This is a genomic window from Saccharibacillus alkalitolerans (assembly GCF_011090185.1).
Taxonomy (GTDB): domain Bacteria; phylum Bacillota; class Bacilli; order Paenibacillales; family Paenibacillaceae; genus Saccharibacillus; species Saccharibacillus alkalitolerans.
Genome location: NZ_JAAFGS010000016.1, coordinates 1 through 40942 on the forward strand (window position 1 = coordinate 1; position 40942 = coordinate 40942).

The 40942-nt window shown below is 56.4% G+C and carries 34 protein-coding genes; 3 read left to right on the forward strand and 31 right to left on the reverse strand.

The annotated features are described in order from the left end of the window. Positions 1-36: 36 nt before the first annotated feature. The 9 genes from GYN08_RS23015 to hrpB form a co-directional block, all read right to left on the reverse strand. Entirely contained in the window at positions 37-4851 is a 4815-nt protein-coding gene (locus GYN08_RS23015; RefSeq protein WP_166280003.1) for an S-layer homology domain-containing protein, read from the reverse strand. 236 nt (positions 4852-5087) lie between these two features. Further along, positions 5088-5990 carry an aldo/keto reductase gene (locus GYN08_RS23020; RefSeq protein ID WP_166280006.1) on the reverse strand — a complete coding sequence of 301 codons (903 nt, stop codon included), beginning with the start codon at positions 5988-5990 and terminating at the stop codon, positions 5088-5090. Positions 5991-6040: 50 nt separating this feature from the next. After that, positions 6041-6811: an acyl-[acyl-carrier-protein] thioesterase gene (locus tag GYN08_RS23025; protein WP_166280009.1), complete on the reverse strand. Its 771-nt coding sequence runs from the start codon at positions 6809-6811 to the stop codon at positions 6041-6043. Between the two features lie 175 nt (positions 6812-6986). Continuing rightward, positions 6987-7571, reverse strand: coding sequence for a nitroreductase family protein (locus tag GYN08_RS23030; protein ID WP_166280012.1), 585 nt, complete (start codon positions 7569-7571; stop codon positions 6987-6989). Between the two features lie 32 nt (positions 7572-7603). After that, a complete protein-coding gene (locus tag GYN08_RS23035) occupies positions 7604-8635 on the reverse strand; it encodes an aldose 1-epimerase (protein ID WP_166280015.1) in 1032 nt (343 codons plus the stop codon). A gap of 102 nt (positions 8636-8737) precedes the next feature. Beyond that, positions 8738-9739 carry a Gfo/Idh/MocA family protein gene (locus tag GYN08_RS23040; RefSeq protein WP_166280018.1) on the reverse strand — a complete coding sequence of 334 codons (1002 nt, stop codon included), beginning with the start codon at positions 9737-9739 and terminating at the stop codon, positions 8738-8740. 201 nt (positions 9740-9940) lie between these two features. Further along, positions 9941-10306 carry a helix-turn-helix transcriptional regulator gene (locus GYN08_RS23045; RefSeq protein ID WP_166280021.1) on the reverse strand — a complete coding sequence of 122 codons (366 nt, stop codon included), beginning with the start codon at positions 10304-10306 and terminating at the stop codon, positions 9941-9943. A gap of 431 nt (positions 10307-10737) precedes the next feature. Beyond that, the gene (locus GYN08_RS23050; protein WP_166280024.1) at positions 10738-11481 is read right to left on the reverse strand and encodes a general stress protein; all 744 of its coding nucleotides are present in this window, start codon (positions 11479-11481) and stop codon (positions 10738-10740) included. A 100-nt stretch (positions 11482-11581) separates the two neighbouring features. Further along, positions 11582-14164: an ATP-dependent helicase HrpB gene (hrpB, locus tag GYN08_RS23055; RefSeq protein WP_166280027.1), complete on the reverse strand. Its 2583-nt coding sequence runs from the start codon at positions 14162-14164 to the stop codon at positions 11582-11584. A 188-nt stretch (positions 14165-14352) separates the two neighbouring features. Here hrpB and gluQRS point away from each other — a divergent pair, with 188 nt between their 5' ends. Beyond that, entirely contained in the window at positions 14353-15300 is a 948-nt protein-coding gene (gluQRS, locus tag GYN08_RS23060) for a tRNA glutamyl-Q(34) synthetase GluQRS (RefSeq protein ID WP_166280030.1), read from the forward strand. A gap of 191 nt (positions 15301-15491) precedes the next feature. Here the strand turns inward: gluQRS and GYN08_RS23065 are convergent, their stop codons facing one another. Continuing rightward, complete coding sequence (locus tag GYN08_RS23065) at positions 15492-15866, reverse strand: DnaJ family domain-containing protein (protein WP_166280033.1); 375 nt, start codon at positions 15864-15866, stop codon at positions 15492-15494. Positions 15867-16106: 240 nt separating this feature from the next. Next, positions 16107-16904, reverse strand: coding sequence for an SDR family oxidoreductase (locus tag GYN08_RS23070; RefSeq protein ID WP_166280036.1), 798 nt, complete (start codon positions 16902-16904; stop codon positions 16107-16109). Positions 16905-17296: 392 nt separating this feature from the next. Between GYN08_RS23070 and GYN08_RS23075 the strand changes: the two genes are divergently transcribed. Continuing rightward, a complete protein-coding gene (locus tag GYN08_RS23075; protein ID WP_166280039.1) occupies positions 17297-17536 on the forward strand; it encodes a hypothetical protein in 240 nt (79 codons plus the stop codon). Positions 17537-17632: 96 nt separating this feature from the next. Here the strand turns inward: GYN08_RS23075 and GYN08_RS24105 are convergent, their stop codons facing one another. Next, entirely contained in the window at positions 17633-18472 is an 840-nt protein-coding gene (locus GYN08_RS24105; RefSeq protein ID WP_328803014.1) for a methyl-accepting chemotaxis protein, read from the reverse strand. A 248-nt stretch (positions 18473-18720) separates the two neighbouring features. On the opposite strand from GYN08_RS24105, the gene GYN08_RS23085 reads away from it, so the two are divergent. Further along, positions 18721-19116 (forward strand): winged helix-turn-helix transcriptional regulator, encoded by a 396-nt coding sequence (locus tag GYN08_RS23085; RefSeq protein ID WP_166280042.1) that lies wholly within the window; start codon positions 18721-18723, stop codon positions 19114-19116. Positions 19117-19164: 48 nt separating this feature from the next. On the opposite strand, the gene GYN08_RS23090 is transcribed toward GYN08_RS23085, so the two are convergent. The 19 genes from GYN08_RS23090 to GYN08_RS23180 all read right to left on the reverse strand — a co-directional run bounded on the left by GYN08_RS23090 (position 19165) and on the right by GYN08_RS23180 (position 40622). Then, the gene (locus GYN08_RS23090; RefSeq protein ID WP_166280045.1) at positions 19165-19314 is read right to left on the reverse strand and encodes a hypothetical protein; all 150 of its coding nucleotides are present in this window, start codon (positions 19312-19314) and stop codon (positions 19165-19167) included. Positions 19315-19482: 168 nt separating this feature from the next. Next, a complete protein-coding gene (locus GYN08_RS23095) occupies positions 19483-19848 on the reverse strand; it encodes a hypothetical protein (RefSeq protein ID WP_166280048.1) in 366 nt (121 codons plus the stop codon). A gap of 185 nt (positions 19849-20033) precedes the next feature. Beyond that, positions 20034-21287 carry a polysaccharide pyruvyl transferase family protein gene (locus GYN08_RS23100; RefSeq protein WP_166280051.1) on the reverse strand — a complete coding sequence of 418 codons (1254 nt, stop codon included), beginning with the start codon at positions 21285-21287 and terminating at the stop codon, positions 20034-20036. A 51-nt stretch (positions 21288-21338) separates the two neighbouring features. Continuing rightward, positions 21339-22058: a PIG-L family deacetylase gene (locus GYN08_RS23105; protein ID WP_166280054.1), complete on the reverse strand. Its 720-nt coding sequence runs from the start codon at positions 22056-22058 to the stop codon at positions 21339-21341. Positions 22059-22080: 22 nt separating this feature from the next. Then, positions 22081-23061 (reverse strand): LCP family glycopolymer transferase, encoded by a 981-nt coding sequence (locus GYN08_RS23110; protein ID WP_166280057.1) that lies wholly within the window; start codon positions 23059-23061, stop codon positions 22081-22083. Next, positions 23058-24455, reverse strand: coding sequence for a sugar phosphate nucleotidyltransferase (locus tag GYN08_RS23115; RefSeq protein ID WP_166280060.1), 1398 nt, complete (start codon positions 24453-24455; stop codon positions 23058-23060). The genes GYN08_RS23110 and GYN08_RS23115 overlap by 4 nt, the downstream gene beginning before the upstream one ends. Positions 24456-24517: 62 nt before the next feature. Further along, positions 24518-25426: a UTP--glucose-1-phosphate uridylyltransferase GalU gene (gene galU / locus GYN08_RS23120; protein ID WP_166280063.1), complete on the reverse strand. Its 909-nt coding sequence runs from the start codon at positions 25424-25426 to the stop codon at positions 24518-24520. Positions 25427-25486: 60 nt separating this feature from the next. Then, complete coding sequence (locus tag GYN08_RS23125) at positions 25487-26953, reverse strand: MOP flippase family protein (RefSeq protein WP_166280066.1); 1467 nt, start codon at positions 26951-26953, stop codon at positions 25487-25489. A 30-nt stretch (positions 26954-26983) separates the two neighbouring features. Continuing rightward, complete coding sequence (locus GYN08_RS23130; RefSeq protein ID WP_166280069.1) at positions 26984-28114, reverse strand: glycosyltransferase; 1131 nt, start codon at positions 28112-28114, stop codon at positions 26984-26986. A 72-nt stretch (positions 28115-28186) separates the two neighbouring features. After that, positions 28187-29329, reverse strand: a complete 1143-nt coding sequence (locus GYN08_RS24110) for a glycosyltransferase family 4 protein (RefSeq protein ID WP_166280072.1) — start codon at positions 29327-29329, stop codon at positions 28187-28189. Further along, complete coding sequence (locus GYN08_RS23140; RefSeq protein WP_235946452.1) at positions 29322-30656, reverse strand: O-antigen polymerase; 1335 nt, start codon at positions 30654-30656, stop codon at positions 29322-29324. The genes GYN08_RS24110 and GYN08_RS23140 overlap by 8 nt, the downstream gene beginning before the upstream one ends. Before the next feature lie 35 nt (positions 30657-30691). Further along, complete coding sequence (locus GYN08_RS23145; protein WP_166280075.1) at positions 30692-32032, reverse strand: UDP-glucose dehydrogenase family protein; 1341 nt, start codon at positions 32030-32032, stop codon at positions 30692-30694. A gap of 30 nt (positions 32033-32062) precedes the next feature. After that, positions 32063-33223 (reverse strand): glycosyltransferase family 4 protein, encoded by a 1161-nt coding sequence (locus GYN08_RS23150; RefSeq protein ID WP_166280078.1) that lies wholly within the window; start codon positions 33221-33223, stop codon positions 32063-32065. 96 nt (positions 33224-33319) lie between these two features. Continuing rightward, positions 33320-34012, reverse strand: coding sequence for a sugar transferase (locus GYN08_RS23155; RefSeq protein WP_166280081.1), 693 nt, complete (start codon positions 34010-34012; stop codon positions 33320-33322). 58 nt (positions 34013-34070) lie between these two features. Beyond that, positions 34071-34712: a CpsD/CapB family tyrosine-protein kinase gene (locus tag GYN08_RS23160; protein ID WP_166280084.1), complete on the reverse strand. Its 642-nt coding sequence runs from the start codon at positions 34710-34712 to the stop codon at positions 34071-34073. A gap of 55 nt (positions 34713-34767) precedes the next feature. Continuing rightward, positions 34768-35982 (reverse strand): glycosyltransferase, encoded by a 1215-nt coding sequence (locus tag GYN08_RS23165; protein ID WP_166280087.1) that lies wholly within the window; start codon positions 35980-35982, stop codon positions 34768-34770. A gap of 12 nt (positions 35983-35994) precedes the next feature. Continuing rightward, entirely contained in the window at positions 35995-36750 is a 756-nt protein-coding gene (locus tag GYN08_RS23170; RefSeq protein WP_166280090.1) for a YveK family protein, read from the reverse strand. 768 nt (positions 36751-37518) lie between these two features. Beyond that, entirely contained in the window at positions 37519-38697 is a 1179-nt protein-coding gene (locus tag GYN08_RS23175) for a glycosyl hydrolase family 28-related protein (protein WP_235946453.1), read from the reverse strand. Between the two features lie 269 nt (positions 38698-38966). Continuing rightward, positions 38967-40622, reverse strand: coding sequence for a glycosyl hydrolase family 28-related protein (locus tag GYN08_RS23180; protein WP_166280093.1), 1656 nt, complete (start codon positions 40620-40622; stop codon positions 38967-38969). Positions 40623-40942 lie beyond the last annotated feature (320 nt).

The following is a 40942-nucleotide window of genomic DNA, read 5'->3' on the forward strand; positions in this document are numbered from 1 at the left end:
CAAATCCGCGCGGGCCTTTCTGTATCCGGACGAAAATCAATCGATGAATTGCAGACGCTTGAGCAGCTTCTCCAGCATGGCCGCGGTCTCGGCGCGGGTCGCTTCGGCGCGAGGGGCGATCCGCCCCTGCGCGTTCCCCTGCACGATGCCGGCCGAGATCAGCTGCGAAAGTGCTGCCCGCGACCAGGACGGAGCTTCCTTCAGATCGCCGAAGCCTACTGCCGCGGAAGGAGACGCGTCCAATTCGCTGCCGGTGAATCGGGCGGCCTTGGACAATACGACCGCGATCTCCTGGCGGGTAATCGGGGCGTTTGGCTTGAAGCTGCCGTCCGGATAACCGGACATAAAGCCTGCTTCGACGGCTGTTCCTACCGCCCGGGCGTACCATGCGCCGCCGTCGACATCGCCGAAAGCCGAAGCGGCCGCGGCATTCTGCGTCAGCCCCAGCGAACGCACGACGAGCGCCGCGAATTCGGCGCGGGACACGCTGCGCGACGGGGCGAACTTGTTTCGGCCCGTACCGTCGATAATCAGGCGGGAGGCCAGTTCTTCGACGGAGGCTTGCGCCCAATGTCCCGCGATGTCGTCAAAAGTCCGGGACGATTCGACGACAGTGTAATAGCTGTTTCCGTTGCGCATCAGGACGGCCGTGCTCTTGCCTCCCGCAGTCGCGAAGACGGAAGGCACGAACGAAAATTCGCCGCTGACCGGATCATAGGTTACGCCCGTCAGGTTCCGGGTATTCCGAGTTTCCGGCAGCGCAATGGCACGCTTCACGTAGGTGCCGCCGAACTCGGTCAGATTGACGACTTTGCCGCCGCTCTGCGCCGCGACGCGGAAGTCGATGACCGGAGCCGCCAACTTGAGCGAGCTTTGAGCCGCCGCCCGCGCAGCGCCGTTTGCCACGTCCGCCGACGCCCCGAGCATCGAAACTTTCAGTTCGAAGTCTCCCTCGAATCGAGCCGCCAGATTCGCTTCGTTCAATACCCGAAGCGGCAGCGAGTAAGACGCGTTTTCCGACGCGAACGACACGACCATGCCGGGCTTCGACAAAGCCTGACGCAGCAGTTCCGCACCCGGCAGGACGACTTCAGCTCCGCCCGGGGCGGAAGTCAGCGCGATGCCCAATTCGTCGGAAGAACCGGGAAGGGCCGCGATCCGCGCGCTCAGTTCGGCAGCCGTCAATGTCGTGACCGGGACCGTGCCGGCCGACGGATTCGCTCCGCCCGTTTGTCCGTTATCCGCTGCGGTTCCGCCACTTGTCCCTCCGCTGCCCGGATCGGGTCTCGAAGGCGGATTCGGCGTCGCGCCCGGATCCGGCGTCGTGCCCGGGTTCGGCGTCGTGCCCGGGTTCGGTGTCGTTCCCGGATTCGGCGTCGTGCCCGGATCCGGCGTCGTGCCCGGATCTGTCCCGGGGGCCGGAATTACGGCTTCCGCTTTCAAATCGAATTGGGCGACGACGGGATCGTGATCGGACACTCGTCCTCTCGATTCCGGATAGTCGGCGTTCAAATGCACCACGTCGATTTTCGCGGAAGACGCGATGTTTTTGCTGGCGAGAATATGGTCCAACACCTGCGAATTGCCGTCGTACGTATACGTGTACTGTTCGTTCAGCGGCAGCGTATCGATCAGATTCACCAGCTCGCTGCCGCGCAGGATTTCGGCCGTCGGCGTGAACTGGAAGTCGTTCAGGTCGCCGAGCGCCACGATGCGGGCTTGCGGGTTGCCGGCCAGAACATCCTTGACGAATCCGTTGACCACCTTTGCGATCTCGTGGCGCTGCTTTTCGCTGGACAGAACCGGCGGTTGGATACTGCCGAACGGCGAGTTGTCGCCGCCTTTGGAATTGAAGTGGTTCGCGATCACGATAACCTGCTCGCCTTTGAACGCGAACTGGGCGGCCAGCGGCTTGCGCGATGCGTTGAATGCCGGGTTCGTCGGATCGATCCTCGCCGGGTTGTAAGTCAGATGTCCCGACGCCGCGTCGTAGGCGACGGCCGTTTTCGCGCCGCCTTCGGCGCCGTTAACGCTCTCGGACAGCTGCACGCGATCCGGATTGTACAGGAATCCCACGCGGATGTTGCCGCCCGGCTGTCCTCCGTCTTCGTTATTGGCCGGAGCGACGTCGGTGTACCGATACGTCGGACCGCCCGCTTCGGCGATCGCCGCGATCAGCGCGCTTGCGTCCGCTTCGACGGCGCCGTCATTGGCCGGGCCGCTGCTGTCCTGCATTTCCACGACGCCGATGATGTCCGGCTGCTTCATGTTGGAAGCGAACGATCGGCCGAGCTTTTTGATCTTCTCCGCTCCCGTGCCCGGATAATAGTTCTCGATATTATAAGATGCGATCATCAGCTTGTCTTCCGACGGTACGATATCGGTCGTCTCTTGACCGCGCTCGCTTTTCGTGATGGTCGGAAGCTTGCCCTGAGCCGGAATGACTTTATAGTTGGCGTTGTTATAGCCGATAACGCCGGTCACGTCGGCGTCGAACGTATCGCCCGTGCCGACTTCCTGCCCCGGATCGCCGTAAGCGATAAGCAGGCGCTGCGGGTTGTAGTTCAGGTATTCCTTCAGCACGAGGCCTCCGGCCGGAGAGACTACGTCGCCCGCGCCGTTGTCGACGCGCGTCGCGATATTATAGACGAGCGAGCTGCCGCCGCCGCTTGTCCAGTACGGACTGATAATCGTCGGCTTAGGCAGCGTGACGAGCATGCCTTCGAGCGATTCGTAGAAGTCGATCGCGTCGGTCTCCGGATCGAATTCCGTCATGTCGTCGTCGTCGATGACCGAATTCGGAATGATTCTGCCGCCGGTTCCGAGCACGACCGGTTCCGGCATTTCGTAAGGTTTGTCCGTGACCTTCTCGATCGAGTTCATCGTGATCTGCGTCGAATTCAGGTTGCCGGCGCTGCCTTCGTTATATTCGCTTACCGTACCGGAGACGCGCACCAGATCGCCGATCTGCGGCTTCATTTTGTCGTTCGTCGAATACACGAAGATTCCTTCCGACGTGTACGGATCGTTGTCCGGTTCGTTGTCCTGCAGGTAAAAGCCTTTGTAAGCGCCGTTTCCGAACGAATATCCGTACTGGGTCACGACGCCTTCGATATTCGAGACGGCTTGACCGTTATACTCGGAAGTATGCGAACGGCCTTGAATATCGTGGATGCGCGGCTGGTCGACGGCAGTATACGCGAAAGTATAAACCTCGCTCGTCCGGCCTTCCGCCGCGACGATCGCTTTAATCGTCACGTCTTCGTCCACGGCGATCGGATCCGCGTAAAGCGCGCTCGATTCCGTCGGCGCCTCCCCGTTCAACGTATAATAAATAGACGCGCCGGGCATCGGACTTGACAGCGTCACTTTGCCGCCGCGAATCATCTTGCCGGGCTGCGGGTTGACGGTGACGGAGAACGTCTCCTCGACGAGCGCGTCGTCGCCCAGCGGAATCAATTGGTACACGCTGCCGTACTGTTTGATGACTCCGGTTACGCTGTCGAAAGACTTGCCTACCGCGAGTTTGGACGAATTGGAGTAGATCGTGAACGTCGTCCCGTTCTGACCGGCCGTGACGGTGCTGCCGTTTTTGGCGGTGATTTCGACATCGTTCAGCCGCACCAGCTCGGCTTCATGCTGCTCGCCGTTTGCCGTCGACAGATCGGAAGCGGTCAGCTCCCGGGCAGCCGGCACGCCGACGTTTTTCTCGATAACGCCATCGGGCAGGCCCGATACGGGAGTCAGCTCCTGAAGATTCTGGTATACGGCCATTTTGCCGCTGACCGTTACCCGATCGCCGACGGCCGCGTCGGGCAAGTTATAGCCGTACAGCACGATACCGCCGGTCTCGTCCTGAATATAGACTTCCGAACCGCTGATGAACGTCACGATGCCTTCCGTAAAAGCAATCTTGTCGAGCGCCGCCGAACGGGCTTCGGCCACGCTGCTTCTGTCCATCAGGCTGTAGGCGTAAGTCGCCGTTTCGCTGTCTTCGAGACCGTCCGCGGAAGCGTAAACCTTGATCGTCTTCGGGCCGTCGATCGTAATCGGGCCGGTATACGGCACGAATCGATCGGGTTCGCCGGCGGCGGCCTCGGATACGCGAATCGTCGACCCCGCCGTCGCGCTGCCGAACGAGACCCGGCTGCCCGAAGGAAGCGCGCCTTCCGGCAGCGAAGGCATTACGGTTTCGGCTCTGGTTACGGGAGCATCGACATAGCTGCTGCTGCGCGGGTCCGGCGCTCCGACGGTAAAGTCCGCCGCGTTGGAATCGGTGTCCTGGCCGCGGTTCGCGGCAGGCAGCGAAGCGGATTCGTTGCGGATGGCCGCGGTCGTATTGCTCAGCGCGCCGGTCGCTCCGTCGCCTTCGTATGTATTTACCGCGCCGTAGCCGACCAAATCGACATTTGCTCCCCGGTCATCGAGGAGGTCGAGCTTCCCGCTCGTTCCTGACAAATTCAGCGAGATGTCGAAGTCCGGCGTCGGAAGAGCATCCGTGCCGCCGCTTCCCGCCGCGGCCTTGATCAGATAATAGCCGTTCGGCGCGATGCTGCCTGTCAGCGATGCGACAGTTTTAGTGTCAGTCAGCTCCGTGTTGGCGGAAGCATAACGGAGCTTCCATCCGTCTATGCTGATCGGAGCGCCGGTCGGATTATACAGCTCGATAAAGTCGTTTTTGTATTTGGCGCCGCTGTTGCCTCCGCCGCCGTATACCTGCGAGATCACGATATTGCTGTTATCCACAGCTGCCGATACCGGGATGGGAGCCGGGAATATGCTGGTTGCCAGCACGGCAGCCGCCAGCAGCGCAGGCCATTTCCTCTTCTGTTTAGCCGAAATCCTCTTCATACTTTTGGGTTTTCCCCTCTCTGTCTTCCTGAATTGCCGAACCGTTCTATTTTATCATCGCTCTATTAACGGTTCGTACGGTAACCGTTAACTTGCTGTTAAAAAGGTCCGAATCCATACGGGAGCGGGACATTCAAGATGGCTGCAAAAAAAGTTCCGGAACGACGACATCGGCGTCGTCGTCCCGGAACTTTCCTGTGTCTTCCTTCATTTTGTCCGACTCGCGGCAGGCATGCTCAACGATGCTGCGCGTATACGTTCGCCGGTACGGCCGAGCGGATCGCCGCAAGCTCTTCCGCGCTCAGCGGCGCGCGAGAAGCCGCCTCGACGTTGGCGCGCAGCTGCTCCGACGTGCTTGCTCCGGCAAGCACGCAGGCGACCGCAGGCGACGCCAGCGGATAGTGCAGCGCCGTCTCGGCGAGCGGTCGATCCGCCGCGGACTGCACGCCGCTCCGGAAACCGCGCAGTTCCTCCTCGGCATAGCCGAGGTACCCCTTCGACAGCTTCCCGTCCCCGCCGTCCGTCAATATGCCGCTTGCGACAGGGCCTCGCGCAATGACGCCGATCCCGCTGCTTTCCAGCAGCGGCAGCACTTCTTCTTCCGGGCGTCGGTCCAAAACGCTGTACTGGCTCATGACGCTGACGATGTTCGAGCGCGAGACGTACTCGCGAATCACGTTGGGCCGAATCGAAGAGATCCCGTAATGACGGATCGCGCCTTCCCGTTTCAACTGCTCGAACGCCTCGATCGTCTCGTCGATCGGATCGTCCAGCGTTCCGCCGTGCAGCTGGTACAGGTCGATATAGTCGGTGCCCAGCCGGCGCAGGCTGTCTTTGACGGCGGACAGGATGTAGGCCTTGGAGGCGTCCCAGGTCCAGCCTTCCTGCCCCGGGATCCTCCGGTTGCCCACTTTGGTCGCCAGCACGACTTCGCCGCGGCGTCCCTTGATCGCTTTCCCGACCAACTCCTCGTTGCGTCCGGCATCGTACAGGTCGGACGTATCGAGCAGATTGATGCCCAGCTCCAGCGCTTCGTGCAGCAGGGCGACAGCTTTTCCCTCATCCGTTCCGATCGACATGCAGCCGAAGCCGATTTCTCCCACCATCAGGTCCGAACTTCCGAGCTTGTTCCGTTTCATGCTTCCGCACTCCTTCCGATTCAGCTGTATTTTTTCGCTAACCGATTTGTTCAACGCGATTCTTCGTTTCCGGTCCGATCGATCGGACGCAGCTCCAACACCGCTTCGAACGTCCGGCGTCCTCCGTCCGATTCTCCCGACACGAGCACCCGGCCTTCTTCGTCCGCTCCCCGCCGAAGCGCGATCCCGTCGCCCAGCGCGGCTTCCCGGCTGTACGTGATGCGAAACGAGCGAATATCGCGGGTCTTCAGTTCGTCCGGCGTCAGCAGATCGGTGCACAGGTCCGCGTAGCGGGCATTGTTCATATGTCCGTAGCAGTCTACGGCGCTGTAGGGCACCGTATAAGTCTGTGCTTCGCTCCATCCGGCCCCTTCGCCGGGAAGCGCCACTTTTTCCGGCGGACCGGCCAGCGAAGGCCGACCGCTGACAGGCAGCGGAAACGGAAACGCGGTAGGGCGCAAAATGCGCCGCTTGGCGATATCGACGAGCGTCCAGGCCGTCGAAGCCTGCGCGAGCTGTTCGCCGGACGCGTCCAGTATCCGGTAATCCCGGGTCCAGAGCACGCCTGCGGCGCCGCAGTTCCACGTTTCCAGCGAGAGCGGATCTCCCAGCCGGGGGATTTTTGAAAATTCGAGCCGGGTCGTCATCAGCACCCAGGCCATGCCTTCCTCCAGCATTCGGCCGACGGACACGCCGGCGTGTTCCAAATGGCGGTCCGCCGCGTTTTGCATGGCGCCGAGCAGCGCCGACAGCCGGACGCGGCCGGCAAAGTCCGATTCGGTCACCGAAGCGGCGAAGGATTCCGTCCATACTTCCTGCATCGTCGTTCTCTCCTTTCGGGCGGAAACGGGTCTCCGCCGTCCGTCTTTTATTATATCGCCGTACGCGGCGGCGCACAAAAAGGCCCCGCTTCCGTCTGAAGAAGCGGGACCGGCAGGCAATGGAACACCTATACAAATCCGCATTTTCGCGCAATAAAGAAAAATTTCCGCCGAATCAGGCTTCCGCCCCGTCGATCCAGACCGTTTTCGCCGAAACGGGTTCGCGTTTGCCGTCGCCGGGCTCGCGATCCGGATAGCCCAAATAGATGAAGCCGAGCATCTGGCCGTCCGGTCCGAGGCCGAAGCGTTCCGCCATCAGCGGATGGTAGCACGGGCTGCCGCTTCTCCATACCGCTCCCAATCCAAGCGCATGCGCTTCGAGCAGCATGTTCTGGATCGCCGATCCCACGGCCAGCGTTTCCTCCAACGGAATAATTTTGGGACCCGATGCGGGCTCGCAGCCCACTGCGATAATGACCGGGGCGCGGGACACTTTTTTCAATGCCGAAGCCAGCAGCTCTTCCCGTTCTTCCGGCGACGGATCGATCCCCTTCTCCGCGGCTTCGGTATCCGCCATCGCAGCCGCAAGCCTGGCGCGTCCTTCCCCCTGCAGAACGAAGAACCGCCATGGCTCGGTCTTCCGATGAGTGGGCGCCCACGTTCCGGCTTCGAGAATGCGCTCGATCTGCTCGCGCGGCACCGCTTCATCCTTGACCGTCCCGACGCTGCGCCGGGTACGGATCGCTTCCGATACGTTCATTGCGATTCCTCCTTGTTGACGAAAATGAAATTTTACACGCCGCTCGCAAGATCAACCGTATAGATACGGCTGGTCGCCTGCCAAACTTCGCCCGGTTCGATCGCAAACAGTCCCATGTCTTCGGCCGGAAGCGACAGGTTCGGAGCGTTGACCAGGTTCACCTGAGGTTCGGGACAGATGAACGAACCGCCGGCGCCGCTGTTCCAGATCATCCAATGACGATAAGAAGTTCCTACATCGTAGACGACTTTGACGCCGAGCCGGGTATCGGTAATTTCCGCCCGGTTGCGGCCGCCCTGCGGCACTGCCGTGTAATGGTTATCCATCGAGTCGACGTAAGGGTTGACCCCGCTTTCGCGCATTTCTTCTTCCCATTCCGTCAGCGGTTGAAAACCTCCGGTGGGCAGCATGCGCTCGTCCAATTGGCGGCGCTGACCGATCGTCACCTTGATGCGGCAGTCTTCGGAGGAACTTTCTTCCGCGAACGGAGCGTTCAGAGCCGTATGGAACGCCAGCAGAGCCGGAAGCTTGCGTCCCGATTCGTTGAAGAGCGTCACGTCCTGTTCCAAGCCGAGCGCGCTGAGCGTGTAGCGAATGCGCAGCGTGAACGCGTACGGGAAATACTCGAACATTTTATGCCCTTCGCCGACGCGGTGGGCAACCGAAACGAAACTGCCCGCTTCGGAAGCGCCGAACGCTTCGACTTCCCAAGGCAGCGTGTGCAGGTAACCGTGCAGGAAGTTGCCTGTCGCTTCTTCGTTGACCGGGAACGTGTACTCTTCGCCGTTCCATTTCAGGCGGCCGCCGTCATAACGGTTCGGGGGAAAGAGCGGCGGAATGCCGTGCGTGCCCGGGTCCGACACGAATGCCTGCATGTCTTCCGGCTCGCGCAGAAAACGGAATCCGCGCGCCGTATCGCGGTAAGCGATCAGGTTGCCGCCGATTCGGGGCAGCACGGCCGCTTCGTAATCGCCGTATTTTAGCCAAACGGCCTCTTCCCCGTTGTAGTCGCCGCGTTTTGCTTCGTACACCGGAGGGGTTCCGGCATTTGGATTCATCGACATATACAGTCTCCTTTAAATCAAGATGGAATCGCTCATGACCTATTATACCGCGCCGCAGGAGACGCTTTCAATTTCATTTCGCTTCATGTCACTTTATGCCGTCTAATCGCGGGCCACTTCGATGCGGCAGCCTTCCCGCGCGGATTTAAGACAAGCATCGATCGCCCGCATGTTGAGAAGCGCGTCGTTTCCGGAAAAAAGAAGCGGCTCCTCGCCGAAGACGGCGCGCGCGAACGCGTCGGCCTGCAGCTTGTAATGGTTCACGCAGGGCAGCTTTTCCTCTCTGCGCTCCCGGTCCGTATCGACGACGATCTGCGGATTTTCCCGCCAGCCGAACATATGGGGGAGTTCTATGCGTCCCTTCGTTCCGTTCACTTCGAAGTAGGAACGGTTATACGCCCACATGCCGCATTCGAACGTCAGCGCCACGCCGTCCGCGAACGCCAGCATCCCGGAGGCGGCCATGTCCACGCCGTCGTGTTCCGGCGAGAAAAAAGCGTGGGCCGATGCCCACAGCGGCTCGCCGCCCATGATCATGCGGGCGGCCGACACGGGATAAACGCCGATGTCGTAGATCGAACCTCCGCCCATCGCCCGGTTGAAACGCACGTTGCCGAAATCGTCCGGCGTGCAGTAGTTGAACACGCCCCTCATCGAGCGTACGTCCCCGATTTCGCCGGACGCGACGATCTCGCGCACGCGGCGGTGCTTCTCGCCGTAACGGTACATGAACGCTTCCGCGAACTTCACGCCGCCCGCTTCGCAGGCTTTCAGCATTTCCCTCGTCTCTTCCGCGTCCAGAGCCGCCGGCTTTTCGCACAGTACGTGCTTGCCCGCAGCGGCGGCGCGAATGGTCCATTCCTTATGTAAGTGATTGGGCAGCGGAATATAGACGGCGTCGATGTCGGGATCGTTCAGCAGTTCCTCGTAGCTTCCGTAATGCCGCTTGATGCCGGTCCGTTCCGCCATTTCCCGGGCTTTATCGCCGTTTCGGCTGGCAACGGCCGTTACGCTTCCCCGTTCGGACTGCTGTACCGCCGGAACAAAAGCGTTTTCCGCAATCGCCGCGGTCCCGACGATGCCCCATCTCAGCCTTCGAACCATAACTGTTTTCCTCCTTGGGCTCTGCCCGTTGATCCGGTCCGGCATATCGGCGCCTTTCCGTCTTTTTAATGATAACGTTTTCTTGCCTGCATGCCAAACGCCTTTTTCCGCGCAAAAAAGAAGAAGGACCTTCATCCTTCTTCTGCCGCTTACGGCTTTCGCGACCGGCCCGAACAGCCTGCGATGCCGCTTTGGCCGGCTTCAAGTGCCGTAATTGTCTTCCGCCGCTTTGTTCAGCATGCCCAGACAGCGGTCGAGGTCGGTCTTGACCTGTTTTTTGTACAGCTTCGCCTTTTCGGGGCCGTCGTCCGTAAAATGATACAGCACGATCTCTTGAAAATCGACGCGCGGATCGTTGCCTTTGAGCTGCTTCGTTCGGTAGAAGACTCCCTCGTGCACCAGCTCGTGCAGCGCGCGATAAATTTCGCTCTGGGGAGGCACGTACCCGAAGGGCTTGAAGTTCTCCTTCATCTCTTCGAGCATCTGATATCCGTATCCGCGCTGCTGTTCGACCATGGTGATGAGGTACAGTTTGATGAATGCCCGCTGGGCGATCATGAAGGCCATGCTTTCCTCCTCCTTTTCGGGTGAACGCTTGTTCCCTTCCATTATAATCGACTTTGCGGCATTTCACATCTTTTGAGGGGGCTTTTTGGCGAAAAAAGTGCGATTCGGCGCTTTTGTTCATTTTTCAGGGGTAGAGAGAAGACACAGCTTGCGGGCACGGATGAAGCGACCGATTTTGTTTTCTATTATGAATTTTTCATATGATGATATATTTTTTCTTTTGTTCTCGGCAGAAGGATCGTCAAATCTCGAAGATCGCCGACCGATCGGATTCGCCGCGCCGACATTTATCCGTCCGCAGCAAAAAGAGGCGCCCAAGGCGCCTCTCCTGCGGCGATCCGTCTTCTGCCGGCTTCAGAAGCCGACCGGATTCGCCGATCTTTATATTCCGCGCAGGTCCGCCGCCGGGAAAGCGAGGCCTCTGCGTATCGTTACATTCTCCGGTCGCCGCGCGGCGGCAGCGTATCCGCCGGATCGTCGACAGCGCGCCGACGGTCCGCTTCCGGCATCGCGTTCGGCGACATGCCGGCATTCGGTCCTACCGACGGGCTCGGATTCGTCATGCCCGGCGTGGTATTCGTCAGGCCCGGTTCCCGCTTCATGCTTTCGATTGCCGGGTCCATCTCCGGATTGACCGATCCGCCCGTACGCATCTCGTTGCCGTAACCTTCTTCCGTCAGATGGTAACGGTCGGCGTTCAGGGAGCGGTTTTCGCGGAACGAGTCGTACACGTTGCCGCTGCGCTCGTCTTCGTCGACGAGTACGAGGATGTTGCCCCGTTCCAAATGTCCTTCGTATTCTTGAGCCTCGTCCTCCGGAATGCCGAGTCCGACCAGGCCGCCGACCAGGCCGCCCGCTCCGGCTCCGACCGCCATTCCCGCCAGTGCCGCCGCAAGCGGCCCCGCGGCCAGAATCGGGCCGATCCCCGGAATGGCCAGCGCGCCGACGCCGGCCAGCAGCCCGGTCACGCCGCCGAGAACGCCGCCCGTCGCCGCGCCCGCGGCCAGTCCTTCCGGCGCCTTCGTTCCCGTCTCTTCATCGATTGCCCGCAAGTCGTTGCGGTCTTTCGCCACTACCGAAATCTCGTCCGAGGTGAATCCGCGATCCTGCAAATTGTGAATCGCCTGGGAAGCTTCCCGTTCGTTTTCGAATACGCCTACAATTTTTTGCGCCATCGTTAAATCCTCCTTCAAGACTGAATTGGGATTTGTGCTCGCTTTTTATTACCCGCTAAGCTCGTGACGAAACGATTCCGATCGCGCGATTCATGGACGCTTACTTTCTCGGCCGCACATGCCGCGTCGCTTCCGCGCCGTTCGGGTCGTCCGGCCAGTAATGCTTCGGATAGCGGCCTTTCAGATCTTTTTTGACCTCGAAATACGTTTCTTTCCAGAAATTAGCAAGGTCCGACGTGATCTGTACCGGCCGGCGCGCCGGCGAAAGCAGCTGTACGGTAACCGGAATGCGGCCTCGGCCGATTCGCGGCGTCTGCGTCTGACCGAACATCTCCTGCAGCTTCACCGCCATGAACGGCCGCTCCGGATCGCCGTAATCGACGGCGATTCTCGATCCGCTCGGCACGCTCAGCCGGACCGGGGCTTCGGCGTCGAGCGTGCGGCGCTGTTCCCACGTCAACCGCCGTTCCAGCAGCTGCGCCATGTCGAGCTTCTTGAGCTGGGACGCGCTGCGGATACCGGAGACGTAGGGCAGCAGCCACTCTTCCAATCCCTCCAGAAGCGCCGCGTCGTCCGAAGCCGGGAATTCGGGATCGGCCAGATGCATGAACATCATGCGATGCTGGAGTTCGCGCGCCTCCCTGCTCCAAGGCAGCAGCCGCCCTTCGCTGCCGCGAATGCCTGCCAGCAGGGCGGCGGCCACCTCCTCCTCGTCCGGCGAAGACGCCTGACCGGACTTCAGCACGACGGCGCCGATGCGCCGGATGCGCAGCGCCGACACCGCTTCGCGCTCCGCGTCCCACTCGACGCGGATTTCCTCCGCGCCTTCTTCCGCGGCGAAAAGCTCGAGATCTCCGGGCTCGAGCGGGGCCGCGAGCCAGATGCGGCCTTCGGCTCCCTGGTCGTCGATGTCGGCGGCGACCAGATATTCCTCGCGCGAGAGAAGCTCGCGCTCCGGCACGTACGCGCCGCGTCCGCCGCTGAGCAGAAAGCGGCCCCCTCCCCGCCGCCGGCCGACCCGATCGGGGAAAGCGTAGGCGAGCAGGAGTCCCGCCCGGCCGGCATCGCCGTAAGGGCCGTCCGCCGCTCCGGCGATGCGGCGCAGCCGGGCCGCGCGCTCGGCGGCCCGGTCCTCCGGCGTGCGCAGGCCGCCGGAAGCTCCCGCCCTCGAGGCGGCGCGCAGCGCCTCAAGCCGCGGCAGCAGCGAGACGGCGTCCGTCACGGCGCCGACGGACGGCGCGGGCGAAGACGCCTGCTCCTGCAGCAGCGCAGCCAGGTCGCAGGCCAACGCGCCCAGACCGAGACCGATCGCGCGGCGAATCATTCTCGCCAACCGCGGATGAACGCCGAGCACGCTCATGGCGCGCCCTTCGGCCGTGATGACGCCTCCCTCGTCCAGCGCATGGAGCCGGCGCAGAAGCGCCTGCGCTTCGGCATAACCGGCATCCGGCGGCATGTCGATCCAATCCAGTTCCCCGGGATGGCGGACTCCCCATGCGGCCAGTTCCAACGCCAGCGGCGCCAGGTCGCTCTGCAGCACTTCGGGCACGCGCGCCGCCGGCATTCCCGCTTCCTCTTCCCGGCTCCACAGCCGGTAGCAGACACCCGGCGCAGTCCGCCCCGCACGGCCCCTGCGCTGGTCGGCCGATTCGAGCGATTCCGTCAGCGTGACCAGGCGCGACATGCCCGTCCTCGGAGAGAAGGTCTGGGTACGGATCAGACCGCTGTCCACGACGGCCGTTACTCCCTCGACCGTGATGCTGGACTCCGCAAGCGTCGTCGAGAGCACGATTTTCCGTTTGCCCGCCGAGGAAGCCCGGACCGCGCGGCGCTGCTCTTCGCGGCTCAGCCCGCCGTGCAGGGGCAAAATGTCCGCCTCCTGCAGGCCGCCTCCTCGTACCAGTTCCTCGCGGGCGCGCGCGATCTCCCGCACGCCGGGCAGAAAGACCAGAATGCCGCCTTCGGTCTCTTCCCATGCCCTGCGCACGGCCTGCGCCGCCCTCCGTTCCAGCGCGGCGTCGCGCGATCCCGCCAGATGGACCGTTTCGACGGGATAGACCCTTCCTTCGCTGCGGACGATATCCGCTCCCCCGAGCACCCGCGAGACCGGTTCCGGGTCGATAGTGGCGGACATGATCAGGATCCGCAGATCTTCCCGCAGTACGGCACGGCTCTGCAGGGCGAGCGCCAGACCGAGATCCCCCTGCAGATTCCGCTCGTGAAACTCGTCGAAAATGACGAGCCCCACGTCTTCGAGCGACGGATCGGACTGCAGCATGCGGGTCAGAATGCCTTCCGTCACCACTTCGACTGCCGTATTCGGGCCCGACTTGCTGTCCAGCGCGATCCGGTAGCCTACCGTGCCGCCGGCCTTTTCTCCGAGCGACTCCGCGATGTAATCGGCGGCCGATACGGCCGCCAGTCGGCGAGGCTCCAGCATGACGATCTTTCGCCCGTTCAGCCAAGGCTCGTTCAGCAGCGCCGGCGGGACCCGGGTCGTCTTGCCCGCTCCGGGCTGCGCGATCAAAATGGCCGGCCGGTTTGCGGCGAGGCTCCGCTTCAACTCCGGCAGCGCGGCGTCGACCGGGAGCGCGCCGGCGCCTTTTTCCCGTGTTCCGCTGCCTTCCGGCGGCCTGCCGGTCTGCGGGTCTTTTTCTCGATTTCGTTCCTGCTCCTTGTTCATCTTGTCCACTCCGTTTCTGTCTAAAAGCATGCTTATTTTCCCGCAGGCCGCTGCCGGCCTTTCTGCCGTTCCGCTCGCCCTTCCGGCCGCGGTCTTGCCAGAAGCTCTCCCTCGGCGTTATGCTTAACGAATACGGTTCTGACGCGGATATCCGCAGCCGAATTCAGATTTCGAGGAAGTGAACGATCATGAGACGCGGACGTTTCGCACCGACGCCGTCCGGCCGCATGCATCTGGGCAATGCGCGCACCGCGCTGCTGGCCTGGCTGCACATGCGCTCGCTGGGCGGCGAATTCGTCCTTCGCATGGAGGACATCGACACGGCGCGCTCCCGCCGGGAATGGGCGGAGCTGGCTCTGCTCGATCTGCGCTGGCTCGGGCTCGATTGGGACGAAGGCCCGGACGTGGGAGGTCCCTACGCCCCCTATACGCAGAGCGAGCGTCTGGAGCGCTACGAAGCCGCGCTGCGCAAGCTCGAAGCTTCGGGCGCCGTCTATCCCTGCTACTGCAGCCGCGCGGATATCCTGTCCGCCGCCAGCGCGCCGCACGGCCTGAGTTCGGAAGGTCCTGCCTACGCGGGAACATGCCGGCATCTGACGCCCGCCCGGCGCGCCGAGAAGGCGCTGCATAAAGAACCTTCCCTGCGCTTTGCGCTCCCGGAAAACCGCGAAGTCCGCTTCACCGACGGCATAGCCGGTCCTCAGCTCTTTCCACCGGGAAGCGGAGGCGACTTCGTCATCCGCCGGGCCGACGGCCTGCACTCTTACCAGCTATCCGTCGTGATGGACGACGCGGACATGCGCATCACCGACGTGCTGCGCGGCTCGGATCTGCTCGATTCCACGCCAAGGCAGATTTTGCTGTATGAAGCGCTCGGTTTGGAAGCTCCCGCGTTTTTGCACGTGCCGCTGCTGAACGGTCCGGACGGCAAGCGCCTTGCCAAACGCCATGGCGGCATCGCCATTTCCGCTTTCCGCGAGGGAGGCGCGCCGCCCGAACGGCTCGTTGGCTGGCTGGCTCACGTCAGCGGCCTGATCGACCGTCCCGAGTCCGTTTCCGCGGCCGAACTGATCGGCGAGTTCGATCTCGCCCGCATCCCGCGCGAACCGGTCGTCGTGGACGTGCCGGACATCTAAACCGGCGTCCGGACCTTCGCCGGTCCGTCTTCGCATTCCCGGACCGGCCCGGCTAAGGACCGTGCCCTGCCGGACGCAGGCGGCCCCGCATATGCGGGGCCGCCTTTTCGAATCGGCTTATCTGAATCGGATTCTCTTACAACCCTATGTCCCGCGGCTTTTCGCCATGGCGGCTCCGCCGCGAAACGATGTTAGGACCCGCCCAGCCGCTCGCGTATTTTGTCGGCATACTGCCCGTAAGCTCCGCCGCTCCAGCCTCTTTTTTCTTCCGCCATGCGCAGCTTGAGCTTTTTGGCATTCAGGCGGCTTCCGACTTCTTCTCGCTCCTCGTCCGAACGGCATGCCGCAAGCAGATCTTCCAGTTCCAGACATTCTTTGCGCAGAACGATTTCTTCCGGAAGCACCCCCGCGTTTTTCAAAATCCGGTACGGAACCCGAAGTTCTTCCGGAACGCCCGACAGATCATCCATTTCGATCGGTCTGCCTTTGCCCGGCAGGTTGTCGAACTCCCCGCCGCGCATCGCTTCTTCGATCTTTTGCTCGGCCAGCCACGATAACCATCCCATCTTCGTTTCCCTCCCGGATAAACGTTTTTGATTTCGTCGCTTTATTATACCCGATTCCGCCGCCCAAACCGAGTCCGCGAAGTACGTTTTCTTCCTTTTCGCCGTTCCACCTTTCAAACGCAAAAAAGCTTACCCGAAAAAAAGCTCCGGGTAAGCTCTGAACAGCCGGGTTCGCGGCCCGGCGAAACTTCGGAAGCCTCGGCCTGCCGATCGGCAAAGCCTGCGGCGTACGCTTGCCGATCAGAACAGCAGCGATTCTCCCCCGTCTACGGTAATGGAAGCTCCGGTCACGTGGCGGGCTTCCGAGGAGGCGAGGAAGACGGCCAAATCCGCGACTTCTTCCGGCAGGCCGTGCCGTCCGGCCAGCGGATGATCGCCGCCGCGCGGAAACTCCAGCGGAATAGCGATCTCCTCCATCCGTTCGTTCGTCTCGGTCGTTTCCTCGATGTTGGTCGAGATGGCGCCGGGACAGATCGTGTTGACGCGAATCCGGTAGCGGGCCAATTCCAGCGCCGCCATTTTTGCGAAAGCGACTTGCCCGGCTTTGGACGTGCTGTAAGGAGACATGCCTATGCTGGAAAAGCGGGTGTTGCCGTTTACCGAGCTGGTGATCACGATGCTTCCGCCGCCCCGCTTTTTCATATGGGGAACGGCCAGCTTCACGGACAGGAACATCCCTCCGAGATTGACGTCGATCGTCTTCTGGAACTCGGACAGCTCCATATGTTCGATCGGCCCCATCGCTCCGTTGATCCCCGCGTTCGCAAACACCGCGTCCAGTCCGCCGAATCGGTCGGTTACCGCTTGATAGGCGGCTTCCATCGCTTCCAGATCGGAAACGTCCACCTCGCAGACGAGCGCCGATCCCGGACGGATGGCTTCCAGCTCCTGCCGCACTTCTTCGGCGCGCTCGGGATTCAGCTCGAACAGTCCCACATTCGCGCCTTCCTGCGCGAACTTCAGCGCGGCGGCCCGGCCGATCCCCGAGCCCGCGCCGGTAACGATCACGGTCCTATTTTCAAAACGTGGTACCGACATGGCGATACACTCCTTCGCTCTCGATTGATGAATATTGTCCTTTCCAAGGCGCATACGAAACAGTTAGACGGCTGCCCCGATCAGGTTATTCATTACCCCAAATGCTTCGGCGTTCAATCATTTCCCGGCTTTTCATTGATTTTTCAAAAAATGATTAATAATTCACGTAAAAAGGTTTTCATAAAGCGGTCGGCTCGGGTAAACAACTATTAAATTTGACCGGTGATCGCTGCCGATAAACGAGAGAAAACGGGAGGATGTGACGTTTCTATTAAAAAAAACGAGAAAATAGTAACATTTACGAAGAAATTTAAGCGTTTTTTAATTTGTTTTTAAGGAAGCCCGTTTATAATACAATCATAAGGATAGATAAAGATAATGAGGTGAATGTAGTGAAAACGACGATTACAGTTCAAGAAAAACTGGTCCCCGTTTACATTGACGCCGAGAATACACAACCCGCTCAAAAAATGCTTAGACTGCTGACCAGCGCATTAGATAATAAGTTAAACAACGGCAAAAGAGCTCTGAAAAAATGTATCGGTTCCTTGATCAGTATCGAAATCGTAGGCTCGGAAGCCATCCTGCACTCGTACCGCGAAAGCGACACGCTTGCTTTGTCCCTCTACTAAAATAACGTGGCGCGGTACATAAAAAGACATTCCGGAAATCCGGAATGTCTTTTTTGATTTCTTGTTTGCGGCGCTCACTCGGAACGCCGCAAGCCATCATGTCAGCCGTGCCCGTTCTTCAAGCAGATGACGAGTGAATTCGGAAAATTCGGCATTCAATTCATTCAAATGGTCCGTCAGGCTGCTGAATTCCCCCAGTAGATGGGCCTGCTCGTTGGAAGCGTCGGAAATCGAAGAAATCTCCTGTTCCATGCGCAGAATGCTGCCCTGCACGTTATTGAGCGCCTGCTCGATGCTCTGCGTCGCCTTTTTCGTGTCGACGGACAGTTTGCGTACTTCGCTCGCCACCACCTGGAATCCGGCGCCCAGCTCTCCGACACGGGCCGCCTCGATGGCCGCGTTCAGCCCCAGCATATTGGTCTGTTCCGAAATCTCCCGGATAAAAGAGGTAACCTTGTTGACTTCCCGGGCGTCGGTAACGGCGCGGCCGGAGTTTTCGCGAATTTCCGTCGTCGCGGCGGCGAGCTGCTGGGACTGTGCCGCGATGGAAGCGACGAAATCGGTCAGCGAGCGGCTGACGGCTTCCATTCGGTCGCCGAAGCCCTGCAAAAACTCTTCGTTTTTCATCGTATACGCGACGGCAAGCGCGCCCACGACCTTTCCGTCTTCGCCGAACACCGGGATGCCTTTGGCCTCCAGCTCAGCGCCGTAGGCCGAAGCCGGAAGCCGCGTGCTGGACAGCTGTCCGCTCAGCGCCTTTTTCAGATTGGCATCGTCGGCAGGAATCGGCGTACCCGCGCTCAGGCCGAAATCCAGATCGGAAGAAGGCGCATAATACAAAAACTTCTCCCTGTCGGTAATGCCGATCATGAAATCTTCTTTCGTCATTTTTTTCAAGTAAGGGATGCTGAGTACGAGTGCGTCTAGAATGTTCACGGGGTTTCCCTCTTTCCGTAGGCGAGATCGTTATGCAAAAATGAATTTAGTCGGTCACTATTTAATTTCGTCAGATAAGCCTCTTTTTTAAAGAGGAACTCCGTAAAAAGAAAGGTTCTTCCTAAATTTCATGATCCGACGGAAAATAATGGGCGAAATCCTCACTCTACGTAAGATTCATGATATAATTAAAAAGATAAAGGGAACTTGCAAGACGCCTTTCCTATGGAAAGTCTGGAGGTGAACATATGAAAAATTCAACGCTTTGTCCCCGTTTCGAGAGAGGGATGCAGATTTTGTCGCAGCGCTGGAACGGCCTGATCATTTATCGCCTGCTGTCGGGTCCGCAGCGTTTCTGCAATATCCAGTCGGCTTTTCCGGTGAGCGGCCGCCTGCTGTCCGAACGGCTGAAGGATCTCGAGAAAGAAGGGATCGTCGTACGCCACGTCTATGCCGAGACTCCGGTCCGGATCGAATACGAATTGACGGAAAAAGGACGCGCGCTTCAATCGACCATCGAATGCATTCAAGGCTGGTCGGACGAATGGATCAACGAACCGCAGAACGAAGACATCGAAGAACAAGCGCTTCATGCGGCAGAGCAGGAGTGCGAAGAAGCTTCGGCCGGCTTAAAGGCCGAATAGGAGGTTCCGAGAGGAACCTCCTTTGTATGTCTTCGGCTCCCAGGTCGCTCAAGAGGTCAGACGCCGCGCGGTTTTCGCCGCTTTTTCCGCATTTTCGGCTTTACGGATCCGAATGGCCAGCAGTTTGGCCAGATTATCTTTGGTTTGATCGTCGGTGACTCGGCTTAATTTGGTCCAAATGAAACGGTCTATTGACATGCGTCTCATCTCCTTCGAATGGAAGAATGGAAAGTCGTTTTTGCGCGGACATACGGCTGCCGATTCTGATGCGATACGGGGTAGATGTAAATAACCTCTTTTTTCCTATCGTGAACCGCCGATCCGGATGTAATATAGAGAAGAAAGACCACTATTTCCCATGTTTCTTCAGAACCCGTACATCCGTTCCGACTCCACTTCTTCGGCAAAAATCTCCAGGACGGGACGCATCGTCCACGACCCGATAAACGCGTATCGCGTGATTCCTTGTGCGCGGCCTTCCGGCCGCTCCTCAAGCAGTTCCGTCAGAAAGCCCGGGCTGCCCGGAATAAGCGGGATCTCTTCCGTAATCAGCGATTCCACTTCTTGTCCGGCCGAGTTGCGGTCCTGCACGCCGATCACTCCTTTGAAACGAAACACCGCCTTCGATCCGTCCCATGTCCTAAATTCGATTCTTGCCGCCGCTTCCAGGAGCAGTACCGATTCGATCGTCCCGTCGCTGAGTGAAACTTCTCCGATAAACAACTGCTCCATCGCTATCGCTCTTCCTCTCTTCTTCAAATCGTCTTCCGCGTATCCCGGTAAGAAGGTTAGCATAAATCCGCGGCTTTGCCTATGCTTTTCCGACCGCGTTTCCGCGCAAAAAAACCTTTATCGTCCAACCTGTCAGCCGGTCGATAAAGGTCTTTCTGCGCAGCCCCCTGCTTCGCCGCCGGCGATCAGCCGATCTGCAGCGTCGTTTCTTCTTCCAATCCTTCGGCGCCTTCGTTCTTTTCGGCGGCCGGAAGCTCTCCGAATACTTCGTTAAAGATGGTATGGGCTTGAATTTCGGCCGTTACCGTTTTGATCTTGTCCGATTCGTCGTCGCGGCGCGCGAGCATCAAGTCGATCTTGCGCTCGATCTCCTGCTCCACATGCGCCAGGTCGCGCACGTCGAACATGTACTCTTTCTGTCCGAAGCGTCCCAGCAGTTCTTGATACTTGGTCGCCCATCCGAGCGCAAGCACCGGAATGCCGTCCTTGTAGGCGTGAATGATGGAATGATAGCGCGAAGCGATAATGAAACGGAACTGCTCCAAGATATGATGAATCTCGATGCAGTCGTATTCGTTTTCCAGCAGAACGACCCGATCGTCGTTCGGATAGCTTTGCTTGATGCCTTTGCAGATCTCGAGATCTTCCGTCGAGTGGCGAAGCAGATAGACGTTCACGCCGCGCTTGAGCAGATGGTCCGTCATTTTGCGATACGCCTGCAGCAGATCTTCGCGCGAGCCGTACTTCATCGTTTTTACGTTGGGAACGATGCCGACGGAATTCTCTTTGACGACGACCCGCTCGTTCGGGTTGTAAGCGCCCGGCTTAAACAATACGTCCAGATCGTAAGCGCTGCTGCCCTGCAGAACGAGATCCATGGAACGCTTCAGGTTTTTGGTCGTGAAACGGCTCAAAAACTGCATGCCTTCGTCCTCGCGCGCATATATGTAAGTCGGATAAGTGATATATTTTTTGATCAGCGCCATGATCGCCGACTTATATTTGCTTTCGTAATTGAAAGGGCCGAACGATTGGGGCATCAGCACCATCGGTACTTTGTAGCGCTTAGCCAGCATGATGTTGACCAGATAATTGACGGAATGACGGATCGTGAACTGCGAGGACAGCGCGAATCCGCTGATGTCGATGATCATGTCGGTGTCCTTCATGATTTGTTCCATTTGCGCCCGGGTCACGTTAACATGATTGGCGTTCGGAACCAGCTTGCCCAGCGTACCGAACAGGCCGCCCAACATTTCGATCTTCAGCTTTTTGCCTATTTTAATGATATCGAAAGCGTAACCCCGATCGGGATCGATGCAGTTGACCAAAATTTCTTTGTCGGGATGACGCTTCTTGATTTCGTTGATAACCGTAAACGTCATCGCCTGCGCGCCTTTGTTCTCCATCTGTCCGCCTACAATCAAAATTTTGCTCATCCGTTCGCAGCCCCTTTTTTGTCATTTGGTCTTCGTTCCGGCAGGCATCATTCAGTAAGGTTTATGATAATAGGACACCGGATTGGCAATCGCCGCGTCGATTTCCTTTCGTACCGAGTGGTACCCGATCGCAAACTGTTCCAGCGCAGGATTCCACTTTTTGTATTCGTTCAGCGAAGCGACGACGGAGTCCCGATTGCTCTCCGGCCGTTCTTTCAGCACTTCGAGTCCGCGGCGGGCTTTCTTCGCCTGCCTCAAGTTGTACGGCTCGATATACAAACGCAGATCGGCTATTTTGTCCTGTCGATACAAGTTGAGCGCCGCCGTCCCCATATTCGCATGGTCGCGGTGATTGCCGCCGAGGTCGGTAAACGTCTTTACCCTCGCTCCGTCGTATCGGTCCGCATACTCGCGGATCAGCGCTTCGCAGTCTTCGACCGTCGTCGTCCCGTCCTGCAGCCGCTGCACGACGTGCACATGTTCCGGCGGCAGCCCGAGTGCACGGCAGGAACGCAAAAATTCGTCGTTGCGGCAGCGAACCAAATCGGAACGGTCCAGCGGGGCATAGCCTTCGGCTTTCGGTTCCAGCATCTTGCGATGCATATTGCTTTTCGTTTCGCCGTTCAACTGCCGAACGACGTTGGAAGACGAACCGTCGGTGTATAAAATAACATGACACTCGTCGCCGACATTAAGGTGGTTGCGAATGCCCGCCCCGAACGTAAGCGCTTCATCATCCTGGTGGGGAATGAAAAACAGATTGACCGCCATTGCCGTCCTTCCCTTCGCTTCTTCATGAATTCTCGTTTTGCAGCTGCTGCGCGAGTTTTTCCCGGATGCGCGCCTTCTCCGCTTCATCCACCATATAATAGTAGATTCCGCCGATCCGTTTTCCGCCGCCCCGCACTTCGTCTTTGTCGACCGTCTCGATCTCCGTGCGGTACTTGGTCACGATATCCATCATGTCATCCTTGGTAAGATTTGTTTTGACGTTATCTTTGACCGCGTCCAACAGCGAATTGACCTTGGTCAAATTCGAAATGTTTTTGCCTTTTTCGATCAGGGCGGACAGCACCAGCTGCTGCCGGTCGTTGCGGCCGATATCCCCTTTCGGGTCGTCGTATCGCATCCGCGAATACATCAACGCCTCGTGGCCGTTCATCTCGATCGGTCCTTTGACATAATCCGTGCCTTCGAAGTTGAATTCGAACGGATTATCCACGGTTACGCCGCCCAAAATATCGATGATCCGCTCCAGCCCTTCCATGTTGACTTTGACGTAATAATCCACGGGCACGCCCAGAAACTGCTCGATCGTATCGACCGACATATTCACGCCGCCGAACGCATAGGCATGATTGATCTTGTCCACGGTGCCCCGACCCGCGATCTCCGTTCGCGTATCGCGCGGAATGTTGAACATGAGAATCGAACGCTTTTCCGGATTCACCGCCAGCATCATGATGGCATCCGAACGCCCCGTATCGTTCTCCCGTTCGTCGACCCCGAGCACCAGCAGATTGAACGGCTTTTTCTCGCTCAGGTCGGCCGGCAGTTCCTGCACCGCGCGCTGCGCGCCGGACGTGCCGACGGAAGCGGTCAGAGCGCCTCCGCCGGCCGGATCGGTCGCTCCGATCGCGATATCCGATTCAAGCGGCTCATAGATCGATTCCATCGTATCGACGACCGGGCGATAAATCGAATAGGCGTAGCCGCCGAGGCCGATAGCCAGAACGGCGGCGCCGGATAGCGCAATCTTCGCCCAACGTCTCATAGAGCGCTTCGGCCGGAAGCGGCCGCCTGCGCGCCGCTTCCCACGCAGTGGCGTTCGATATCGTTCCAGCTGCTGAACATTTCTTCGAAATCCTCTTCTTGAACGATTTCGCCCTTTTGAACTTCGATGTATTCCATATCGCGAAAGGCTTTCAAGCAATGGTAAGTCCCCGGTTCGATCGTCACGACATCGCCCGCTTTGACCGGCGTAATGGAACCTTCCTTCACCAGAATGCCCTCGCCGCTGATAATCGTCCATGTATCCGTCCGGTGAATATGCTTGCGGTAGCCCAGGTTCCGGCCCGCGCCAAGCCCGATCCGCTTCGTCAGCACTTCCGTGCCGTCTCCGAACTTGGAGTAATCGAGCACCCGGTACCAGCCCCAGCGCCGCTCTTCGTACATCGGACGCTGCCCGCCTTCGATCATGTCCTTGACGCGCGGGCTTGCCGCCTTGTCCGAGACCAGGATGCCGTCCGGGCTGACCGCGACGATCGCATCGGAAATGCCGATGATCGTAACCGGTATGTCCAGTTCGTTGATCAGATGCGTATTGGAAGAATCGTCGCTGATGCTGCCGTTGCCGATGTGGCGAAGCCCCATGTTTTCCGTCAGCGTGTTCCAGGTTCCGAGGTCCTTCCAATAACCGTCGTAAGGAATGACCGCGATATGCGGCTCTTTTTCCACGACCGCATAGTCGAAACTGATCTTCTCCAGCGACGCGTAGCGGGACAGCAGTTCTTCGTATTGGATCGGCATCCCTTCGCGCAGCAGCGTGTCCATCATATATCCCAGCTTGAACGCGAAGACGCCGCAGTTCCACAGGGCGCCCTGCTCGATCAGGCGCTCCGCCCGCTCTTCGCTCGGCTTCTCCGTAAAGCGCCCTACCTTCTGATAACCGCCGGCATTATCGGACGCTTCGGGCACGATATAGCCGTACTTGGACGACGGATAGGTCGGGTTAACGCCCATGAGCGCCATTTTGGCTCCGGAATGGTGCAGAGCCTTCTCCAGGTCGCGGATTCGGTCGAAGAAGCGGTCGTCGACATAAGGGTCGACCGGCAGAATGCATACCGTTTCGTCCAAGCTGACTCCCTGTCCATACAAATACGAAGCGGCCAGCGCGATCGCCGGGAAGGTATCCCGGCGTTCCGGCTCGACGATGATCGGCACGCCGCCAAGCTGATTTTGCAAAATCTCGACCTGCACCTTGCTTGTCGCGATAACCGTCGAATCGGCCAGGCCCGCACCTTTGATTTGCCCCCAGACTCGCTGCACCATCGACTCCATCTCGCCTCGTTCGTTCTCCAACACTTTCAGAAACTGCTTCGATCTGGCGTCGTTCGATAACGGCCACAGCCGCTTGCCCGAGCCTCCGGACAACAATACCAATTTCATGCTTGCCCCTCCATTCTGTCGATTCGATTCGGTGATGTCCAATCTTTCGCAGCGTTGCGCTTTTAAACGATTTTAAGATTTTCCTTTTTCTCGGCTGTCGCGGCGGGATTAACCAGACTTTCCAGCAGATAGTCGCGCAGTTCGTCGCCCAGTCCTTCGCGCTTCAGCGCAAAGTCGACGTTGGCTTTCAAGTAGCCGATCTTGCTGCCGACGTCGTAGAGCTGGCCGTCGTAACGGAAGCTGTACATCTGCGACAGCTGAGCGAGCTTTTTGAGCGCGTCCGTCAGCTGGATCTCGCCGCCGACGCCCGCCGTCTGATTTTCCAAGATGTCCATGATTTCCGGTTCGAGAATGTAACGACCGATCATGGCGAGGTTGGACGGAGGGTCTACCTTCGGCTTTTCCACCAGATCCGTAATCAGGTTCAGGTTGTCGGACAGTTTGTCCCCCTTGATGACGCCGTAGCTGCTGACGTCCTTCCAAGGCACCTCTTCGACCGCGATCATATTGCCGCCGGTCCGCTCCTGCTCGTCCATCATCTGTTTGAGGCACGGTACTTTGCTGTCGATGATCATATCGCCGAGCAGCACCGCGAACGGTTCGTTATTGATGAATTTGCGGGCGCACCAGATGGCATGTCCGAGACCGAGAGGCTCTTTTTGACGAACGCAGTGGATTTCGACCAGGTTGGTCACTTCACGCACGATGCTGAGCAGCTCTTCTTTATTTTTTTCTTCCAAATCGGCTTCCAGCTCTATGTTTTTGTCGAAATGATCCTCGATGGCCCGCTTGCTTCGGCCCGTCACGATAATGATGTCTTCGATTCCCGAAGACATGGCTTCTTCGACAATGTACTGAATCGTCGGCTTATCCACGATCGGCAGCATTTCTTTAGGCATCGCTTTCGTTGCGGGCAAAAATCTCGTTCCAAGACCTGCTGCCGGGATGATCGCTTTTTTGACTTTACTCATGTTGATGCCCTCCTTTGGTTGTATGAAGCGAGAATGTAAACTTCTTTGACACGTCCGCCGTCATTTTGCTAACTTAGTTTTACTTATAAGCCTATTCTTAACGCTTTGAAACAAATCTTTGTTAAAAAGAAAAATTACGGCAACATAGATCAAGGCGCCGACAGCGACTTGAATGATAAAGTTGGCCTGCTGCGAGAAGACGGCGACGGACAAGTAATTGATCAGCACGACGCCGACGACCATGATCAGACCGTACAGAAGGCCCGGGGCCATGCTGCGCATGTACTCGCGCAGGCAGGGACCGATCGTGCGGCGCATCGCATACTGATACTGAATCACGAGTACCGTGAATTGGATCAGCACGTAAGCGATGCAGGTTCCCATAATGCCTCCGAAGTACGTGCCGATTGCGAGTCCAGGCACCTGAACGCTCATTCCCATCAGCGTGTAACGGAAATACATGTCCATACGGCCCTTCGCTTGAAGCAGCGGCTGAATAGGAACGGTGAGCGAACGCAGAAGCATGGCGACCGAAAGGATTTGGATCAGGATGATGCTCGGTTCCCATTTGTCTCCGAAAATAAAAGGAACGAGCATAGGCGCCGTCACGAGCAGACCCATGTAGATCGGCGCGTTCAAATAACTGACCAGGTTGACCGTTTTGATGTAACCGGCGCGAAGACGTTCAAGATTGTCCTGCATTTTGGCATACAGCGGCAGGCTGACCGTGTTGATGAGCGGCGCCAGTTTCAGCACCGGCATCGTGCAGAGCTGGAAGGCGAACGAATAGTAGCCGAGTGTCTGGGCACTATATAAACGTCCGATAATGATGTAGTCGATATTGGACATCAGCGACTGGATCACGTTGGACGACATTTGATACGCGCCGAAACTCAGATAACCTTTCAAGTCTTTCCGCGCAAAGTGCAGGGCGGGGGTCCACTTTCTCCAGCCCTGAATCAGCAGCAGCATCGATTTGACAAAGGCGTTGCCGAGATTGGACAGCACCAATGCGTAAACGCCGAACCCTGCCAATGCCCCGCCTACGGCCAGAACGAAACCGACGAAGTAAGCCACGATCTGGATTTTGGCGATGTTGTCGAACTTCAGTTCCTTGCGGAACATCACTTCGAACTGCTGGCCGAACGCCGGAAGCAGGCATAGCAGCGCCATCCAGCGAACCGGGTTAAGCAGCTCCGGCTCTTGGTAAAACCAAACGACGAGCGGGGCGGAAAAGAAAATTACGGTGGCGATGAAAGCCCCTGTCGCCAAATTCAATATGTAAAGACTCGACAGATGGTTTTTGGTGACATCCTGGCGATGAATAATGGCGTTCGAGATCCCTGCGTCGGTCAAGTTGACTGCCGCCGCGACAACGACCATCGTCATGCTCATCAGACCGTAGTCGACCGGTTTGAGAATCCGGGACAAGGCTACCAGCTGCAGAAGCTGGATGACGATCGTGATGATCGTGGCTAGGCTCGACCATTTGGCCGCTTTGATCCCTTTCTTTTTTAATGAAGACATTTCGCCACTCCTTTAACTGCTTTTCTGTATCTACAGGTTGTCGATAAAATCGAGAAGCGTGTTCACTTTGGCTTCCCAGGCATGGCTTCTCGCCATTTCGCGAATCGAGACGCGGTCCGCCCCGGCTCCCAGCGCTTCTTCCACTTTTCGCGGAAGATCGGAACTGTCGCGGTAAAAGTGCAGGAATTGCTCTTGACGGCGCAGCAGCTCGGGCGTTTCAGTGACGACGACCGGAAGTCCGGCGGCCGCGTATTCGTACAGCTTCATCGGGCTTCGCCCCGCGTTGGCGGCATGGTTGCTGAGCGGCAGCAGCGCCACGTCCGAATGTTGAAGATAGGCCGGGACGGTCGCATATTTTTTCGCGCCCAGGAAATGCACGTTGGCGAACTCCGAGAAATCCCGCTTCGTCTCGTCGTTGACGGGACCGATAATCACCAGACTGACGCTCGGCTTTTCCTTCGCGAGCAGCTTCAGCCCTTTGAGGTCGAGCCGTTCGTCGAGCGCGCCCACGTAGACGGCACGGGGTCCGGGAATAGGCTTAAGGTCGTCGGGCTCCGGTGCGGGAGCGGAGAAATGATCGAACTCCACGCCGTTCTCGAGCAGCAGCGTCGGCACGGCCGGATTGTACTCTCGCAGTTCCGACAATACCGGCCCGGACGTGGAGACCAGCCCATCGACGACGGACATCAGCGTTTGTTCGGCCGAAGCGATCGACGCGTCGCCGGTCATCTTGCTGTAGATGTCCGTCGGTCGGTAGATCGTTACCTTCGGCGAAACGAGCTTCTCCAGACCGACAAAGCGCGGCTGATCGATCAGCAGCAGATCCACCGAATTCATGTCGTGCTCGCGCATGACCTTTTTGATCGACGGAAGCATCCAGTTTTTGCGGGTCTTTTTAAAAATCGGTCCGGCGATCTCCCAAGGCAGCAGCGACATCGGCACGGAATTGACCACTGCCGTCGTATCCACCTGCTTGCCCTGGAGAATCCGAAACCGCTGCTGGATATCGCGGTCTTTCCATTTCAGCAGATGAAAAGGACTGAGCGGAGTGCTGACGTGAATGACCGAGTGGCCCAGTTTTTCCATCTCCCTCGATAGGTGATGGGAGCCGACCACGAAGGGACTGCCCATATAAGTGTGACTAGCGAACATGATATTCATCTCAGCTCTCCTCCTCTCCTGTCTCGGCGGCTCGTCCGCAGCCCGGTCCGGGGCCGGGCGACGCCGCTACGGTCAAGCTTCCGCTTTTCGGCTTTCGCTTCTGGCCGCTTGATTGGCGGTGCGTCCCGCCGCATGCAGCTTCACTTCCGCCAACGTCTCGTATGCGCATTTCTCCCAGGAAAATTTGGCGGACTGCGCCAATCCCTTCCGCTTCATCTCTTCCCGAAGCGCGGGGTCGTGCATAACCCGCGCAAGCTTTTCCGCGATATCTTCCGGTCGGCTGGGATCGCAGTACAGAACCGCATCTCCGCAAACTTCCGGCAGCGAAGCGGTATCCGAGACGACGACCGGACACCCGCAGGCCATCGCTTCAAGCGGCGGAAATCCGAATCCTTCGTAAAAAGACGGGAATACGAAGCAGGCCGCGCTCTCGTAAAGCGTCCGCAGTTCCTCGTCTTCCACATAACCGACATGGCGGACGTTTTCGCCGAGTTCCGTGTCTTCGGATTTGAAAATTTTCGGATTCGTTCCGCCGGCAATGACGAAGTCGAACCCTTGATCGCCGATCAATTCGGCGGCGCGAACGATCGAACGAAAATTTTTGTTCGGACTGCTGCTGCTTACCGCCAGCACGAACGGCCGTTTCAACCCTTGCTTCTCCGGAAATTCGGGCGACGTCCCCGTTTGAAGCACGTGCTCCTTGCCGTGGTAGATGACTTGGATCTTGTCTCCCCGGATTCCGCAGTGGCGCATCAGTTCGTCTTTCGAATTTTTCGAGCAGGTCAAGATCAGCGGTGCGCTGCGTCCGAGCGTCCGGAACATCAGCTTATACCAGAGCTTGAAGGCCGCGGAATACGTGTCCGGTACCGAGTATACGGCCGCATCGTGCAAAGTTACCGCCTGCCTGCGCTTGAACAGGGGCGCCGCGTTGCACAAATTGAGCAGAAAGCCGTCCTTGGCCAGCTTCGGCAGCGACAGCTGCTCCCACAGCTGGCCCCCGAAGCGCCCGGCCTGACGGACTTCGATATGCCGCGTCCCCAGTTCGTGAATGTCGCCCGTCGGTGCCAGCACGACGAATTCGTAACCGCGAACCGCCGGGTCGTCCCGGCCGATCAGACGGTCTACGGTGCGCAGCAGTTCGTACGCATAGCGCTGCACTCCGGTCACGGAAGCTTTGAGAAAACGTCCGTTAATATAAATGCGAGTCTTATTCACCGGCTCCCACTCCTTTCAGCCGCCAACTGGTCAGCTTTTTCCGATTGTAGTGAAGGATTAAGGTAAACGCGAGAATGATTACCCAGCACGGGAAGAATCGCCCGCTGCCGAAGTAGAAGTAACGCGGAATTTCGAGCACGCCGACCAACCAGATCGGGTAAATCATCATGCCGAACGTATGCCCTTTTTGGAAATGAGTGTACAGCACGCCGGTGAAGAACCCTACGATTACCCAGAACACCAATGCGCCGCCGAAGCCGTAATCGTTGTAAGGCTGCAGCAGGCCCGAAGGATTGTTGAATTCCGGGTTGCCCATCGTGGCCAGCGTGTTGTTGATCATCGCTTGAGGCTCGAAGCCGTAAATCGATTCGTAGGCGTTGTCGGGAACTCCCGGGAACTTCCAGACGAATTCCGCCGTCGAGTTCGGGAACGGCAGCCAATGGAAACCGAGATGCTGGAAGTACAGCGTGCCCGTATTGATGGCGGTCACGTAGTAACCGAAGAAGCGGGTCACGATGAATTCCCAGAAGGACGGATAGTAATTGACGTAGTAGCTGAGCCAGGACCGATAATATTCGCTGATCCCGAAAAATCCGACGAGCGCGATTACGCCGATGAACGGATACAAGCCCACCAGCGGCGTGCGCCGGCCGAGCTTGGCCCGCATGGAGAAATAGACGACGGCGGCCGGCACCAGAAATTCCATAATGGCCAGACGTTCCAGGAAGAAGAGCGCGCGCATCATCGTCAACAAAAATACGGCCAGCAGCATCCATATGTAGATTTTCTTTTTGTTATAGAAGAGGTAGTAGCTGGTCAGAATCACGAACGGAATGCCGAAGTTGGTAAAGGACGTTACGCCCGCCACGTTGTCGAAGCTTTCCTTAATGCCGTAGATCGCTCCCGGTTCTCCGCTCAGCACGCTCATGAACAAGGCGAGGCTGAATCCGTTGCGAAGCATGATCAAAAACCAGACCGCGTAGCCGAACATCGTGAAAGCGAACAGCAGGCCGATCCACATTTTAATGAAAGAATCTTTTTTCTCCATCACTTCGCCCAATGCGTTCGAAGGCTTCGTTCCTTTCCCGGCCAGGAAAGCAAGGATGCCGCCGAACACGAAACAGCATACCGGAAGGATGGAAAAAATGATGTTCGACTCGTTAATGAACTTGTTGACCCGGTAAAACGAGAGATAGCTGTCGCCCGGAATGTAGTAAGCGCCGATCAATATGATCGTCATCAACAGCGCGAATATAATAGTCGGATTCAGCCACCAGATTCGCATGCCGCTATTTCCGTTCCGGTCTGTCTTGTTGCCGTTCATCATTCGTTCCTCCTTTCTTCAATGGTGCAGGCCCCGGATTAATCCGAGGCCACCGAGTTACGGAACGGCGACAGGCTTTCCAGCTCAGGCCGTCCGATCGAGTAATATTGGAACGTCGTCTCCGCCAGCTGCTCTCTCGAGTAGACGTTGCGTCCGTCGATCAGGACAGGCTGCTTCATGACGCCGTTCAACTGCTGCAGGTCGACTTCTTTGAATTCCGACCAATCGGTCAGCAGGCAGAGCGCATCGCAGCTTTCGGCCGTCTCCATGGCGGAATCGCACCACTGCACATCCGCTTCGCCGCGGAAAAAGCGGCGGAAGTTGTCCGTGGCAATCGGGTCGTACGCTTTGACGACCGCGCCTTGCTCAAGCAGCGTCTTGATGATATCGAGCGCAGGCGCTTCGCGGACGTCGTCGGTGTTCGGCTTGAAGGCAAGCCCCCAGATTCCGACCGTCTTGCCCTGAAGATCGCCCAGCGAATGGTTAAGCTTCGCGATGATGTTGAACCGCTGGTCGTTGTTCACTTCGACAACGGACTTCAACAGTTTGAATTCGTAATCCACGTTGCCGGCAATCTGGATGAGCGCGTGCGTATCTTTCGGGAAGCACGAACCTCCGTAGCCGATTCCCGCCTGCAGGAACGAGGAACCGATCCGCTTGTCGTATCCCATTCCTTTGGCCACGTTGGTAACGTCCGCGCCGACCTTCTCGCAGATATTCGCGATCTCGTTGATGAACGAAATTTTGGTGGCGAGGAAAGCGTTCGACGCGTACTTGATCATTTCCGCGCTCCGCACTTCGGTAACCATGATTTCGTCGGTAAGGGGCTTGTGCAGCTCGGTCAGCGTGGCGGCTGCGCGCTCGCTGCTTGTGCCGATGATGATACGGTCGGGATTCAGCGTATCTTTGACGGCGGAACCTTCGCGGAGGAACTCCGGAATGGACACGACATCGAAGTTGTGCGGGCTGAGCTGACTGATGATCTGCTTGATTTTATCGTTTGTTCCGACCGGAACGGTACTTTTCGTGATCACGATCTTATAGCCGTTCATGGCCAGCGCGATATCTTGAGCCACCTGTTCCACGTATTCGAGATTCGCCTCGCCGCTCGGCAGCGAGGGCGTACCGACGCAGATGAACACGATATCCGCTTCCCGCACCGAAGCGGTGAGGTCGGAAGTGAATTCCAGGTTGCCGAGTTTCGTGTTTTTCTCGATTAATTCCTGCAGGCCGGGTTCGTAGATCGGAACTTCGCCTTTTTTGAGCCGTTCGACTTTGTCCAAATCTTTATCTACGCACGTCACCTGATTGCCGATCTCCGAAAAGCATACGCCCGACACCAGACCGACATAACCGGTCCCGATAAATGTCAATTTCATAAGTAAGTCTCCTTTGGTTTGAGAGTCGGCTTAAAGCACCCGCGTAATCATCCGTTCGGCGCCGAAGCGGCGTCCGTCTTCAAGCTGCTTGTTATGGATATGCGTCTGCAGATTCTGACGGAACACTTCCGGCGAGAAGCGCATCGCGTTTTTACGGCAGTTGGCCGGCAGAATTTTCGATTTCTCCTGTTCGAAGCGCTGAACGGCAGCCTTGATGGCGGCAGGATCTTGTTCGCTGTAAAATACGCCGGTCGGAGCGATTTCATCCAGCCCTTTGACCGTTTCCAGCGCTCCGCCTTTGCCGAATGCAATGACCGGAGTTCCGCATGCCTGCGCCTCGACCGGCGTAATGCCGAAGTCTTCTTCCGCGGCGAAGACAAAAGCCTGGGCGCGCTGCATGTGATCGACGAGCACGTCGTCCGGTTGGTAGCCCAAAATTTGAATATTCGGCGATTGGTGCTTGCGCACTTTTTCCATGTCGGGCCCGTCGCCGATAATGATCAGCTTTTTATCGGGCATTTGCGCGAAAGCCGCCGCTATCATGTCCATTTTTTTATAAGGAACCATACGCGAAGCCGTCAGATAGAAATCTTCCTTTTCTTCCCTGACCGTAAACGCTCCTACGTTTACCGGCGGATAGATGACGGAAGCTTCTCTGCGGTAGACTTTCCAGATCCGGTTGGCGATAAACTGGGAGTTGGCGACAAAGTGATCGACGCCGTTCGACGTTCGGTAATCCCACAGCCGGATCCGGCTTAGAATCAGCTTGGCCATCGTACCTTTAAGCCCTTTCTCCAGCCCAGACTCTTTCAAATACTGAGGCTGCATGTCCCAGGCATAACGGATCGGCGAATGGACGTAAGAAATGTGGAGCTGATCCGGTCCCGTAATCACGCCTTTGGCTACCGCGTGGGAGCTCGACAAAATCAAGTCGTACGACGACAGGTCGAACTGTTCGATGGCCAGCGGCATTAACGGCAGATACTGGCGGTATTTCTTTTTGGCGAGCGGCAGCTTTTGGAGGAAGGAAGTATGTACTTGCTTGCCCCGAAGGAATCCGCGGTCTTTTTCCGGCAAAAAATCGACCAGGCTGTAGATGTCCGCTTCGGGAAAAATGTGAATCATTTGTTCCAGCACCTTCTCCGATCCGGCATAACTGGTCAGCCAATCGTGTATAATCGCGACTTTCATTCGGCTTCATCCTTTCCTTTTGGATAGAGTGTCTGTCTGCGCGCTTCCTGCCCGAAAACGGCCTCGTTCCCTCGATTGCCCTGAAACGGCGAGGGATTAATAAGCGCCTTTTTTGAGCAGAACGCTAACGACTGTTGCAAAAAGAATTCGGATGTCCAGCAGAATGGTACGGTGATACACATAATACAACTCGAGATCCACGCGTTCCGGATATCCGACGTCGCTTCGCCCGCTAACCTGCCAATAACCGGTTACTCCCGGCTTTACCGATAACAAATCGTCTTTGCGGTCCTTGTACTCTTTCAGTTCCTGAGCCACGATCGGTCGAGGGCCGACCAGACTCATCTCGCCTTTGAGCACGTTCAACAGCTGAGGCAGTTCGTCGAGGCTCGTCTTGCGAAGGAAACGGCCGATGGACGTGATGCGGGGGTCTTCGTCCTGTTCAAGCTTGTAATTGTTGGCAACGTATTTTTCATACAGCGCTTTGTCTTCCTTAAGCCTCTGTTCGGCGTTGGTTGCCATGGAACGGAACTTGTAGATGCTGAACATGTTCGAATTTCTTCCGAAACGCTTTTGCTTGAAAAACACCGGGCCTTTCGGGTCTTCAAGCTTGATCAATACGGCCAGGACCAGAAATACGGGCGAAAGCAGAATCAATCCGATCAAGGATGCCACCACATCCATACTGCGTTTGGTCGTATTGAACAGGATTCCCCGATTCCAGGACAGATTACGGAATGCAACCTCGTTGTACTCTCTCGCTTCGGCGTCGTTGTTGACTACACTCATGATTTCCCCTCCATTTGTCTAGGATGTCTTCGGGTGTCGAGCCGTCATTGTTCGCTGTTTACGCTTTGTTCAGCACTACGCCCAAAATGTGCGCATTGACATGATCCATTCCTCTTTTGACTTTTTTAAGCTCGTCTTTCGTTACTTTCCCCTGGTGCGCCACGAGTACAACCCCGTCCGCCATGGTTCCCAAAATCTGAGCGTCCGAGACGGTCAATGCCGCCGGAGAATCGACCAGAACGACGTCGTAATAAGCGCCAACCTCTTTTAGCAGTTCCTGCATTCGCTCCGAACCGAGAATCTCCGAAGGATTCGGCGGAACGGTTCCTGCGGTCAATACCGATAAATTCGGAATCGCGGTCGTCGAGACGGCGGCTTCAAGGCCGCACTGTCCGCTGACGACGTCCGTCAAACCGCGCTTATTGGAGCGAGGAAACACTCGCTGCAGCGAAGGATTCCGCAGGTTGCCGTCGATCAGAAGCACCTTTTTGCTCTCCTGCGCATACGATACGGCGAGATTGGTTGCCGTTGTCGTTTTGCCCTCCTCATTGCCTGCCGAAGTGATCAACAGAACTTTCGAGGAACGTCCCATCGCGGAAAACCGAATGTTGGTCCGCAGCGTACGATAGGACTCGGAAGCTTCCGCGTTCGAATTTTTGTTGGCAACCAGATACGTACCGCTGCTCATAGCTCTAGTCATCGATTACATCGCCTTCCTCTAATGGAATAAGATTTGTTTTTATCTAAAGAAATGCTTACAAAATATGTTGAGCTTCATTGACGGAAGGCAGCATCTTCTCGAAGTTAACGCATTCGCCGACAAACTGCTTGGAGATGACGAGTTTATACAGTTCCTCCATCTTGCGGGTCTGTTCGTCCAAATCGAACTGCCTGCTTACGCGAATGCGTCCGTACTCGCTGAACGACTGCCATAATTCGGGCTCCGCGAGCAGCCGTTCGATATAGCCGCCGAGCCTTGCGGAATCGCATTCCGGTGCAAGATACCCGCTCATTCCGTGCTCAACCGCTTCCGGTATGCCTCCGGTCGCGAAGCTGACGACGGGCAGCCCCATCGCCGCCGCTTCAAGAAACACCATTCCCAGCCCTTCTTCCGCGCCGTTTTCCGCTTTGACGCTCGGAACGCTGAATACGCGAGCTTTGTTCATCCACTCACGCACCGCATGATGCGGCTGCGTTCCGAGGAAGCGATAGCGCTTCAACTCCTGCGCCGCCATCCGTTCCAACTCGCCGCGCAGCGGCCCGTCGCCGATCACCACCAGTTCGGCTTCGGGATGCTTGCGCTGAACCTCAGCCATGGCGCGGATCAGATAGGCGCAGCCTTTCACTTCGACCAGCCTTCCGACAAACAGCACCGTAGACTCGCGCTCGACGGAAAGGTCCGGAGTAAAAGTTTCGAGGTTGATTCCGATATAGTGGCGAACGATTCTTTCCGGCGGATAACCCTGACTGATCAATTTGTTTCGAATGAAGTCGGAAACCGCAATGAAGAGATCGCCTTTTTTCTGCAGCTTCGGCCGCTGTTTCAGATAATTTCGATGTGTATAGTAAGACTTTCTGGCATATTCGTCTTTGGTCGTCGCATCGTAACCATGGAACGTCACGATCAGCGGAATGTTCAATTTCTCCGCGATCGGCATCGCTAGACAGCCTTCCGGACCAAAGTGAGCGTGAATCAGTTTAGGCTGAATAGCCTTAAGGCGCCGCGTCAGTCCGCGTCCCGGTCCCATCAGCTTGAATTCCAGCTCTTTTCTTCGGCCTGCCACGCCTCCGGTATTGATGATGATCCGCTTATCGGCTTCGATCTGCAATCCGGGCACAAGACGCGAACCCATAAAATACGAATGGAAAGATTCAAATCGTTCAGCCTGGCTTTTGATAAAAGTCTCGGACGGCGGCAGAATTTGATCCCGATAAATAAGCACGGGAATTTCCGGTTGTATGAATCTCATGGTTGACCTCGTTTATCTCTGCTCGTTGGCAGTTCGTAATACGGCCGTGTCTTCCTGCTGCCCCGAATACGTGCTTGCCTGATTTTTCAGATCGCTTTTCGCAATCCGGTCGACCTTTGCCAGCACCGGCAGTCCGATCGCGTTTTCTACGTCAAACTCCGTTTTTACGGAATCGTCCAGATACTCCAGCAGGAACATAATTCCGAGCCCAAGCACGAGTCCGACCACCAAAGCCAGCGCGATCACCATTTGCCGATGGTCGTTGACCGGATCGGGCGACAGGTTCGGATCGGCGGCATTCAAGACGCTCACGTTGTTAACCTGCATGATTTCGGGAATCTGGCTGATGAATACATTCCCCGTCGAATTGGCAATGGTAGCCGCCGTTTCGTAAGAGGAATCTTCTACCGAAACGTTGATGACCTGCGTATTTTGCGTCGAATCGATCATCAATTTATTGCCGACCTGAGTCGAAGTGAGGTTCAATTCCGGATGACGTTCGACCACAAGTTTGGTAATCGAGTCCGAAGTGATGATTTTTTTGTAAGTATTGATCAGCTTCAAGTTCGCTTCGATCGAATTGGAATCGACCTGTGCTTGGCCCGTGCTTGTGATCGACGGTTCGTTCACGATCAAGTCCACCGACGCTTTGTACATAGGCTGATATTTCGAGTTATACGCAATGGCAGCCGCAAGGCACAACAGTAAGGCCAATCCCAGTACCCACCATCTTTTTTTGATCACGCTCAAATATTCCTTTAATTCCATTCCATGATCCCTCCGTCTTCATGAATAGTTGGCGGCCGACTCGACACATACTGAGAGGAGCATCAGGCAAAAAAAGATGCTGCCGCGCAATTCCATTAGTTTTGTAAAATAAAAATTAATATTACCAAAATAAAAGGTTATGAAAGTAAAAGGACGATTAGTTTTGTAAATATATTGATTTTATTTTACATTTTTTCAAAATTGCAAATACAAAATTCGAACCTTCGCCGGCTGTCAGGCGATTATCGGGTTCGTTACAAGTGGCTGAACTATTTACCTTTCTTGCGGAACTGTACGAGTTATGTAGTCCAATCAAGCTTCGCGATCCACTCCTTTCCGTAATGGACACCAGAGAAACATCGAAAAGAAGTCGTTTCGCGCGGGATGCCAAAAGTCCTTATATTGTTTTTTTGATATCGACTTCAAAATCACCTCTTTCTGCTCTCTCCTGCTGCTTGGTCCTATTGTTGAACTGCTCATCCGAGTCCGTCATTCGCTTCGATCGGTGAAATTTCAACAAAATGTTCACGAAAACTTTTCAAATTCTTAACCTTGCTCTCAGACTTTCTTGATTTGCGTTTGCGATGTCTAGTTTATAAACCCCCGATTTTCGCTTGAATCAATTTCATTTACCCAATCTCTTTTTAGGTCCTTAAGGCCTATGTGCTTTTCGCAAACAAGCAGACTCATATACCTAATTTAAGAGATCTAGCAACCGAAAGTAACAAAAAAGAAGACAGCGATTGCTCGCTGTCTTCTTTTTGTAAATCAAAAGCCTATATTTCCTTCAGAATGAATCGTTCCGCTTTTGAAGTTCGTTGCTAGGCCTTTGGTATTCTCCAGCTTGTTCGCATCGAAATAAATGTTTCCGATTTCTCCGCTGCCCCACACTCCGATTCCTCCGTGAACGGAATCGCTGATGGTATTTCCGTTAAACTTCACTTCGTCGATGTTTCCTTGCGACGCATACACCAGCACATTCGGATGTTCGGCATTTAACCGCGTACCGGTATGTTCGATCGTATTTTCATTAATCACCACGTTTTTCACATTGCGCGTATCCCATTCTTTTTCGACTGAAATATAAATGCCCGCCATTTCGGTGTCGCGAATTTGATTTTTTTCGATCGTAACGTTTTCTCCGCCAACGACCGAAATGCCCCGTGCCTTGGATCCGTAACCGACATCGTTTCCGCGGATCATGATGTCTTTCGTCGTTTTCGGATTTTCTCCATAACTTACGACGGCGATCGTATCGTCTCCGGCTTGGCTTACCTTGTTGCGTTCAATCACGATGTTGCTGCTCCCATTCGTAATATGTATGCCGTCGGCGCCTGTGTTTTGAAGCGTGTTGTCGATAATTTTCCCGTTGGAAGACTCGTCGCCAACAAAAATCCCTGCCGTGCTCGATTTGTCGATCATTAGGCCCTGAATAGTGAAGTTGGTCGCGCCAAGCACCGTAATGCTGTTTTTATCGTTGGCTCCGTTACCGCGCTCCTCTGTTTTTTCGTATACATGAGCAAACCCGCTGAGAACGGCGTTGTCTCCTTTTACATCGATCGAGCCGCTGCCCGAATCGGTGGAAGTCAGAATTGCCAAGTCGGCTCCGTCTCCAAGCAGCTTGACTCCATCGACTACAAGAATGCTGCTCAGTCGGTAATTGCCTGGGGGAATATAGACGGCTTGATTCTTTTCTTTCGCTTGATCGAGCGCGGATTGAATCGCCGCCAAATCGTCGGTATCGTCATCGGGAGTCGCTCCTTCGTCGACGATCGATACGGCTCCTTCGGGCACCTGGACGAGCGGAGCTTTCTCTTCCGTTTCCGGTTTTTCCACTGCGGTTTCTTCCTTCATCAGCGTCGAGCCTCTCCATATGGCCAGCGCGGCTGCGGCTATGACGAGAACCGAAATCAGCCCCCAAACCTTTTTGTTTGTTTTTCTTTTCATAGGTTCCTCCTTCAATCTCCTTGTCTGTTCTCCACATTCAAGCCTATAACGTTTCCGTGTATCCATTCAAGCAAGCAGATTTCGCAAAAATGCGGCTGCTGCATGATTCAGAACGGCGAAAAGCGGTTAAGCAGGAATAGTGTTATATAAACCGCGCAGTCCGTTTTTAAGCACGGACTCGAACAATTATGCAAAAAAGCGGATGCCGGCAGCTGCCGATATCCGCTTCTCTCTTGCAGAATCTGATAAATCCTCGATTTCGCACCTTTTTAAAATCCTACATTCTGGTTCAATTTGATTTTGCCGTTGCTAAAGGTGGTTGGAGCGCCGACCCGGTTAATCAGCGTGTTTTTGTTGAACGTCACATTTTTGATGATCCCTTCACCCCACACCCCGATTCCTCGATGAGCGCCGTTCTTGATCGTATTATTGTTAAAAACGACATTATCTACAATTCCCTGCGAAGCGTAAACCAGTACGTTCGGATGATTTTGCGGTTCCGCAATGCCCGTGTGATTGATCATATTCGAAGATACGGTTATCCGATCGACATTGCGCGTGTTATAAGAAGCTTCTACCGCAATATATATGCCGGCCATGTTCGCATCCTGAATGGAATTGTTCGAGATCGTTACGTCCGTGCCGCCCACTACCGCGATACCTCTGGCTTTCGAGCCGTAACCCACATGGTTTTTGCGAATAGTAATATGATGGGCAGCCCGAGCATCGCTATCGATATAACTGACTACCGCGATCGTATCGTCCCCCGCCTTACGAACAATGTTGTTTTCCACCGTAATGTAGCTGCTTCCTCCGGTAACATGAATGCCGTCGGCTCCGGTCGAATCAAGCGTATTTCCGCTTACCGTCCCATTTGTCGAACCGTAAGTGACCATAATCCCAGCCGTGCTTGATTTGCTGATATAAACATCTTGAATTTTGAAATTTTTCGCGCCGCGGACGGTGATGCTGTTTTTTTCGTTCGCTCCGTCTCCCCGCGGCACCGTCGTGCTGTAAGCGTGCTTCAGGCTGCTCAGTTCGACTCCGCTTCCTTTCAAATCGATCGAGCCGCGCTTGGGATTCGTCGAAGTCAGCGTTGTCAACAGCTTGCCCGCTCCTTTGACCTTGACGCCGTCTATCGTTAAAATATCGCTGAGCATGTAATTGCCTGCAGGAACATAAACCGTCTTGCCGGTTGCCTTCGCCGCGTCGATTGCCGCTACGAACGCCGCATAGTCGTCTTTCGAATCATTGGCTTTGGCTCCATAATCCAGCACGGATATAAAAGCTGACTGTTTGGCGTTGGCCGAAGATTCCGCTTTGGGGGCGGTCGATGCGGCTTTGGGCGAAGTGCTGCCTGCCGATCCCGTATAGACGATATCGGGTTCCCATAAAGTATGGTCATGATTGGCGTTGCCCCGCTTGTTCACCACAAAAGATATTTCCGTGCCCTCTTCTACGGATACTTCGGAAACCCCCGTCGGCGAAATCGCTGAAGTACCCGTGATTACGGAACTCCACAGCTTTTTTCCGTCCTTACGAATGCTGGCTGCGATGCCGTCGCCTTCTCCGCTTCCTTTTTTGACGCTGCCCGTGATCGAAATCGTTCCTTTTCCCGGAGAAATCCACTTCCGAACCGCGTCGAAGTTCTGATCGGGATGAAGCGCCGTAGCGGATACCCAAGGATAACCGTTCGGCGCCGCCCAGCGATTATTTTTTTTATCATAGTTAAGGTCAAGATAAGCGGTGCCCGACAGCTTTTCATAATACCATTGGTTGGCCCCCTGCTGCTGCGTGCCGAACCCCTGCGAGGACGAATAGGTTTGCGTTACGGCAGCCGCGTCAGCCGACGTTCCGCCGACTGCAGCCCCTCCTATTCCCAAAGACAAAGCAACCAGGCCGGATAAAAATTTGCTTTTGTTCAAGACGTACCTCCCAAAATGGTGGATTAAAGGTCATTATATCGGCTTGCCCGTTAGCGCGAAAAATAAGGGAAATGCCCGGTGGAATAGACTGCCGGGCTCTAATTAACACTCGTAAGGAGCCGGAGCAAACTTATCGTTCTTTGTTTCCGTCCCGTATATGAAAAAGAAAATTGATTTTTCAAAAAAGCCCTACCGTTTGTATCGGTCATCTGCCGGGTAATCGTTAGACCCAAACCCCATTCTACTATAAAAACCTATTAAAAGTTACAATTTCGACATATTTTTTTTCGAAAATTCTCTGAAAAAATACATTTCCAACA

Excerpts from the sequence above, each read along its gene's own strand:
- GYN08_RS23015 (WP_166280003.1), bottom strand. The coding sequence starts at position 4,851 with ATGAAGAGGATTTCGGCTAAACAGAAGAGGAAATGGCCTGCGCTGCTG.
- GYN08_RS23020 (WP_166280006.1), bottom strand. The coding sequence starts at position 5,990 with ATGAAACGGAACAAGCTCGGAAGTTCGGACCTGATGGTGGGAGAAATC.
- GYN08_RS23025 (WP_166280009.1), bottom strand. The coding sequence starts at position 6,811 with ATGCAGGAAGTATGGACGGAATCCTTCGCCGCTTCGGTGACCGAATCG.
- GYN08_RS23030 (WP_166280012.1), bottom strand. The coding sequence starts at position 7,571 with ATGAACGTATCGGAAGCGATCCGTACCCGGCGCAGCGTCGGGACGGTC.
- GYN08_RS23035 (WP_166280015.1), bottom strand. The coding sequence starts at position 8,635 with ATGTCGATGAATCCAAATGCCGGAACCCCTCCGGTGTACGAAGCAAAA.
- GYN08_RS23040 (WP_166280018.1), bottom strand. The coding sequence starts at position 9,739 with ATGGTTCGAAGGCTGAGATGGGGCATCGTCGGGACCGCGGCGATTGCG.
- GYN08_RS23045 (WP_166280021.1), bottom strand. The coding sequence starts at position 10,306 with ATGGCCTTCATGATCGCCCAGCGGGCATTCATCAAACTGTACCTCATC.
- GYN08_RS23050 (WP_166280024.1), bottom strand. The coding sequence starts at position 11,481 with ATGGCGCAAAAAATTGTAGGCGTATTCGAAAACGAACGGGAAGCTTCC.
- hrpB (WP_166280027.1), bottom strand. The coding sequence starts at position 14,164 with ATGAACAAGGAGCAGGAACGAAATCGAGAAAAAGACCCGCAGACCGGC.
- gluQRS (WP_166280030.1), top strand. The coding sequence starts at position 14,353 with ATGAGACGCGGACGTTTCGCACCGACGCCGTCCGGCCGCATGCATCTG.
- GYN08_RS23065 (WP_166280033.1), bottom strand. The coding sequence starts at position 15,866 with ATGGGATGGTTATCGTGGCTGGCCGAGCAAAAGATCGAAGAAGCGATG.
- GYN08_RS23070 (WP_166280036.1), bottom strand. The coding sequence starts at position 16,904 with ATGTCGGTACCACGTTTTGAAAATAGGACCGTGATCGTTACCGGCGCG.
- GYN08_RS23085 (WP_166280042.1), top strand. The coding sequence starts at position 18,721 with ATGAAAAATTCAACGCTTTGTCCCCGTTTCGAGAGAGGGATGCAGATT.
- GYN08_RS23090 (WP_166280045.1), bottom strand. The coding sequence starts at position 19,314 with ATGTCAATAGACCGTTTCATTTGGACCAAATTAAGCCGAGTCACCGAC.
- GYN08_RS23095 (WP_166280048.1), bottom strand. The coding sequence starts at position 19,848 with ATGGAGCAGTTGTTTATCGGAGAAGTTTCACTCAGCGACGGGACGATC.
- GYN08_RS23100 (WP_166280051.1), bottom strand. The coding sequence starts at position 21,287 with ATGAGCAAAATTTTGATTGTAGGCGGACAGATGGAGAACAAAGGCGCG.
- GYN08_RS23105 (WP_166280054.1), bottom strand. The coding sequence starts at position 22,058 with ATGGCGGTCAATCTGTTTTTCATTCCCCACCAGGATGATGAAGCGCTT.
- GYN08_RS23110 (WP_166280057.1), bottom strand. The coding sequence starts at position 23,061 with ATGAGACGTTGGGCGAAGATTGCGCTATCCGGCGCCGCCGTTCTGGCT.
- GYN08_RS23115 (WP_166280060.1), bottom strand. The coding sequence starts at position 24,455 with ATGAAATTGGTATTGTTGTCCGGAGGCTCGGGCAAGCGGCTGTGGCCG.
- galU (WP_166280063.1), bottom strand. The coding sequence starts at position 25,426 with ATGAGTAAAGTCAAAAAAGCGATCATCCCGGCAGCAGGTCTTGGAACG.
- GYN08_RS23125 (WP_166280066.1), bottom strand. The coding sequence starts at position 26,953 with ATGTCTTCATTAAAAAAGAAAGGGATCAAAGCGGCCAAATGGTCGAGC.
- GYN08_RS23130 (WP_166280069.1), bottom strand. The coding sequence starts at position 28,114 with ATGAATATCATGTTCGCTAGTCACACTTATATGGGCAGTCCCTTCGTG.
- GYN08_RS23140 (WP_235946452.1), bottom strand. The coding sequence starts at position 30,656 with ATGATGAACGGCAACAAGACAGACCGGAACGGAAATAGCGGCATGCGA.
- GYN08_RS23145 (WP_166280075.1), bottom strand. The coding sequence starts at position 32,032 with ATGAAATTGACATTTATCGGGACCGGTTATGTCGGTCTGGTGTCGGGC.
- GYN08_RS23150 (WP_166280078.1), bottom strand. The coding sequence starts at position 33,223 with ATGAAAGTCGCGATTATACACGATTGGCTGACCAGTTATGCCGGATCG.
- GYN08_RS23155 (WP_166280081.1), bottom strand. The coding sequence starts at position 34,012 with ATGAGTGTAGTCAACAACGACGCCGAAGCGAGAGAGTACAACGAGGTT.
- GYN08_RS23160 (WP_166280084.1), bottom strand. The coding sequence starts at position 34,712 with ATGACTAGAGCTATGAGCAGCGGTACGTATCTGGTTGCCAACAAAAAT.
- GYN08_RS23165 (WP_166280087.1), bottom strand. The coding sequence starts at position 35,982 with ATGAGATTCATACAACCGGAAATTCCCGTGCTTATTTATCGGGATCAA.
- GYN08_RS23170 (WP_166280090.1), bottom strand. The coding sequence starts at position 36,750 with ATGGAATTAAAGGAATATTTGAGCGTGATCAAAAAAAGATGGTGGGTA.
- GYN08_RS23175 (WP_235946453.1), bottom strand. The coding sequence starts at position 38,697 with ATGAAAAGAAAAACAAACAAAAAGGTTTGGGGGCTGATTTCGGTTCTC.